The organism is Nonomuraea sp. NPDC047897 (assembly GCF_043204415.1).
Taxonomy (GTDB): Bacteria; Actinomycetota; Actinomycetes; order Streptosporangiales; family Streptosporangiaceae; genus Nonomuraea.
On the sequence record NZ_JBIDCC010000022.1, the window covers coordinates 53,630 to 104,437 of the forward strand.

Below are 50,808 nucleotides of genomic sequence, written 5' to 3' on the forward strand. Positions count from 1 at the left end.
CTCGATGTTCCACCGCGACGCCGACCGGGCGCCGCTGGGCGAGAGCGCCGTCTACAACAGCCTGTGCTGCTTCAAGCTGTTCCGCAGGGAGATGCTCGAACGGCACCGCATCAGGTTCGCCGAACGGGTGATGATCGGCGAGGACATCCACTTCACCGTCCACGCCTTCTGCCACGCCGACGCGATCTCCGTGGTGGCCGAGCACGACTGCTACCACCTCGTCGCCCGGCCCGACGGCAGCAGCATCATGCAGCAGGCGGGCAGTCGTGACCCGCTCGGCTGGCTCACCATGATCAGGGGCCCGATCGCGCTCATGGCTGAGCACGTCCCGCCCGGGCCGCTGCGCGACCACCTGCTGCTGCGGCACTTCAAGCTCGACGTGCTGGCCCAGCTCGGCGCGCCGTTCCTGCAGGCGGGCGAGGTCCGGCGCAAGGACATCGCCCAGGAGGTCGCCGCGCTGTGCGACGAGTGGCTCACCTCGGGCGTCCGCGCCCGGCTGAGCGGCATCGACCGGCAGCGGCTCGCCGCGCTGGAGGACGTGGACCGGCTGGCGCGGCTGGCCTGCATCGAGAGCGCGGCCGTCCGCCGCCGGCTGACCGGGCTGCGCTGGGAGGCCGACCGGCTGGTGGTGACCGGCGAGGCGGGCCTTGAGGGCGTCCGCGCGGCCGACGGCGTCAGCCTGCTGCTGCGTTCCCGGGCCGAGCCCGCCCACGAGGTGGTGGTGGCGGCGGCGCACGGCCCGGCCCGGAGCGGCCGCGCCGGCGTGGAGTTCGCCGCGCGGGTGGACCTGGGCGCCCTCGGCTCCGGCGTGTGGGACCTCCGGGTGGCGATCGAGGTGGAGGGCGTGGTCCGGCACGCCAGGCTGGGCGCCGACCGCGACGACGAGGTCACCAGGCCGGCGCCGCGCCTGGTGCGGGGCGTGGTCGCCATCCCCTACTTCACCAAGGACAACGGCAACCTCAGCGTCGACGTGGGCGGGCACCTGCTCACGGTGCCGGGGACCGTGCGCATCACGCGTACCCGATGGGCGCTCGGACAGCGGCTGGCCATCGACGGCGAGGTCCTGGTCGGCGGGTGCGTCCCCGCGGCGTCGGCGATCCGGCGGCTGGTCTGGCGGGAGCGGCGCACGGGTGACGAGCGGGCGGACCGGGTGGTGGCGCTGCCCGGTGGCGGCTTCGCGGCCAGGCCGCCGGTGGGCCGGTTCGCGCCCGGCACCTGGGACGCCTACCTGGAGGTGGAGGTGGGCGGGCCGCCCGCGCGGTTCCGGGTGGAGACCGACCCCGCGACCGTGGCCGGGCCGCGCCGGCCGTGGGGTGGGATCGCGCTGAGGAGCGTGCGGCCGTACGCGACGCCCGGAAGGGGCCGGCTGAGCACGGTGGTGCGGAAACTCACAGCCAGGAGCCTGCTCCGACGCATGCTGCGCTAATGCCACCTATATGCAGGTGCAAGACAACGTCCTAAAGTGGGGCTGTAATCCCGCATCTGGAGGATGTGTCGTGCACGTACCCGATGGTTTCTTCAACGCGGCCGTATCCCTCTCCACCGGGGCCGTCGCGGCCGCCGGCGTCGCGGTGTGCCTGCGCGGCGCCCGGCGCGAGCTCGACGACCGGACCGCCCCCATGGCCGGGCTGGTCGCCGCCTTCATCTTCGCCGTCCAGATGCTGAACTTCCCCGTCGCCGCCGGCACCAGCGGCCACCTCATGGGCGGGGCGCTGGCCGCGATACTCGTCGGCCCGTTCACCGGTGTGCTCTGCCTGGCCGTGGTGCTGCTCGTGCAGAGCGTGTTCTTCGCCGACGGCGGGCTGACGGCCCTCGGTGTGAACATCACGATCATGGGGATCGTCGGCGTGCTGGTCGGCTGGGGCGTCTTCCGGCTGGTCACCCGGGTGGCCCGGGGCAAGGGCGCGATCACGGCGGCGGCCTTCCTCGCCGCGCTGGTCTCGGTGCCCGCCTCGGCGCTGGTCTTCACCCTGCTGTTCTGGATCGGCGGCACCGCGCCGATCGAGGCCGGCACGGTGGCCGCCGCGATGGGCGGCGTGCACGTGCTCATCGGCGTCGGCGAGGGCGTGATCACCGCGCTGACCGTGGGCGCGGTGCTGGCCGTGCGGCCCGATCTCGTGTACGGCGCGCGCGGGCTCGCCGCGCCGCTGCTGCTGCGGGACGCCGGCGGCACCACGACGGTCCAGCCCGACCAGCCGGAGGCCGGGAGCCGCGGTACCCGGCCGTTCCTGCTCGGCGGCCTCGGCGTGACGCTGGTGCTGGCCGGCGTGGTGTCGTTCTTCGCCTCCGCCAGCCCCGACGGGCTGGAGTCGGTCGCCGAGGACAAGGGCTTCCTGGGCCAGGCCACCGACCACCTGTTCGGCTCATGGTCGCTGGCCGACTACGGTGAGGTGGGCGGCATCCCCGTGGGCGTCGCCGGTGTGATCGGCGTGGGGATCGTGCTGCTCGTCGCCGCGGCAGTCGCCCACGCGGCGCGCGGCCGTGCCGCGGACCGCGAGCGGGCCGGGGTCTGAGCGAACGAAGGGCGGTGGACGGCGGGTGGGTGCTGGGCATCACCATCGGCTCTACCTGCCGGGCGACTCCGTCGTGCACCGGCTGCCGCCGCAGTGCAAGCTGCTCGCCGTGCTCGCCTTCGCCGTCGTCGTGGTGGCCACGCCGCGCGAGAGCCTGTGGGCGTTCGGCCTGTACGCGGCGATGCTGGCGGCCGTCGCCCGGACCGCCCGGGTGCCCGCCGGGCACGTTGTGCGGCGGATGGCGATCGAGGTGCCGTTCGTGCTGTTCGCCTTCCTCATCCCGGTCATCGGGCTGGGGGAGCGGACCACCGTGCTGGGCCTGTCGCTGAGCGTGCCGGGCCTGTGGGCGGCGTGGAACATCCTGGCCAAGGCGACGCTCGGCGTGGTCGCCTCGATCCTGCTGGCGGCCACCACCGAGCCGCGCGCCGTGCTGCTCGGCGCGCAGCGGCTGCGCCTGCCGGCCCTGCTGGTGCAGATCGCGATGTTCATGCTGCGCTACCTCGACGTGATCGTGGACGAGATGCGGCGGATGAGGGTGGCGCGGGAGTCGCGCGGATTCGAGGCGCGCGACCTGCGGCACGTCCCGGTGGTCGCGCGGTCGGCGGGCGCCCTGTTCATCCGGTCGTACGAGCGGGGTGAGCGGGTGCACCTGGCGATGCTGAGCCGCGGCTACACCGGCCAGTTGCCGGTCACCGCCGACCTCTCGGCGTCGGCCGGGCAGTGGGCGGCCGCGCTCGCGCTGCCGCTCTCGGCTCTCGCGGTGTGCGGACTGTCGGCGTGGGGATGGTGGGCGTGAACTCTCTGGAAGTCAGTCGTCTCGCCTACGCCTACCCCGACGGCACGCAGGCGCTGTTCGGCGTGGACCTGACGATCGGGCGCGGCGAGCGGGTGGCCCTGCTCGGCCCGAACGGCGCCGGCAAGACCACGCTCGTCATGCATCTCAACGGCATCCTCACCCCCGGCCACGGCACGGTCACCGTGGCCGGCATCCCGGTGCGGCGCGACACGCTCAAGGAGGTCCGGCGGCGTGTCGGCCTGGTGTTCCAGGATCCCGACGACCAGCTCTTCATGCCGACCGTCCGCGACGACGTCGCCTTCGGCCCGGCCAACATGGGCCTGTCGGGCGCGGAGCTCGACCGCGCCGTCACGGACGCCCTCGACCGGGTCGGCATGCTGGCGGCCGCCGACCGGCCGCCGCACCACCTGTCGTTCGGGCAGCGCCGCAGGGTGGCCGTGGCGACCGTGCTGGCGATGGGGCCGGAGATCCTCGTGCTGGACGAGCCGTCGTCCAACCTCGACCCGGCCGCCCGCCGCGAGCTTGCCGAGATCCTGCGCTCGCTGGACGTGACCGTGCTGATGGTCACCCACGACCTGCCGTACGCGCTGGAGCTGTGCGAGCGCTCGCTCATCCTGTCCGGCGGGGTGATCGCGGCCGACGGGCCGACGCGGGAGCTGCTCGCCGACGCCGACCTGCTCGCCGCCCACCGGCTGGAGCTGCCGTACGGCTTCGCCATCCCGCCCACGGCTACTCCGGCGGCCGCTGAACGCGGATGACGACGATCCTGTCGCCCGCCCGCAGCGCGGCGGCGCGCGGATCGGCGAAGGTGAGGATCTCGTGATCGCGGACCACGGCCAGGACGATCTCTCCCGACGCCTGGGGCGTCTTGCCGACCTCGGCCGCGCCGACGGGTCGCTCGTACAGGTCGAGGCCCTTGCCGTACACCAGGAAGTCCTCGATCAGCGCGCTGACCGCCGGGCTCTGCGTGGCGACGCCCAGCATGCGGCCGGCCGCGTCCGAGGAGGTGATCACCACGTCGGCGCCGCTCTGCCGGACGAGCGGGTCGTTCTCGGCCTCGCGCACGGCGGCCACGATCGTCGCCGTCGCGTTGAGGCTGCGCGCGGTGAGCGTCACCAGGGCGGTGGTGTCGTCGCGGTGGGTGGCGATGATGACCTCGCGGGCGGCGGCCAGCGCGGCGCGCCTGAGCACCCCCGCGCGCGTGCCGTCGCCCACGACCCCGGTGAAGCCGTCGAGGGCCGCCTCCTCGATCGCGGCCGGGCTGGGATCGACCACGACGATCGAGTCCTTGGACCGCTCGCTCTCCAGCAGCGTGCGGATGGCGGCCCGCCCCTTGGTGCCGTAGCCGACGACCACGGTGTGATCTCGCAACCTGTCCCTCCATCGGCCGATCCTGATGGCCTCGCGGGTGCGTTTGGTGAGCACCTCCAGCGTGGTGCCGACCAGCACCACGAGGAACGCGATGCGCAGCGGGGTGACCGCCACGATGTTGATGATCCTCGCCTCGGCGCTCACCGGCGTGATGTCGCCGTAGCCCGTCGTGGAGAGCGAGACCGTGACGTAGTAGAGGGCGTCCAGCGGAGACACCGTCCCGTCGGCGCTGTCGCGGTAACCTTCGAGGTCGATCAGGACCAGCGCGTACATCGCCAGCAGGATGAGCAGCGCGATGGCCATCCGGCGCAGCACCGCCACGAGCGGGCTCCGGGCCGGGGACGGCAGACGCACCCCGAATACCGTCTCGTCCTCCTGCATGCGGATGATCGTAGTTTGTGCGGGCCCGGTAGTCGGGGATGTCGAAGTACAGTGGCTCATCGAGGAGGGGCCGAATGAAGCTGCGGCTGGCGCGTCACGCACTCGGCGATGCCGTGGTGGTGGCCGTCGAGGGAGAGCTCGACCTGTTCACCGCCCCGTTCCTCCGCGACGAGGTGCGCGACGCGATCAAGCAGGACAGTGCCCGCCTCGTGCTCGACCTGCAACAACTGTCGTTCATGGACTCCAGCGGGCTGTCGGTGCTGATCGAGGCGTGGCGGCTGGCCACGGGAGAGGGCGGCGGTGTCTCGCTGGCGGCCCCCCAGGCGCCGGTGGCGCGCATCCTGCGCACCACCGGGCTCGACCGGCGGATCAAGGTCTACTCCGACGTGGACAGCGCCGTGGGTGAGATTTGAGCCACCCCGCCTAGAACTTCATTCGGTCACCGGTTAGGGTCCCGCTATGGACGTGAACGGATCTGCAGCAATCATCTCCGGCGGCGCCAGCGGCCTCGGCGAGGCCACCGCCCGGGAGCTCGCACGCCAGGGCGCGACCGTCGTCGTCGCCGACCTCAACGAGGAGCGCGGCAAGGCCGTCGCCGACGAACTGGGCGGCGTGTTCGCCCGGACCGACGTGTCGGACCAGGACCAGGTGCGGGCGGCCGTGGACGCCGCCGTCGCCACCGGCCGGCCGCTGCGCGTCGTGGTCAACAGCGCGGGCATCGGCTGGGCCGAGCGCACGGTCAACCGCGAGGGCAACCCGCACAGTCCCGACAGCTACCGCAAGGTCATCGAGGTCAACCTCATCGGCACGTTCAACCTCATGAGCATCGCCGCCGCCGCCATCGCCCGGACGGAGCCGGCGGACGCCGACGGACAGCGCGGCGTGGTGATCAACACCGCCTCGGTGGCGGCGCTGGAGGGCCAGACCGGCCAGCTCGCCTACTCGGCCTCCAAGGGCGGCATCGTCGGCATGACCGTGCCCGCCGCCCGCGACCTGGCCGCCATCGGCGTCCGGGTGAACACCATCTGCCCCGGCATCATCGACACCCCCATCTACGGCTTCTCCGGCAACGCCGAGGAGTTCAAGGCCAAGCTCGTCGCGCCGGTGGTCTTCCCCAAGCGGATGGGCCGCGCCGACGAGTTCGCGAGGCTCGTCCTCTCCCTCGTGCACAACGACTACATGAACGCCGAGGTCATCCGCTTCGACGGCGGCATCCGCTTCCAGCCCAAGTGAGGTCCCGTGTCTGACGACGTGCTCGTCGAGGAGTCGGACGGCGTCGCCGTCCTGACCATCAACCGCCCCAAGGCGCGCAACGCGATCAACGGCGCGGTGGCGCGGGGCATCGCCGAAGCGCTCGACTCGCTGGAGTCCCGTCCCGACATCTCCGCCTACGTCCTGACCGGCGCGGGCGGCACGTTCAGCGCCGGCATGGACCTCAAGGGTTTCCTGACCGGCGACCTGCCCGTGGTCGAGGGACGCGGCTTCGGCGGGCTGACCGAGGCCCCGCCGGCCAAGCCCCTGGTGGCGGCCGTCGAGGGCTACGCGCTGGCGGGCGGCTTCGAGCTGGCGCTGGCCTGCGACGTCATCGTGGCCTCGGCGGAGGCGAAGTTCGGCCTGCCCGAGCCCAGGCGCGGCCTGGTGGCGGGCGCGGGCGGCATCATGCGCCTGCCGCGCCGCATCCCCTACCACGTCGCCATGGAGATCGCCCTGACCGGCGACCACTACCCGGCCGCCCGCCTGTACGAGCTGGGCCTGGTCAACCGGATCACCGAGCCCGGCGCGGCCCTGGAGGGGGCGCTGGAGCTGGCACGCAAGATCGCGGCCAACGCCCCGCTCGCCCTGGCGGCCACCAAGAAGGTCGTCATCGAGTCGCAGGACTGGCCGCTGGAGGAGATGTTCGAGCGGCAGGGCGCGATCATCAACCCGGTGTTCACGTCCAAGGACGCCATGGAGGGCGCCGCCGCCTTCGCCGAGAAGCGCGCCCCCCGCTGGAGCGGCGAGTAGCCCGCGCCGCCCGCCTCCGGGCCCCTCCCGCCGCTGGAGGGGCCCGTTTTCCCTTACGCGCGCATAACCGCTTCTGCGTACGGTAAAGAAGAGGGCGTACACCGGGAGGGCGCATGAACGACAGCACGAGGTCCGCGTTCGAGTCGGCCAAGCGCGGCGCGGGCGTCCTGCTGACCAGCGCCCTCGGCGCGGCCTTCGTCATGGTGCTGCTGCTCGGCGTGATGTGGGGCGTCGAGATCGTCGACTACATGCTCAACGGCACGCTGGACCGGCAGTTCGGCATCGTGGGGTGGGACCCCGACGGGCTGCTCGGCATCTTCTTCGCGCCGTTCCTGCACGTGGGCTTCGGGCACCTGATGGCCAACTCGCTGCCGCTGCTCGTGCTCGGCTTTCTGGCGGCGCTGCGCGGCATCGGCAGGTTTCTCGGCGCCACCGCGGTGATCATCGTGATCGGTGGCTTCGGCACCTGGTTCACCAGCCCCGACACGATCACCGTGGGGGCCAGCGGGCTGGTGTTCGGCTACTTCGGCTACGTCGTCGGCCGCGGGCTGTTCGACCGGCGCCCGCTCGACATCGCCATCGGCGTCGGGGTGGCGATCGCCTACTACTCGATCCTGTGGGGGCTGCTGCCCAACCAGCAGGGCATCTCCTGGCAGGGGCACCTGTTCGGGCTGATCGCGGGGGTCGTCGCGGCCTGGCTGCTGCGCCGCAGGCGCCCCGCCACGCCCGTGTCCTACCAGGGCCCCTGAGGGGCGCCGTAGCGCCCCTCAGGCGGCGACACGACAAGCCCCGGGGAAACCCCGGGGCTTGTCGTCGTGTCACGGCTGGAGACGCTCGACCACGTAGTCGACGCAGACCGTCAGCGCCTCGACGTCGGCCGGGTCGATCGCCGGGAACATCGCGATGCGGAGCTGGTTGCGGCCGAGCTTGCGGTAGGGCTCGGTGTCGACGATGCCGTTGGCGCGCAGCACCTTGGCCACGGCCGCCGCGTCCACCTCGGCGGAGAAGTCGATCGTGCCGACCACCTGCGAGCGGAACTCCGGGGCGGCGAACGGCGTAGCGTAGGCCGACTTCTCGGCCCAGGAGTAGAGGCGCTGGGCCGAGTCGCCCGTGCGGGCGGTGGTCCAGGCCAGGCCGCCGTTGCCGTTCATCCAGTCGAGCTGGTCGGCCAGCAGGAACAGCGTGGACACGGCCGGGGTGTTGTAGGTCTGGTCCTTGCTGGAGTTGTCGATCGCGATCGGCAGGCTGAAGAACTCCGGCACGTAGCGGTCGGTGGCCGCGATCTCCTCCACCCGGGCCAGGGCACGCGGCGACATGAGCGCGATCCACAGGCCGCCGTCGGAGGCGAAGCTCTTCTGCGGAGCGAAGTAGTAGACGTCGGTCTCCTCGATGGAGACGGGCAGGCCGCCGGCGCCGGAGGTGGCGTCGACCAGCACGAGCGAGTCGTCGGAGCCGACCCGCCGGATCGGCATGGCCACGCCGGTCGAGGTCTCGTTGTGGGTCAGCGCGTAGACGTCGATGCCGTCCTGCTCGGCCGCCACCGGGTGGGTGCCGACCTCGGACTTGATGATCGACGGCTCGCCGAGCCAGGGAGACTTCCTGGCGACGGTGGCGAACTTGGACGAGAACTCGCCGAACGACAGGTGCTGCGAGCGGTCGCGGATCAGCCCGAAGGCGGCGATGTCCCAGAACGCGGTGGTGCCGCCGTTGCCCAGCACGACCTGGTAGCCCTCGGGCAGGGAGAACAGGTCGGCGAGCCCGGCGCGCACGCGGCCGACCAGGCTCTTGACCGGCTTCTGGCGGTGGGAGGTGCCCATGACGCTCGCTCCCGAGGAGGCGAGCGCGGCCAGCTGCTCGGTGCGAACCTTCGAGGGCCCGCAGCCGAAGCGGCCGTCGGCGGGCTTGATGTCAGCGGGAATCACGATGTCAGCCACCTGACCAGCCTACTGACGCCGTCGCGGTGAACAGGCCCGGGTCCGGATGGTGAGACCTACGATTCCCTGGCCGGGAAGGGGGTGATCACGTACGCTCACCCCTAGCCACAAGTGACCCGGGGGCGACACATCAGTCCGGAGGCCGGATCCCGCATGCCGCATTCCGACGTGTACCAGGTGATCGACAGGGTGGTCCGCCGGCCATGGCCCCTGGCCCGCGAACGGGAGCTGCCGATCCTGGTCTTCACCGGCGGCGCGGCGGCCGAGGCGGCGGAGAAGGCGAGGCTGTTCCGGCATCGGGCGCCGTTCGCCGAGATCAGCGCGAGCGGCACCTCGGTCGTCTCGATCGTGCGACAGCTCGCCGGCGCCGACGAGGACCATTCGCTGACGAAGTGGAACAAGGACACCCTGCTGCCGCCTCCCCGCTTCCCGCTGACCCAGTTCGTGCTGTGGGCCTGGACGCAGCGCACGGGTGACGCCGCACCCCCGCGGGCCGTGCTCAAGCCGGCGCTGGCCACGTGGCGCAGGTCCAGGGCGGCCACGGCGAGGGGACTCGCGGCGACGATCGACTACCTGGGCAGGGCCATGACCACGTGGATCCCCGCCTCCGGCCTGGCGGCGTACGGTCTGCAGAAACTTGTGGACGGCCTCAGCCTGGCGCTCCTGTCCGCCGTCGTCGCCGCGACGCTGCTCGTCGCCCTGGTCCACGCCGTGGGGCTGATCCGCGGCCCGCTCTTCTACCGCTGGTACAAGAAGGCGCCGACCCTGCCGCGCCGGCGCGGCGACGACATCATCCGCTACGCCCAGCGCCTGTGCGAGGCGCCGCCGGAGGAGGTCGAGCGGTTGCTGGTGACCGCGCTGCTGGAGGACCTCCGGCAGGCCTACCAGCGGCGCGTCCTGCCGTGGCCGGGCTGGGGGCGCGACACCTACCCCGTGGTCCTCCTCAACGACGCCGATCCCGTCACCGGGTCCCGCCGGTGTATGGAGCTCGTGCACGACGTGCGGGTCAGCGACGGCCAGCGCGGCCCGCTGTTGCTGGTCGTGTCCACCGGCGTGCCGCCGGGCGGCCGGTCCGCGCGGCCCGTCAGGGGCGAGGTGGCGGACTCCAGGCGGCTTGTCCGGCAGTGGCGGGAGCGGGCGCGGCGGGCCAGGCCGAGCCCGTACCTGGTGATCGAGGTGGACGCGCCGCCGCTCAGCGACAGGGAGTTCTGGCCGCTGCCGCTGCGTCCGCTGGCGTTCTGGGTCGTCGTGTTCGCCCTGATCGCCGGGCCCGTCGCCGGGGCGGCGGCCGCCGCCTCGGGCTGCGGGACCGCGCTGGAGTCCGTGGCCGGCCAGTGCGTGGGACTCGGCCCGCCGGACAGGATGGCGCTGCATCCGCTCGTCGAGAAGGTCGTGGGCCGCATCGAGGAGCAGAACGGCCAGGTGCCGCTCGCGGCGAAGGTGTTCACCGTCGCCTATCTGGGCCCGCTCACGACGGAGCCCGGCGCGAAGTTCAAGGACGGGCAGATGTCGGCCGTGGCCGGCGAGCTGACCGGGATCGGCGCCTACCAGGACAGCTACAACAGGAGCAAGTCCGACTGGAAGCTGCGGATCGTGTTCGCGAACACGGGCCAGGACTTCCTCAGCGCCGAGCGGGCCGCCCTGGCGGTCGCGGAGCGCGCCCGCACCGACCCGTCCCTGGCGGCGGTCGTGGGCTTCGCCTGGAGCCGCGAGGAGGTCCGCCGGGCGGTGGCGACGCTCACCGGGGCGAACCTGCCCATGGTCAGCACGGTCAGCACCGTGGACCAGATCGCCGCGGTCGGGTCAGGCCGGTCGGCGTACCTGTTCCGGCTCGCGGTCGTCGACCGGTTGCAGATCAGCGCCACGGTGCACTGGCTCACCACGATCGGGCTGGCCGGCGACGTGGGAAGGCGGCCGCCGGTCGCCGTGGTCTGGCAGCGCCAGCCGGGTGAGCTCTACAGCCAGGACCTCAAGGAGCTGTTCCTGCGCGCGTACCCGGGGACCAGGTCGGAGCACGCGTTCACCGACGACGCCTCGCTGGGCGCGGCGATGGAGGCGGCCTGCGCGTCCGGCGCGAAGGTGGTCTACTACACGGGCCGGGCCGACTTCCTCAGCGGCCTCAAGCGGGCCTGGGGCGCCTCCTGCGAGAAGCGGCGGGTGAGGCTGCTCGTCTCCGACGACCTCACCGGGGCGATCGCCAACGAGGTGGGCTCCGACGAGAGCGGCCACGACGTCAGCATGTCGTTCGTGTCGCTGACCGACGTCCGCGACACCTCGCCCAACCAGGCCCAGCGGACCATCCGGCAGTGGGCCGGCAAGACGTCGGCCTACTCCAGCGCCCACGCCTCCTTCGGCTACGACGCGGTGCAGGCCGTCGCGATCGCGTTCGACGACTACCGCACCCAGGGCGGCGCGGGGGACATCAGCAGCGGGGTGCACTACAACCTGCGGGGCCTCGGTTTCGAGGGCGCGACGGGGACGGTCACCTTCTCGGGGCACGCCACCGACCACGACGCGCAGGGCCGTGAGGTGTGGCTGATGTCCGTCGAGTCCGGCCGGCCGATCAGCGCGGTGCGGATGTGCCGGCCGACCGACAAGGGGGCCGGATGCGACTCGCCGCCCGGTTGACGCGCGTCCGGGCGGCGAGTCGCGTGAGCGTCAGATGGTGCCGACGACCTCGTCGGCGCCCGGCACGTCGCTGAGTGGGCGCGACGCCGGGCCGGTGTACCTGGCGCTCGGGCGGACGAGCCGGCCCGTCTTCTTCTGCTCCAGGATGTGCGCGGCCCAACCGGCCGTGCGGGCGCAGGTGAACATCGAGGTGAACATGTGGGACGGCACCTCGGCGAAGTCGAGGACCACCGCGGCCCAGTACTCGACGTTGGTGGCCAGCACCCGGTCGGGCTTGCGGGCGTGCAGCTCCTCCAGAGCCGCCTGCTCCAGCGCGGCGGCGACCTCGTAACGCGGGGCGTCGAGCTCCTTGGCGGTGCGGCGCAGCACGCGGGCGCGGGGGTCCTCGGCGCGGTAGACGCGGTGGCCGAAGCCCATGAGGCGCTGACCCTTGTCCAGCTCGCTCTGCACGTACTTCTTGGCGTCACCGAGCTGCTCGACGCCCTCGATCATGTGCAGGACGCGGGCCGGGGCGCCGCCGTGCAGCGGGCCCGACATGGCGCCGACGGCGCCGGACAGCGAGGCCGCCACGTCGGCCCCGGTGGAGGCGATGACGCGGGCGGTGAAGGTGGACGCGTTCATGCCGTGCTCGGCGGCGGAGGTCCAGTAGGCGTCGATGGCCTTGACGTGCTTCGGGTCGGGCTCACCGCGCCAGCGGATCATGAAACGCTCGACGATGGTCTTGGCCTCGTCGACGCGGCTCTGCGGCACCATCGGCAGGCCGAGGCCGCGCGCCGACTGCGCCACGAAGGACAACGCCATCACCGACGCGCGGGCGAGCTGGTCGCGCGCCTCCTCGTCGCTGATGTCGAGCAGCGGCCTGAAGCCGTACGCCGGAGCCAGCATGGCCAGGGCGCTCTGCACGTCTACGCGGATGTCACCGGAATGGACAGGAATGGGGTACGGCTCCGCCGGGGGCAGGCCCGGCTGGAACTTGTTGTCGACCAGCAGGCCCCATACGTGCCCGAAGGGGACACGGCCGACCAGCTCCTCGATGTCGACGCCCCGGTATCGAAGGGCGCCCCCTTCTTTGTCCGGTTCCGCGATCTCGGTCTCGAAAGCCACAACACCCTCGAGGCCGGGTTTGAAGTCGGACATTCTCGGCCGCCTCCCTTTCTTGCCATGTTCCGGCAATGCCTTGATGTCGAGATACCGGCGGGTCAATTTAACCCCCTTCCCCCTCATGCTCGGTCTCCGGACCCATCGAAACTTCATCGCCGCAGGTGGGGGGCGGTGTGGGGGGTCTGACGCCGGGCGCGCAAGAATACCGTCTCGTGGATGCAACCTCGCGCCCGCCCTCGCTGGCCGGGCTCCGCCGCACGTACGAGGGCGAGCCGCTGCTCGAAACCGGCATGGCGGCCGACCCCGTCACGCAGTTCACTCTCTGGTTCCAGGAGGCGCTCGACGCGGGCCTGCCCGAGCCGAACGCCATGGTGCTCGCCACCGCCTCGGCGGGCGGCCGGCCCAGCGCCAGGACCGTCCTGCTGAAGGGCTACGACGAGTCGGGCTTCGTCTTCTACACCAACTTCGAGTCGCGCAAGGGCCGTGACCTCGCGGAGAACCCGCGGGCGTCGCTGCTGTTCCCCTGGCACCCGATCCGGCGCCAGGTGCGGGTGGAGGGCTCGGTCGTGCGGCTGCCGCACGAGGAGTCGGCCGCCTACTTCGACTCCCGGCCGTACGGGTCGCGGGTCGGGGCCTGGGCGTCGAGGCAGTCGGCGGTGGTGCGTTCGCGGGAGGAGCTGGACGCCCGCTACGAGGAGTTGGCGGCCCGCTGGCCGGAGCAGCCGCCGGTGCCCGACTTCTGGGGCGGGTTCCGGGTGGTGCCGTCGGAGGTGGAGTTCTGGCAGGGCCAGCTCGACCGGATGCACGACAGGCTCCGCTACCGGCGGACCTCGACCGGGTGGGCGTTGGAGAGGCTTGCCCCATAATGTGCCTCAAGTGTCATTCGGGGAGTTTGTTAGGCGTCATCTGTTAGACACCAGGCCGCTGGCCGTGCCCGCCTACCGGCGCCTCTGGCTGGGGCAGGCCGTCTCGGGCGTCGGCCTCGCGGTCAGCGTGGTGGCCGTCAGCCAGCAGGTGTGGGAACTCACCCACTCCTCCCTCTGGGTGGGGCTGATCGGCCTGGCCAACCTGATCCCGCTGGTGGTGTTCGGGCTGTGGGGCGGCGCGATCGCCGACGCCGTCGACCGCCGCAGACTGCTCATCGTCGGCTCGGCCATCGCCTGGACCAGCACCGCGCTGCTGGTGACACAGGCCCTCCTCGGCCTGGACAACGTCTACGTGCTGCTCGGCGTGGTCGCCCTCGGCGCCACCGGCTACGCGGTCAGCGCACCGACCCGCGGCGCGGTCATCCCGCGCCTGCTCCCCGCCGAGCTGGTGCCCGCCGCCAACGCGCTCAACTCGCTCGTGTTCGGCATGGGCGCGATCGTCGGCCCGATGGTCGGCGGCGTCGCGCTGGCCCTGTCCGGGTTCGCCGTGGCGTACGCGCTCGACGCCCTGCTGTTCGCCGCCGGCCTGTACGCGGCGCTGCGGCTGCCGGCCCTCCCCCCGCTCGGAGAGGTGTCCCGCCCCGGCGTCAAGGCGGTCTTCGACGGGCTGCGCCACATCGTCGGCAGCCCCGTGCTGCTCATGTCGTTCGTCGTCGACATCATCGCCATGGTGCTCGCCCTGCCCCGCGCGCTGTTCCCCGAGCTGGTCGACCAGCGGTTCGGCGGCTCCGAGATCGCCCTCGGCCTGCTCAACTCCGCCATGGCGGCCGGCTCGGTCGCCGGGGCGCTGTTCTCGGGCTGGGTCGGCCGGGTCAGGCGCCAGGGGCTCGCGCTCGTCGTGGTCATCGCCGTGTGGGGGCTGGCCGTGGCCGCCGCCGGGCTCGCTCACCAGCTGTGGCTGGTGGTGGCGTTCATGGCCGTCGGCGGGGCGGCCGACGTGGTGTCCTCGGTCTGGCGGCAGTCGATCCTCCAGCTCCACGCACCCGACGAGATGCGCGGGCGGATGCAGGGCGTCTTCATGGTGGTGGTGGCCGGCGGGCCCCGGCTCGGCGACCTGCGTGCCGGGGCGATGGCCGCCTCGTTCGGGATGACCGCGGCGTGGGTCGGCGGCGGCCTGGCGTGCGCGGCCGCGGTGGCGGCCGTCGGGCTGTCGGTGGCCCGCTTCCGGACCTACCGCTCGGGTTAGCGGGGTACGGGGTACGGGGTCGCGGCCCCTGCACCCGGCGGCCGCGCCGCGCAGCGCGCCGAGATCGAGGCGATCGGGAAGGAACGAGGCCGCGCCTTTGTTGCCGTCCTTGCCATCGCAGGTCTGATCACAAGTAGGGTTTGTGCCTTCACTTGTCTGCCCGGGGCGGACCGGCTCAGTCCCTCCCTTGACCGGCGTAACATTGCAGTTGGGAGGAGCCTTGACCGCACACGGCCTGATCGACACGACGGAGATGTATCTCCGCACGATTTACGAGCTCGAGGAGGAGGGCATCGTCCCCCTCCGGGCGCGGATCGCCGAGCGCCTGCAGCAGAGCGGCCCCACCGTCAGCCAGACCGTGGCCCGCATGGAGCGTGACGGTCTGGTGCGGGTCGAGGGCGACCGGCACCTGTCGATGACCGAGCTGGGGCGCACCCTGGCCACGCGCGTGATGCGCAAGCACCGCCTCGCGGAGTGCCTGCTGACCCAGGTCATCGGGCTGCCGTGGGAGGAGGTCCACATCGAGGCCTGCCGCTGGGAGCACGTCATGTCCGACTCGGTGGAGTCGCGGCTGGTGACCCTGCTCGGCAACCCCACCGTCTGCCCGCACGGCAACCCCATCCCCGGGCTGGCCGAGCTGGGCGCCCAGGAGGCCGGCGACATCGGTGAGGTGCTGCTGGCGTCCATGTCGGAGCTGGCGGGTCCCCGGGACACGCCGGTAGTCGTGCGACGAATTAGCGAACAAGTGCAAAGCGATCCCGCTGTGATGCTTAAACTCAAGCAAGTTGGGATACAACCCGGACGCGAGGTCACGCTCGCGGCGAGCGACGACGGTGTACGGGTGACAGGTGACGGTGACGCGAACAGCATTCCCGCGGAGCTTCCGCGTGACGTTGCCGCGCACGTTTTCGTCTCCAGGCGCTGACGCGCGCGCTGCTGCTTGGTTGAATCCCTTGCGGGAGACCCTCCACTCCCCTCCGGTCAAGACTGTTGCAGGAGCGCCCGTGTCCCGCTGCTTTGCGCACATGCCTCCACGAGGAGTGGTCTCCGGATGAAGCGTTGGGGGGATCTTTCCGAGGACGCGGTCGATCATCTGGCCGCCTCCTCCGTCCTGGATCACGCCGAGATGGCCGTCGTGGTGACGGACCGCTTCGGCAATCTCCTCTACTGGAATCCCTTCGCCGAGAAGCTGTTCGGCCGTCCCGGCGCCTCGTCGCGTGATGCGTCGGCGCTCGCCCTGAGCTTCATGGAGAAGGACCACCCGCTGGCCGTCGAGCTCTCCAAGCACGTGCTCAAGGGCGGCGTGTGGGAGGGCACCTTCGACGTCCGGCGGCCCGACGGCACCATCGTCTACGTCCGCGCCCAGGCCGTGCCGCTGCGCCACCCCGACGGCTCGGTGAGCGGCATCGTCATCACCGCCCGCGAGGCGCTGCGCAGCAACGAGCGCGAGAAGGACCGCTTCGGGCTGCTGGAGCGCATCGGCGAGCGGCTCGCCGGTTCCCTGTACGTCGAGGAGACGCTCAAGCGTGTCGCCGAGATGCTCGTCCCGCAGTTCGCCGACCACTGCTTCATCGAGCTGATGGAGGGCGACCGGCTGGTGCGCAGGGTGTCGCAGCACGTGCAGGGCTGGACCCCGCCGCCCGGCACCTGGAAGCCGGTCGGAGCCGAGATCCGCTACCCCTACGGCCACTACGCCGACACGGCGATGCGGCGGCAGGAGACGATCCTCGTCGAGGACTTCGCCGCCGGCGGCTTCCCCGCCCCCAGCGAGGACAGCGCCAAGCTCTGCGGCGAGGTGGGCATGACCTCCGCGATCGTCGCCCCGCTCTGCGTGCGCGGTGAGACGCTCGGCCAGCTCTACCTCGGGCTGTCCAACCTCACCGACCGGCGCAGCCCCCACTACGACGCCTTCGACCGCGACTTCGTCGGCGCCATCGCCACCCGGGTCGCGCTCGCCATCGACAACGCGCTGCTGTTCGAGGAGGAGCGGCACACCGCCGAGTCGTTCCAGAAGCACCTGCTGCCCCGGGCACTGCCACAGCTCGACGGCCTGCAGATCGCGGTCCGCTACTACCCGGCCGCCCCCCTCGCCTCCCACGGCCAGGGCATCCAGACCCAGGTCGGCGGCGACTGGTACGACGTGATCCCGCTGTCGGCCGGCCGGGTCGGCATCGTCATCGGCGACGTGGAGGGCCGCGGCGCCAAGGCTGCGGCCATCATGGGACAGCTGCGGGCCGCCCTGCGCGCCTTCGCCCAGGACGACAAGTCGCCCGCCGACATCCTGGCCAGGCTCGACGAGTGGACGCGCATCATCGCCACGCCCGAAAAGGACGACCAGGGCGCCGACATCAGCGTCCCGCCCATCGTGACCTGCCAGTACCTCGTCTACGACGCCTGGTCGCGGACGCTGTCGTTCGCCAACGCCGGCCACGCGCCGCCGCTGCTCCTGGTCGACGGCCAGTGCCTGGAGCTCGACATCGAGGAGGTCGGCCAGCCGCTGGGCGTGCGCGCCAAGGGCCTGCACGCCGACCTGGTCTACAAGGAGGAGACGCGGGTGCTGCCGCCCGGCGCCGCGCTGCTCCTCTACACCGACGGCCTGGTGGACCGGCGTCCCGGCCGCGACGGCCGGATGCCGACCGACGCCGAGACGCTGGGCGTGCTGCGCGAGAAGCTCGCCAAGGTGGCCGACGCCGACGTGGAGCGCGTCGCCGAGGCCGCCACGGTCGCGGTGCCCGGCGAGATCGACGACGACATGGCGATCCTCGTGGTCCGCTCCAGCACCGACGACCTCGACGTCGAGGAACGCACCTTCCCCGCCCAGCCCATCATGGTGGGCGAGGCGCGACGGATGGCCTCCGAGGCCTTCGACGGCTGGAACGTCCCCGAGGAGCGGGCCGAGCTGGCCTGCCTGCTGGTCTCCGAGGTGGTCACCAACGTGGTCCTCCACGCCGCCAGCACCAGCGTGCCCCGCCGGGAGCTGATGATCGACGGGCCGGCGCTCGCCTTCGACGACGAGTCGTGGGACGTGCCCGGCTTCGAGGAGGAGGAAATCGTCGGGGAGAAGGAGTTCACGCTCCGGCTGCGCCGCGGCGACGAGGCCGTCTGGGTCGAGGTGTTCGACCAGGACCTGCGCCTGCCCCGCATCCGCAGCGCCGGCGAGAACGACGAGGGCGGCCGCGGCCTCTACCTCGTCGACCAGCTCGCCCGGCGCTGGGGCTCGCGACCTACCAGGGAAGGCAAAGCCGTCTGGTTCGAGATTCCCACCCGCAGCCGCTGAGTGGTTAGCTCAAGGCCATGGAGTTGGCCTTCGAACGGCGCGGCACGGGCCCGCCGCTGATCCTCGTGCACGGCATCGGCCACCACTGGCAGGCGTGGCTGCCGGTCATGGACCGCCTCGCCGCCTCCCGTACCGTCATCGCGGTCGACCTCCCCGGGTTCGGCGTCTCACCGCCGCTGCCCGCGGGCACCCCGTACACGGCGGAGTCGCTCGCCGACGCGGTCGAGTCGTTCTGCACGGTGCTGGGCGTGCGCGAGCCGCACGTCGCGGGCAACTCGCTCGGCGGCTACCTCGCGCTGGAGCTGGCCTCGCGCGGCGTCGTCCGTACGGCCACCGCGCTGTCCCCTGCGGGGTTCTGGTCGCGGGCCGAGCTGGCCTACGGTCAGGCGGTGCTGCGTGCCTTGCGGGCGGCGGCCGCCTCGATCCCGCCGGAGCGGCTCGCCCGCGCCGTCGAGGACCCGGTGGGGCGGGCTGCGCTGGCCGGTCTCCTGGTCGCCCACCCGGCCCGGCTCTCGCCGACGGCCCTGGTCGCCGGCGCCCAGGCGCTGGCGGGTGCGGCGGGGTTCGACGAGACGCTGGCGACGTTCACCGACCTGATGCCGCCCGCGCCGCCCAAGGCGCCGATCACCGTGGCCTGGGGCGAACGCGACCGGCTGTTGCCGCGCCGCCAGGCTGTCCGGGCCGCGAAGTGGTCGGGGCAGCGGGTGAAGCTGCTGAAGGGCTGCGGGCACGTGCCGATGAGCGACGATCCGGAGCTGGTGGCCAGGGTGCTGCTGGAGGGCAGCGAGGGGTAGCGGGTCAGACGCCGTAGGCGGCTTCGAGGTTGGCGGCCATGCGGCGCAGCACGTCGAGGGTCGTCGCGTACTCGTCCTCGCCGACTCCTTCGGCGGCCTGCCGCCGGACGCGCATGACGTGGGCGGCGATCGCCTCGTGGGCCCGCCTGCCTGCGTCGGTGAGCCGCCTACCGTCGTCGGCGAGCGGCCCGCCGGACACCCAGCCCCTCGCCGACAGCTGGTCCAGCGCGTCGCCCACCCCGGCGAACGGCTGCAGCGCCGCCCGCGGGTCGTCGTCGCCGGAGGCCAGCACGTTGAGCGCCTGCCACTCCCGGCGGGAGACTTGGTGGGCGGCCAGCGCGGCGGGCAGGGCCTGCTCGAAGAGGCCGTCGAGATGCTTGAGCCAGTAGCCGATCATTCGCTGTGACATGCATGCATAATAACAACTATATGTATAACGACAACGATATTGCGTCCGTCGAGCGGGCCATGGTCGCGATCAGGCGCCGGCAGAGCAGACGCGCCCTGGCGCGGCTGCAGGGCGCGCCCGGCCCCGAGCTGGACGTGCTCGACGTCCTGGAGGCGGCGGGGGAGCCGGTGACCGTCTCCGCCGTCGCGCAGGCCCTGGCGGTCGACCAGCCGCGCGCGAGCAGGCTCGTGGCGGCGGCCGTGTCGGCTGGCCTGGTACGACGCGAGGCCGACCAGGCCGACGGGCGCCGGGCGCTGCTCGTGCTGACCGAGGCGGGGCAGCAGGCGGTCGAGCGCGCCCACCAGGGCAGGCAGGCGGCCTTCGCCCAGGCCATGGCCGGATGGTCCGACGCTGAGCGCGCGCAGTTCGCCCGGCTGCTCACCCGCTTCGTCGAGGGGCTGCCCGGCTAGTACTAGACCCGCGTCTGACCCCAGAGCAGCAGCATGACGATGACGAAGACGATCACCACGCCGAGGTAGCCGACGGGGCCGAGGCGCAGTGCGCGGCGCACCCGGTTGAGACCCCAGGCGAAGAGCAACGCCAGGAACACCAGAAGGATCAGCCCGCCGTCCATGCCTCTTAGTATGCGTTCCTGGGCGGCGGGCCGCGCTCGTTCTAGAAGCCGAACGACCTTCCGATGATCTCTTTCATGATCTCGGTGGTGCCGCCGTAGATCGTCTGGACGCGGCTGTCCACCCATGCCTTGGCCACCGGGTACTCCAGCATGTAGCCGTAGCCGCCGTGCAACTGGAGGCAGCGGTCGATGACCTTGGTCTGCAGCTCGGTGGTCCACCACTTGGCCTTCGCCGCGTCCACCGCGGTCAGCTCGCCGGCGTTCAGGGCGAGGATGCACTTGTCCACGTAGTGACGGGCGATTTCCGTCTCGGTGGTCAACTCCGCCAGGACGAACCGGGTGTTCTGGAACGAGCCGATCGACCGGCCGAACGCCTGGCGTGTCCGGCAGTACTCGATGGTCTGCTCCAGCACCGTCTCGGCCGCCGCGACCGCCCCGACCGCGATCGACAGGCGTTCCTGCGGCAGGTTGCGCATCAGCTGGAAGAAGCCCTCGCCGTCGGCCGGGCCGAGCCGGTTGGCAGTCGGCACGCGGACGTTGTCGAAGAACAGCTCGGCCGTGTCCTGGGCCTTCATCCCGATCTTGTCAAGATTGCGGCCGCGCCCGAAGCCCTCCATCCCGCGCTCCACCGCCAGCAGCGTGACACCCCGCGCTCCGGCCTCGGGATCGGTCTTCGCCACCACGATCACGAGGTCGGCGTTGATGCCGTTGGTAATGAACGTCTTCTGCCCGTTCAGCACGTAGTGCTCGCCCTCGCGGACCGCCGTGGTCCGGACGCCCTGCAGGTCGCTGCCCGCCCCGGGCTCGGTCATGGCGATGGCGGTGATCAGCTCACCGCTGACGAAGCCGGGCAGCCACCGCTGCTTCTGCTCGTCGTTCGTCAGCTCGACGACGTACGGCGCCATGACGTCGTTGTGCAGCGAGAAGCCGAGGCCGGTCGCGCCGTGCCTGATGACCTCCTCCAGGATGACGGTGTTGTACCGGAAGTCCGTGACGCCCGCCCCGCCGTACTCCTCGGGCACCCCGAAGCCGAACATGCCGACCTCGCCCGCCTTCTTCCACACCTCGCGCGGGACGATGCCGTCCTTCTCCCAGCGATCGTGATGAGGCACGACCTCACGGGCCATGAACTCGCGCACGGTCTCCTGGAAGAGCAGGTGCTCCTCGTCGAAGAGGTCTCGCCGCATCGGTCGCCTCCAAGCAGGTGGGGTGGGGACAGAATACGATTCTGGTCGCCTGGAGGTATACCCGGTCGGGCGGGCGGACACGGCTTCATCACAAGTCCCGGAACCGGGCTGGATGCTGCCGATATCGACTCTAAGATCTACTTTCGGTCTATGTGATCGGAGTATCCGGTGAATCGGTGGCGCAAGACGTTGATCGCCGCATCGGCCGGCATGGCCGCATCCGCCGCCCTCGTAGCGACGCCCGCGCGCGCGGAATCGGTGAACCTCGTCGTGGACTACAGCTGCACGGGAGGCGTCGCCGGCAACAGTGCGGTCACGCTCCGGGCGCGAGTGAAGATCCCGACAGTGGTGCAGGTGGGCGGCACGCTCAACCTCGGCTGGTCGGTCGAGTACACAGGCACGTCCAGGTTCAAGTCGCCGGGCTACTTCGCCAAGGGAGCAGAGGTCTCGCTCGTCGGCAACGTGAAACTCCAAGGCGCATGGAACGGCGCCCTGGAGCCCCGAGGCAGCAAGGTGCAGGAAGCGCTCAAACCCCACGTTGGGCTGGAGGTGCCGGAGGGTATCTCCTCGTCCGCCCATCTGACGGATCCAGGCGTGCTCAAGCTGACGCCTCAGGGGATGACCGTGGACTTCGTACCCCCCGCGGGCGTGATCACCGTCAACAACGACAAGGATCGAATCGAGTATCCGACGGGAGCATGGCAGCACCATCCCGCCACGCCTGAGGAATACAAAGACTGGCTGCGTGATGTACACACCGCTCCCGGCCCAGGGGCGATGGCGAAGATCACCTTCGTCGGCACAGGATTCGAGTACGTGGGACGTCGGATGCCGGGCGTGAGCAGGGTCCAGGTCAGCGTGGACGATGACGACTCGGCCATCGTCGACCCAACAGAAAAGCCTGACGGCGACCCTACGAACGCGACCGAGGGCAACGTCACCCTCTGGGAGCGTACCGATCTTGGTTATGGTCAGCACACGGTCACGATCAAGAGCCTAGACGACGCTCCCATTCATCTGGATGCCTTCAAGCTCCACACACGCAAGATGATCAACCCTCCGACGCTGCATCAGTCGACCTGCACGATCACCAACAACCCGGGCACCGTCGAGGTGACCGTGGGCGGCAAGAGCCCGTCGCCGAGCCCGACCACCCCCAGCCCGACCCACACGCCGACCCACACCCCCACTCACACCCCGACCCTGCCCACCCCCACCGTTGGGACGACGCCGCCTGTCGTGCCCAGCAACCCGTACAACCCCGCCCCCGGCGACAACGTCGCCGTCGTTTCCACCAGCCCCAGGCCGACGCGGACCACCACCGTGACGGCCACGCCCAGGCCGACCACCACCAGGTTCGTCAAGGCGCAGGTGCTCAAGACCCCCAAGGGCGGGGTCGACACCGGTGAGGCGCCGGAGGGCGGCGGCGCCGGCTCGTACGGACTGATCGCCGGCGGGTCCATGCTGCTCATGGGAAGCGCCACCGGCGGGTTGCTGCTGCGGCGGCGGCGCGCCACGCATGCGGGAGGAGCGCAGCGATGACCGAGCACGACCCGATCTCCACCCCGGCTCCCGCGTCGGCCTCGGCCGAGGACCGGTCGCCGATGAGCAGGGCCCTGCCGGGACTGCTCATCGCCGGTTCGCTGGGTGGCGTGGGCGCGATCATGGTGGGGCTGCTGTCGCTGGCGCCGCCCGTGGACGACGGCTCGGGCCCGCCGCAGGTGGTGGCCCAGGCCGAGCCGAGCACCGTGCAGATCCAGAACGCGGGCGCGTTCGTCCTCGCGCCGACGGTCGGTCCCGGCGGCAAGAACGCGCCCCTGACGCCCGCCCGCCTCGAAGCCCCGCCACCCCTGGCGGCGGCCCCGATCGTGGCCGCGATCCCGCCGGCCAGCAGGACGACGGCGGCGAAGAAGAAGCCGAAGCCGGTCCGGATCAAGATCCCCAAGATCAAGGTGAACGCCTCGATCGGGACGGTCACGCTCGACCGCAAGGGCAGCCTGACCACGCCGCCCCTGTCCAAGCCCAACCTCACCGGCTGGTACCGCTATTCGCCGCTGCCGGGGGAGAAGGGCCCCTCGGTGATCAACGGCCATGTGAGCACCCGCAAGGGCGCAGCCGTGTTCCAGCGTCTCCGGGAGCTTGCCAAGGGCGACCACATCTACGTGTATCGGTCGGACAAGAAGGTGACGCGCTTCACGGTGAGCGGGATCGAGCAGGTCAGCAAGTCGACGTTCCCGACCAAGCGCGTGTACGGCAACACCGGCGACGCCCAGTTGCGGCTCATCACCTGTGGCGGGATCTACAACAAGCAGGCGCACAGCTACACGGACAACATCATCGTGTACGCCACGCTGTCCAAGAAGAAGGGCTGAAGCTGGGGGGATTGGTCCCGATTTTGCCATTTACAGGAGATTTACAGGGGCAATTCGTAAGATCTCTACCTGACTGTGACCCTTGGCTGCCACGCTGGTACGCCAGTTGACATTGTGCTGAAACGGAGAAGGACAGTGCTGACGTCCCAGGCGCGGCGCCGCCGCCTCGCCCTCAAGACATCCGCCTCAGGCCTGATGGGCGCACTGGTCCTCTCCGCCGGTACGGTGTCGGTCCTGTCGTCGCCCGCCTCGGCGGCCGTGGTGGACAAGACGATGGAGCTCGCCTACAACTGCACAGGTGGCGGAGCATTCCCCGCAGAAGTCAAGGCTACGATCACGGCGCCGGACTCCGTCGCTCCCAATGGCGCCGCACAGGTGAAGTGGAAGTTCCTGCCGCTGACACTGAGTAAGGGGCTGGCCGGCACGCTCAAGATCGACGGAAGTCTCACGGTTGCTGGAGGCCCGACGACTCCGCTGAGTGCGACCCTGTCGCAAACCGTCACCTCCGCAGGCACCAGCTACACGCCTCCTGAAATATCCGGCACCTTGACGGCGCCTGCCACCACGGGCACGCTGACGCTTACGCCAATTGCCGCGGTGCCGAGCCTGACCTTCGTCTACACGCCCACCGGAGGTACAGGCGAGACGACGACGTGCACTTACAAGGGCACAACGCCGACGAACATCGTCATCGACGTCAAGCAGGGCGGTGGCACAGGTACCACTGGCGAGGTCATCAAGTACAAGTGCGGTCCTGGGGGCAACACCACCGTGGGCGACGATGTCGACATCCAGGTCACCCTCACGATGCCGACCGGTGCAAAGGCCAACCAGGATGCGCCCATTGTGTGGAAGAGCGTCATCCAATCCACCGGCGACCCGCTGACCGTGCCCGCCGGAGGTATCCCCCCACTGAGCAAGCTCTTCGCCACCGTTAAGACGAGTGGTGCGGGAACTCCTGCTTCTGCGACCGGGGAAACGACCTTCACCGCCCCAGCCGCGGGCTCCCCTATCACTAACCTCGGCGACGTCACCATCAAGGTGAAGCCCACGACCGCGGGTACCGTTACGGTGACGCCGAGCGACCTGGCCATCGGTACTTTGTCCAGCTCCCCGGCCCTCAAGTGCAGCATCGCCACCACCGGCAGCCCCAAGTCCTACACGTTCACCGTCGCCGCCGCGACGGCTTCCCCGACGCCCACGCCCACCCCGACCCCGACGCCGACCCCCACGCCGACGCCCACCAAGACCACGCCGCGGCCGACCAGGACCAAGACGGAGATCGTCACGGTGAGTCCCACGAGGCGGGCGTCGAAGACGCCGAAGGCGGGGGCCGACACCGGGGGTGGCGGGGACATCGGGCCTGACGGGCGGATGTTCGTGCTGGCCGGGTCGCTGCTGATCATCGCTGCCGGTGCCGGCGGGCTGGTCATGCGCCGGCGCGGCGTCTCGCGGAGCTGATGCGGCGTGGCGCCTCAGTATCCCTACGGCGGCGGGTCACCCGGTGATCGCGGTGGCCGGGCGCTGCGGGCCGTGCTCGTCCTGGCGGCAGTCGCCGGGGTGGTGACCGTGGTGGCGGGGCTGCTGATCGTGCTCAGTTCGCCCGAGGAGTACGGGCTGGCCTCGCAGCGCGACACGCTCGCGCTGGACGCGCAGCCCGACGGGCGGGCTACGGGACAGCCGGAGCAGGCGATGTTCCAGGCGGCTCCCACGGCGCCGCCGCCGTTGCCGCAGATCCATCCGGCGCCGCCGATGCTGCCTTCCACCCCGGTGCGCGTCGTGATCAAGAAGCTGGGCGTGGACGCGCCGATCAGGTCGGTCGGTCTGGCCAAGGACGGCACGATCCAGGTGCCGCCGCCGAACCACCCCAACCTGGCCGGCTGGTACCGCCACATGTCCACCCCGGGCGAGGCCGGTCCGGCGGTGCTGCTGGGGCACAAGGACACGAGGACGCGCAGCGCCGTCTTCACCCGCCTGCACGAGCTTCGCAACGGTGACCAGATCGAGGTGAAGCGCCAGGACGGGACGACGGCGGTGTTCACCGTCGGCGGCGTGGAGCAGGCCAGCAAGAAGACCTTCCCCACCCAGCGCGTCTACGGGCAGCAGAGCAACGCCCAGCTTCACCTCATCACGTGCGGCGGCACGTACGACCGCACGATCGGCCACTACACCGATAACATCATCGTCTACGCGACGATGACGGGCTCCTATCGAAGCTGATCTCGGAGGCGTGCAATGGGCTGGATGGCGAAGCGGAGACTGCGTACTGGCCCGACGGCGGCGTTGCCCGCCAAGCCGAGCCAGGCCGATCTGCTGCGGATCGTACGGCTGGCCGACCCCGGCGCCCGCGCCGACGGCGACGAGATCGTCGCCGTGGACGTGCGGGTGCACGCGCCGGTCGAGGCCGGGGCTGATCTGGTCGGCGGTGAGATGGAGGAGGTCTGGGCGGTCCGGGTGGCGGCCGAGGGGCCGCTGCCGTTCGACTTCTTCGACCGTTACCTCGCCGAGGGCATCGCCTTCCGGCTGGGCGGGCTGGCTGTGTGCCGGGGCGAGGTGAGCGATCCGGCCGACGACGAGGGCGGCGGCCCGGCGGTGATCCTGCCGGTACGGCCGGCGGCGGACGAGCTGCTGCCCCTGCTGGAGAGCGAGGGTGAGGTGGAGCCGGAGGAGGAGGGTTTCGCCTACGCCGTCGAGGGGCTGCGGGTGCTGGTCGTGCCGCAGAAGGGCCGGCCGCCGGCCGCTGAGGAGCTGCTGCCGTTCGCGACGGAGTTGACGGCGGTCGAGTTGCGCGGTGCCGACCGCGAACGGCTGGACGCGCTGGCGCTGCGCCTGGCCGAGGGCCTGAACGGGCTGGTGGTGGACCGGTGGCGGTTCCGGGTGGACGCCGCGGAGGACGTGCTCCCGCCGGCCTGACAAAACGGGTAGTCTCCTCAGTAACCGAATAATGCTCGGTTTCAGGAGGCACCGTGGCAGAGGCGTACATCGTCGGGGCGGTCCGCACCCCGGTCGGCAAGAAGAAGGGCGGCCTGTCCGCCGTTCACCCCACTGATCTGGCCGCCCACACCCTCAAGGAGCTGATCGACCGCACCGGCGTCGACCCCGCGGCGGTGGAGGACGTCATCATGGGCTGCGTCATGCAGTTCGGCCCGCAGAGCATGGACATCGCGCGCAACGCGTGGCTGTCGGCGGGCCTGCCGGAGACGACCGCGGGCGTCACGATCGACCGGCAGTGCGGCTCGTCGCAGCAGTCCATCCACTTCGCGGCGCAGGGTGTCCTGTCCGGCACGCAGGACCTCGTCGTGGCGGCCGGCGTGGAGTCGATGAGCATCGTGCCCATGGGCTCGTCGATCACCGCCGCGCTGGAGAAGGGCATGCCGTTCCCGTTCGGCGACAGGTGGGTCGAACGGTACGGCAAGCAGGAGATCTCCCAGTTCCGCGGCGCGGAGCTGATGTGCGAGAAGTGGGGTTTCACCCGCGACGAGCTGGAACGTTACGCCTTCGAGTCGCACCAGCGGGCGGCCAAGGCCATCGCGAACGGCTACTTCAAGGACCAGATCACGCCCGTGAACGGCGTCGAGGACGACGAGGGCCCGCGCCCCGACACGACGCTGGAGAAGATGGCCGGGCTGAAGACGCTCAAGGAGGACGGCCAGATCACCGCGGCCACGTCCTCGCAGATCTCCGACGGCTCGGGCGCCGTGCTGATCGCCTCCGAGCGGGCCGTGCGCGAGCACGGCCTGACCCCGCGTGCCCGCATCCACCAGCTTGCCCTCATGGGCGACGACCCGGTGTACATGCTGACGGCGCCGATCCCGGCCACCCGCAGGGCCCTGGAGCGGTCGGGCCTGTCGATGGACGACATCGACGTGACCGAGATCAACGAGGCGTTCGCCCCGGTGCCGATGGCGTGGCTCAAGGAGCTGGGCGCCGACCCGGCCCGGGTCAACCCCAACGGCGGAGCCATCGCCCTCGGCCACCCGCTGGGCGCCACCGGCGCGATCCTCATGACGAAGCTGCTGCACGAGCTGGAGCGCACCGGCGGCCGTTACGGCCTGCAGACGATGTGCGAGGGCGGCGGCCAGGCCAACGTCACCATCATCGAACGGCTCTGACCTCGCCGCGTCACGGCGCCCCGCCCCGCTCCGCATGGAGAGGGGTGGGGCGCCGCGCGTCGTGCGGGGGCCCATGGCGTACGGGGCCGCGCGCCGCACTCACCACCATCCTTGGCAGTGGTCTAGCGCCCCTTGGGCGGGATGCGCCGGGGCGGGGCGATCGGCCGCTGTGGCAGCTTGGGCATCTGCCGCGGGGCCGGCTTCGCCGGGCGTCCGGGCATCCCGGGGGCGTTCTTCTTGGATCCGTTGGATACGCGTACTCGCATGAGAGAGCTCCTTTACGTAACTCGCGACGCGGCCACGGGCCGGTCGGCAAGCTCAGCTGCCGCGTCTGGGTGGAAGCGGGCGGGCGTGGTCACCGCCCCGCGGTCGGGCTGACGAGAGGCCGGGCTGAACGGTCAGCCCCGGCGCATCACAGGTAAAGGCGCATGTCCACGACAGTACGGATCACCCGGAGTCGGCGCAACCGATTATTCGGTCCCCCTTCCGGCTAGGCCTCCGGGGCCGGAAGGCGGACCGGGGCGGTGTTGTGGACCTGCTGGAAGATGACCGACGTGCGGAAGCCGGCGATCTCGCGGCGCTTGCTCAGCCGGTCCAGCAGGAAGGCGTGCAGGTGGTCGAGATCCTGCACCGCGACGTGCAGCAGGAAGTCGTCGCCGCCCGCCAGCACGAACACGCTGAGCACCTCGGGCAGCTCCGCCGCCGACTGCTTGAACGCGTCGATGACCGCGCGGCTGAGCGGGCGGACCTGCACGGAGACGAGGGCCTGGACGCTCCTGTTCAGCGCCGCCGGGTCGATGTCGGCGTGGTAGCCGCGGATCACCCCGCGCCGGGTGAGTGCGCGGACGCGCTCCAGGCAGGTCGAGGGCGCGACGCCGAGCGTGCGGGCCAACTCGCGGTTGGACTGCCGCGCATCCGTTTGGAGGAGCCGGACGATCGCCGAATCAAGTTCATCCATGACGGGATTATCTCCGTGTCTCTGGACGAACGTTCGGCAGAGCCGCCTTTCAGGCGTACGGATGGCTAGTTTCGGGCGGTATGACGGAATACAAGCTTGGTGCGGCCCAGGGCACCGCGTTGCTGCTCGGCGCGGTGCTCGGGCCCGGGATGCTCGTGCTGCCGCAGCTCGCGGCGGCCGCGGCGGGGCCGGCCTCGGTGCTGGCGTGGGCGGCTCTGCTGGTGCTCAGCGTGCCGGTGGCGATGACGTTCGCGGCGCTCGGCGTACGCCATCCCGGTGGCGGGGGAGTGGCGGGCTTCACCGGGCTGGCGTTCGGGCGGCGCGCGTCCGCGGTGGTCGGCTGGTGGTTCTACGGGTCGGTGCCCGTGGGTGTCGTGGCGGGGGCGCTCGTCGGAGGCCGGTACGTCGAGGCGGCCCTCGGGGTGGACGACGCCCTGGCGGCGGCGGTCCTGCTGGCAGCGGCGTTCGCGGCGAACGCCGCCGGGCTGCGCACCTCGGGACGGCTGCAGGCAGGTCTGGTCATCCTGCTGGTGGCGCTCCTGTCCGTCGCCGTGGCCACCGCCGCGCCGCACGCCGACGCCGCCGGTTTCGCCCCGTTCGCCCCGTACGGCGTGGCGGGTGTGGCGAGCGCGGCCGGCGTGCTGCTGTTCGCCTTCGTCGGCTGGGAGGCGGCCAGCCACCTGTCGGCCGAGTTCGCGACCGGCCGGCGGGGGCTGCTGCGGGCCACGGGCGTGACGCTGGCCGTGATCAGCGTGCTGTACCTCGGGGTGGCCGTCACCACGGTCGGCGTGCTCGGCGAGCGGGCGGGGGTGACGCCCGTGCCGCTCACCGCGCTGCTGGAGACGGGCTTCGGCGCCGCCGCGCGGCCGGTCACTGGCGTGGTGGCGGTGCTGCTGACCTTCGGCGCGATCAACGCCTACATCGCGGGCGCCGCCCGTCTCGGCGCCGCGCTGGCCCGTGACGGGGCGCTGCCGGCCGGGTTCGCGCGGGGCGGCGCGCCCGGTGAGACGCCGCTGCGCAGCCTGGGGCTGGTCGCCGTGCTGAGTGTGACCGTGCTGGGAGCGGCGGTCGCCGCTCCGGCGCTCGGGCACGCCGTGGACCTCGACGCGCTGATGCGGGTCACCTCGGCGGCCCTGGCCGCCGTCACGGTCGCGGGTACGGCGGCGGCGGCCCGCCTGCTGCCGCGGGGCCGGTGGCGGGCGACGGCGCTGGCGGCGAGCGTGATGTCCTGCGTCGCGCTGGCCGCCTGCGGCGTCTACCTGGTCGTGCCCGCCGTCCTGGCCCTGGTGGCGCTGGCGGTGACCCGTGCGAACGCCCGGCGGCCGCTGCCCCGGCGGTCGACGCGCTGATCGACGCGCTGATCGCCCGGTCGCGTTCTCCGGGTCGCGTTCTCCGGGTCGCGTTCTCTGGGTGAGGCCGGGCGATCGCCGGGTACACAGGGGGCGCCGGGGGGCGTAACGTCGGCGGGAGGATGCCATGAGCGAGTACGCCAAGGCGAGAGAGCTCGGCGAGCAGGCGCGGGAGAAGGAGTGGACGCGGCCGAGCTTCGCACGACAGCTGTTCCTGGGAGACTTCCGGCTGGAGCTGGTGCATCCGGCGCCCGCGCCCGGCGAGGAGGCGGCCCGGCGGGGCGAGGAGTTCGTCCGGGCGGTGCGCAGGTTCCTCGACGCGCACGTCGATCCGGCGGAGATCGAGCGGACCGCGCGGGTGCCCGACGAGGTGGTCAAGGGCCTGGCGGAGCTGGGCGCGTTCGGGATCACGATCGGTTCGGAGTACGGCGGGCTCGGCCTGCCCTACCTGTACTACTGCCGCACCCTCATCCTGGTCGGCTCCTACTGCCCGGCCCTGGCCACGCTGCTGTCGGCGCACCAGTCGATCGGGGTGCCGCAGCCGCTGAAGCTGTTCGGCACCGAGGAGCAGAAGCGGGAGTTCCTGCCCCGGTGCGCCCGGGGGGAGATCTCGGCGTTCCTGCTGACCGAGCCCGACGTGGGCTCCGACCCGGCCCGGCTGGCCACCACCGCCGTGCGCGACGGCGACGACTACGTGCTCGACGGTGTCAAGCTGTGGACCACCAACGGGGTGGTGGCCGACCTGCTCGTCGTCATGGCGCGGACCGGGAAGAAGATCAGCGCCTTCGTCGTGGAGGCCGACAGCCCCGGCATCACGGTCAGGCGGCGCAACCAGTTCATGGGCCTGCGCGGCATCGAGAACGGCGTCACCGAGTTCGCCGGGGTGCGGGTCCCGGCGCGCAATCTGATCGGCCGCGAGGGCGAGGGCCTGAAAATCGCCCTGACCACGCTGAACACCGGCCGGCTCGCGCTGCCCGCCACGTGCGCCGGCAACGCCAAGTGGGCGGTGCGGATCGCCCGCGAGTGGGGCAACGCCCGCGTGCAGTGGGGCCACCGGATCGGCGACCACGAGGCGGTGGCCACCAAGATCGCCTTCATCGCGGCCACGGCCTACGCCCTGGAGGCCGTGTGCGACCTGACCAGCCGGATGGCCGACGACCGGCGCAACGACATCAGGATCGAGGCGGCGCTGGCCAAGCTGTACGCCTCGGAGCTCGGCTACCAGGTGCTCGACGAGCTGGTCCAGATCAGGGGCGGCCGGGGCTTCGAGACGGCCGAGTCGCTGGCCGCGCGGGGCGAGCGGGGCGTGCCGGCCGAGCAGATGCTGCGCGACGCGCGGATCAACCGCATCTTCGAGGGCTCCTCCGAGATCATGCGGCTGCTCATCACCCGTGAGGCGGTGGACGCCCACCTGTCGGCCGCCGGCGAGCTGATCGACCCGGACGCCTCCCGGCAGGAGCGGGCCAGGGCGCTGCGGCGGGCGGGCGCCTTCTACGCCCGCTGGCTGCCGACGCTGGTGGCGGGCCCCGGCAACCTGCCCACCTCCTACGCCGAGTTCGGCCCGCTGGCCGGCCACCTCCGTCACGTCGAGCGGGTCGCCCGCAAGCTGGCCCGGTCCACCTTCTACGGGATGTCCCGCTGGCAGGGGCGGCTGGAGCGCCGGCAGGCGTTCCTCGGCCGGATCGTAGACATCGGGGCTGAACTGTTCGCGATGACGGCCGTCTGCGTCAGGGCGCGGGAGGACGCGGCGGACCTCGGATGCCGGCCGTACGAGCTGGCCGACACGTTCTGCCGGCAGGCCGGGGGGCGGATCGACGCGCTGTTCGCCCGGCTGTGGGACAACAGCGACACGCAGGACGCGCGGCTGGCCCGCTACGTGCTCGACGGCCGCTACACCTTCGTCGAGGAGGGCGTCCTCGACCCGTCCATCGACGGCCCGTGGGTGGCCACGCCGGAGGGAGGCGGGAGCGTCCGCCGCACCATTCACTGACTGTGGTCTAGACCGCAAAGCCGGCCAGATGGGCAGAGGTGTTGCAGAAAAGAGATCGGCCGGTATAGACCGCCCGCTGAACAGGGGCTTACTCTGACGCAAACGCGCTGAGCCCCCGCTCGCGCGTCCCCAGGTCCCTGTGGGCGGCGACTGGTACGGACCAGAGGGCCCGTCCGACGAGAAGGCGGTACGAGACGGTGAACATCAAGCTTGTGGGCGGCGCCGCGGCGGGCATGGCGGCCATGCTGGTCCTGTCCAGTTGCGGCTCGGGCGATTCCGGCTCCTCCGGTGACCAGAACGCCGCCGGCGGAGGCCAGGTCACGCTGAAGATGGTCGCCGCCGACTACGGCGACGGCCCCGGCAAGCCCAACTCCGGCGAGACCTTCTGGAAGGGCGTCGTGGACGAGTTCCAGGCGGCCAACCCGAACATCAAGGTCGAGGTCCAGGTCATCAACTGGAACGACATCGACAAGCAGGTCGCCACCATGGTGCAGAACGGGCAGGTGCCCGACATCCTGCAGACCGGCGACTACTCCGGCTTCGTCCAGGACGGGCTGCTGCACAAGGTCGACGAGATCCTCTCGCCGAACGTCTCCGCCGACATGCTGGAGAAGTTCGCCGAGTTCGGCAAGGTCGACGGCGCCGCCTACGGCATCCCGTTCGTCTCCTCCGCCCGCGCGCTCTTCTACAACAAGGAGCTGTTCACCAAGGCCGGCGTCGCCGAGCCGCCCAAGACCTGGGACGAGCTCAAGGCGGCCGCCGAGAAGCTGAAGAAGGCCGGCGTCAGCCAGCCCTTCGGCCTGCCGCTCGGCCAGGAGGAGGCGCAGGCCGAGTCGTTCCTGTGGATGCTCGGCAACGGCGGCGGCTACAAGGACGCCTCCGGCAAGTGGGCCATCGACTCGCCGCAGAACGTCGAGACCTTCACCTACGTCAAGGGCCTGGTGGACGCCGGCCTCACCACCCCCAACCCCGGCACCAAGGACCGCAAGACGGTCTGGGAGGACTTCGGCGCCGGCAAGGTCGGCATGGTCAACGGCGGCCCCATGTCCATCCCGATCTTCGACGCGGCCGGGCTGAAGGACAAGTACGGCGTCGCCCCGATCCCGGGCAAGGCCGGCCCGCTCGACACCACGCTCGGCGTCATGGACTGGATCATGGCGTTCAACAAGAACGGCCGCGCCGCCGAGATCAAGAAGTTCCTCGACTTCTTCTACACCGGCAACGCCGCACAGAAGATCAGCGACACCTACAAGCTGCTGCCCGTCACCAAGAGCGGCATCGAGAAGCTGTCGGGCGACGAGAAGCTCAAGCCGTTCCTCGACGGCCTGCCCAACGCCAGCTTCTACCCGTTCCAGGACCCCAAGTGGGCCGTGGTGAACCCGTCGATCAAGCAGACCATCGGCGGAGCCGTCAAGGAGGACCCGGCGCAGGTCCTCGGCGAGCTGCAGAAGACCGCCGAGAACAGCTGACCCCGCACGGGTCCGTACGGCCGGCGCCCCGGCGACGCCCGGGCGCCGGCCGTACCGTGATGGAAGGTTCCGCATGAGAAGGTTGCGCGCTCTCGAACCGCTCGCCTGGACCGGGCCGGCGGTCGTGCTGATCGCGGTCGTCGTGCTCTGGCCGGTCGTCGAGATGATCCGATCCTCGTTCCTCAAGATCAGCCGATGGGGCGTGGTCCAGGGGACCAACGGGACGGCCAACTACGAGAAGCTGTTCGACGAGAAGGACTTCGCGGACATCATGCTCCGCAGCGTCGTCTGGGTCGTGGCGGTCGTCGCCCTCACCGTGCTCATCTCGCTGGCCCTCGCCCAGTTGTTCAACCAGCACTTCCCGGGCCGCCGCTACGCCCGCTGGGCGCTGATCGCGCCGTGGGCCGCGTCGGTGCTGATGACGGCGATCATCTTCAAGTGGATGCTCGACCCCGAGGTCGGCGTGATCAACCAGATCCGGCTGAAGCTCGGGCTCATCGACGCGCTCGGCGGCGCCTCGGCCGACCAGCTCGGCGACGCCGCGACGGCCATGCCGTGGCTGGTGTTCGTCGCGGTGTTCGTGTCGGTGCCGTTCACCACGTACGCGCTGCTCGCCGGGCTCGCCACCATCCCGTCGGACGTCTACGAGGCGGCCAGGATGGACGGCGCGTCGCGGCTGCGCACGTACTGGTCGATCACGCTGCCGCTGCTGCGCCCCGCGCTCACCGTCGCCGCGCTGATCAACGTGATGAACGTCTTCAACAGCTTCCCGATCATCTGGGCGATGACGCACGGTCAGCCCGGCTACTCCACGGCCACCTCGACGATCTTCATGTTCATCCTCAAGAACCGCGACATCGGCGAGTCCGCCGCCATGTCCGTGGTCAACTTCGCCATGGTGCTGGTGCTGACCGCGGTCTTCCTCAAGGTCTCCCGCTGGAACAAGGAGGTGGCGTGATGGCCGTCACGACCGCGCGCCCGACCACCTCGTCCCGCCACCACACCCGGCCGGGGCCGTCCGCGACCCGGCGGCTGCCCCGGCTCAAGACGGTCGTCGTCGCGGGGGCCGCCTACCTGATCGCGTTCGTCTTCCTCTTCCCCTACCTGGTGATGCTGCTGACCTCGCTGCGTCCCCAGGACACGCTGCGCGAGGCCACGTTTCTCCCGTCGCAGTGGGAGTGGTCCAACCTCGCCAACTTCTGGACCAGCGGCCTGGCCGGCAACCTCATGGTGACGCTGAAGGTGGCGGCCGGCTCCACGATCCTGGTGCTCCTGGTGGCGCTCCCGGCGGCCTACTACTCGGCGCGGCACGAGTTCAAGGGGCGCACGGCGTTCCTGATCCTCGTGCTGATCACCCAGATGTTCCAGCCGACGGCCATGCTGGTGGGCATCTACCGGGAGTTCTACCAGTTCGGGCTGGTCGACTCGATCTGGTCGCTGATCCTCGTCAACGGCGGGTTCAACCTGGCGTTCGCGGTGTGGATCCTCAACGCGTACTTCTCGTCGATCCCGCGCGAGCTGGAGGAGGCCGCGTTCATCGACGGCAACGGCCGCTTCGGCGCGCTGTTCCGCGTCACGCTGCCGCTGGCCATGCCCGGCGTCATCACGGCGCTGATCTTCACGTTCATCGCGGCGTGGAACGAGTTCGTGGTGGCGCTCACCCTCACCACCACACCGGCCAACCAGCCGCTCACCGTGGCGCTCAACGCCTTCATCGGGCAGTACCAGGTGGACTGGCAGAACCTGTTCGCCGGCTCGGTGATCGCCACCATCCCGGTGATCATCCTGTTCGCGCTCATCGAGCGGAAGGTGGTCGGCGGCCTCACCGCCGGCTCCATCAAGTAGCGCCCTCGGCGCGCCGGCCGGCCCCGCCGGGGCCGGCCACCGGCGTCTCCAGGTCCCGGTAGCCGGGCAGCGCAATGGTGCTGCTGACCTTCCTGCCCTCCTTGATCATCAGGTTCATGATCGGGCGCCGGCTCAACAGGCCGTTGCGCAGGCGCAGGCCGAGCGCCGTGCCGGGGGCGAGGAACATGCCGGTGCGGTCGCCGCCCTTCTGGCAGCCCTCCGCGTAGCCGCGCGTCAGCCGCTCGTACCGGGCGAAGGCGGCGCGGTGGTCGCCGCCCGCCCGGGCCAGCTCGCCGGCCAGCACGTACGCGGCCACCACGGCCGTCCCGGTGCCCATGCCGCCGATCGTCGCGCCGCAGGCGGCGTCTCCGACCAGGCCGATCCGGCCCGTGGACCAGGCCGGCACGTCGGCCCGGCTGATCGAGTCGAAGTACAGGTCGGGGGCGCTCCGCAGGGTGGCGAGCAGGCGCGGCACCTCCCAGCCGAGGCCCTCGAACGCCTCGATGATCAGCGCCTTGTGCTGCTCGGTGTCGTGGCGGTCGTAGTCGAGCCTGGGCGCGGCGAAGACGAAGAACGCCCCCGCCCGCCCCTGGTCGCGGTGGTGGCCGCCCACGGAGGCGAGCCTGCCCGGCATGTTGTGGCCCACCGAACCCCGTCCCAGCCCCAGGTAGTCGGGCAGGACCCAGGTGGCCGCGTAGTAGCCGAGATGGCGCACGTACTCCTCCTCGGGCCCGAAGGCGAGCCGGCGCACGTTCGAGTGCAGCCCGTCCGCGCCGATCACCAGGTCGAATGTGCGCGGCGCGCCGTGGCGGAAGTCCACGCGGACGCCGTCGCCGGTCTCGGTCAGGCGGGTCACCGAGTCGCCGAAGACGTACTCCGCGTACGGCAGACTCCGCTCGTAAAGGATCCGCGCCAGGTCGCCGCGCGTCACCTCCACGTCGCCGCCCGCAAACTCGGCAGGCAGGCGCAGCAGCGGCCGGCCGCGCTCGTCGACGAAGCTCATGGGGCTGCCGCCCGTCTGGACGCGGCGCAGGTCGGCCAGCACGCCCATACGCTCCAGCACGCTCAGGTGGGTCTCGCCGCGGAAGTCGACGGCCTGGCCGCCCTCTCGCAGTGCGGGGGCCAGCTCGACCACCGTGGGCCGGAATCCGTACCGGCCGAGCCAGTAGGCCAGGGCGGGGCCGGCGATGCTGGCACCGGAGATGAGGACCGACTTCATGATTGCCTCCAAAAACTGTGTCCCTTGGACGCTGTTTATGCTGTGTACCATAGACACAGTTTTCGGGGATGGCAAGGCCGGGAAGAGGGGAGCGGTGCCGTGAGCGCCGAGCGAAGCGAGCTGGTGCGGCTGCTCTGGGGCCCGCACCCGACCCCCACGCGGGGGCCGAAGCCCGCGCTCAGCCTCGACCGCATCGCGCGGGCCGGCATCGAGATCGCCGACGCCGACGGCCTGGCCGGGCTGTCCATGCAGCGGGTCGCCGGCCTGCTCGGCTACACGAAGATGTCGCTCTACCGCTACGTGCCCGGCAAGGCGGAGCTGGTCGCGCTGATGGTGGAGACAGCCATCGGCGACCCGCCGCCCAAGGCGGGCGCGGCCGGGGATGGCTGGCGGGAACGACTGACCGCCTGGACACGCGCGATGGCCGTGCTCTTCCAGCGGCACCCATGGCTGCTCGACGCCATGGTCGGCCCCCGCGTCCTCGGCCCCCGCGAGCTCGCCTGGACCGAACAGGCCATCGCCGCCCTGGACGACACCGGCCTAGCCGGCGCCGAGCGGCTGGACGCGGTCGTGCTGCTGTCCGGGCACGTCCGCAGCATCGCCCAGCAGGCACGCGCGGCGGAGCCGGCCCGCGGCGCTGAAGCGCAGTTCGTCGCCATCCTCGGCGACCTGCTGCGCGAACACGGCGACCGCTACCCGGCCCTGACCGGCGCCCTGGCCCACCAGGCCGGCCAGGATCGGGCCCTCGACTTCGGCCTGCACCGGATCCTGGACGGCCTCGACGTTCTCATCACCCGGCGGCGGTCTGGATGACAACACCTCTGAGAGCCATATGACTCATGACCAAGCTGACGTAACGGCCGCGCCGTACCTTCGCCGCCTGGCCGGGAGAGCGGCGCAAGGCGCTCTTCCTCGGTGCGGCCAAGTGGGGCGAGGTGATGGGCCTGCGCCATCTGGAGCGGCTGCGCAGGGCAGTGGAGTGCCGACCCCACCGACGCGGCAGAGCGCCTAGCGCGGCACCCGGGCGACGCAGAACACCGTCTGGCCGAACGGCGGGCGGACGAACCGCTCGATCAGGCGGGTCGCCGGCACCACCGTGCGGTCGTAGATCTTGACCAGGCGCGGGTCCGGGTAGCCCACCCCGCCCCGGCGCACCGCCGCCCACCACGCGATGCCGCCCAGGAAGTTGATCGGCTTCAGCACGTCGACGTCGAGCCCGGCCTTGGCGACCGTGGCGCGCAGCGTCTTGGGCGTGTAGCGCTGGACGTGGCCCACCTTGCGGTCGAAGTCTCCGTAGAGCTGCATGTAGCCCGGCACCCAGATGATGATCCGCCCACCGGGCAGCGTGACGCGCGCCAGCGAGCGCAGCGCCTCGGCGTCCTCCTCGATGTGCTCCAGCACGTTCATCATCACGACGGTGTCGACCTTGTCCTTCAGCGGGATGTCGGTCGGCAGCCCGAACTGCAGCACGTCGATCTCGTCGCGCCCCTCGAACCTCTTCCTGAGCTGCTCGACGCAGTAAGGGTCGAAGTCGCTCACCACGAGCCGGTCGAGCCTCGGCAGGAACTGCTCGGCGAAGTGGCCCAGCCCCGAGCCGATCTCCAGCATGGAACGCCCGACGTGCGGGGCGACCATGTCGAACTCGTACTGCCGGTAGTTCTTGGCCTCGTCGCCACCCAGGTGGTTCTCCAAGGCCTCGTCACCGGCGGCCGGTTGCACTACACGGTCATACCCAGAAGACATAGTCCCGTTCCTTATGGGGGCTCACGCGGATTGGCTGCGAGTCTAGTGCCCGCCCGACGCCGAAGGTCACGTGACGAACCAAAGGGTCTTCCCCCGTCCCGCGGCAACCTCCAGAATTGACCCGATCATGGACGACGACGAGGCCATCACCCGAGCGCTCGCCGGCGACCTGTCGGCCTACGAGGCCCTCGTCGCCCGCTACAGCGCGCTCGCCCACCGCACCGCCGCCCTGCTCGGGGCCGGCGACGAGGCGGAGGACGTGGTGCAGGAGGCGTTCGTCAAGGCGTACCGGCACCTGACCGGCTTCCGCCGCGACTCGCCGTTCCGGCCATGGCTGCTGCGCATCGTCGCCAACGAGACGCACAACCTCACCCGCTCGCGCGGACGCCGCTCCGAACTGGTCGCCCGCCTGGGCGCCGAGGCCGAGACGGCGCCTGAGACGGCGGCCGCCGACGACCCGGCGGGCGCCGCCGTGGCCACCGACCGCCGCGCCCGCTTGCTGCGCGCCGTACGCGCCCTGCCCGAACGGGAACGCCAGGCGGTCGTCTGCAGGTACTTTCTACAGCTCACCGAGGCCGAGACCGCCCAGGTGCTCGACCTGCCGCTGGGCACCGTCAAGTCCCGCACCCACCGCGGCCTGGCCCGGCTCAGAGAGGAGGTGGGCGATGAGCTCGCGTGAGCCGTCCGACGAGCTGGAAGCCGAGCTGCTGGCCCTCGGCTCCTCCCTCGACGTCCCGGCCCCGCCGCCCGCCGACGTGGCCGCCGCCGTCCGGGCCCGCCTCGAAGCCGCCCCGAGCAGCCACGCCGGACGATCCGGGAGGCTGAGGAGGCCCGGCCGGCGCAGGTGGCGGGTCGTCGCTGCTGTCGTGCTGGCCGTCGTCGCCGTCACCGCCGCCACTCCGCAGGGCCGGGCGGCCGTCGCCCACCTGCTCAGGTACGCCGGCGTCGAGCTGCGCCTCGGCCAGGCCCCGGCACCCGTCCGCACCCCCGCCACGCTGCCGGGCGAGCGCGTCGTCGCCCCGGAGGACCTGGAGTCGCTGGTCGCCTTCCCGGTCAGGAGGCCCGCCGCCCTCGGCGCCCCCCGGACCGTCCTCGTCGCCGACGGCGGCCGGGTGGTGTCCATGCTCTGGCCCGACGGCACCCGCCTCGACCAGTTCGACGGCGCCCCCGAGCCGTACTTCTTCAAACAGCTCGACGTCTCCCCCGAGCCCGTGCGGCTCGGGACCGCCACGGCCTGGTGGCTCGGCGGCGAGCACCCCATCGGCTACATCAGGCGCGCCGACGGCACCTCCGTGCCGCTGCGCCAGGCGGCGCCCACCCTGCTGTGGCAGCACGGCGACGTCGGCCACCGCCTGGAGGGCGCCGGCGGCAAGGAGCGCGCCGCCGAGATCGCCGCGTCACTTCGCTGACAGCCAGTCGTCGATGCCCTTCATCAGCTCCTTGCGCACCGACTCGGGCGCGGCCGACGCCCGCACCGACTGCCGCGCCAGCTCGGCGATCTCCGCGTCGCGAAAGCCGTACACGTCGCGGGCCAGCTCGTACTGCCGCAGCAGCCGCGAGCCGAACAGCAGCGGGTCGTCGGCCCCCAACGCGATCGGCACCCCCGCGTCGAACAGCCGCCGCACCGGCACGTCGGCGGCCCGCTCGACCACCCCCAGCCCCACGTTGGAGCTGGGACACACCTCGCAGCAGATCTGCCGGTCGGCCAGCCGCTCCATCAGCCGCGCGTCCTCCGCCGCCCGCACCCCGTGCCCCACCCGGTCGGCGCCCAGGTCGTCGACGCACTGCGCCACACTGCGCGGCCCCAGCAGCTCGCCCCCGTGCGGCACCGCGAGCAGCCCGGCCCGCTTGGCGATCCGGAACGCCCGCTCGAAATCGCGCGCCTGCGCCCGCCGCTCGTCGTTGGACAGCCCGAACCCCACCACGCCCCGGTCGGCGTACTGCGCCGCAAGCCGGGCCAGCGTGTTGGCGTCGAGCGGATGGCGGGTCCGGTTGGCCGCCACCACCAGCGCGATCCCCACGCCCGCGTGCCTGGACGCCGCGCCCACCGCGTCGAGCACCAGCTCCAGCGTCGCGGTCAGCCCACCGAAGCGCTGCGCGTAGCCCGAGGGGTCCACCTGGATCTCCAGCCAGCGCGACCCCGCCGCCGCCTCGTCCTCGGCGGTCTCCCGCAGCAGCCGGTAGACGTGCTCCGGCCGGGTCAGCACCGACCGCGCGATGTCGTACAGCCGCTGGAACCTGAACCAGCCCCGCTCGTCGGTGGCGTGCAACTGCGGCGGCCAGTCCTGCTCCAGCGCGTCGGGCAGGTGCAGATGCTGCTCCCTGGCCAGCTCGATCAGCGTCGAATGCCGCATCGAGCCGGTGAAGTGCAGATGGAGATGGGCCTTGGGAAGCGTGTCCAGCGGGCGGAGCATCTCCACATCCTGCCACTCAACCCGACGGGGAACTCCGGCTGAACGGGTCCGGGTTGCCGCGGAGCGTGGACTGCTGTAGGAGACAGGCAAGGTTTCCCGGCCTATCCCTACCGAATCATGGGGGCGGAATGCGGCGCATGGCACCGGCGGTCCTCACGCTGGCCCTCGCCGCGTGCGGTTCCGGGCCGGCCGGCGTCGACGCGGGCGGGCCCACGGGGGCGCCCGTGGCCGGCCCGTCGCCCGCTCCCGCACCGGCGGGCCCGGCGCTGAGCTGCGGCACGGTGCCGGTGACGATCACGTATGTGCCGGGCGGGCTCTCACGGGGGCCCCGGTTCGGCAGGATCAAGTCGCTGACCCGGCCGCTGGAGGTGCACGGCCTGTCGTGGCGCGGCGCAGGCGAGGAGCTGCGGGTCGGCGTGGTGTGCGGGGTCCGCTCGGCGGAGCGGTTCGCCACGCTGGTCACCCGGTCGTCGCTCCTCGCCCACCTGGGCAAACCGGCGTTGCACTGGCGCACCAGGGGCGACGTGCGCAACTTCATGTGGCTCGAACGGCCCGGCACGGCCGTCTACGTCGCCGTGACCCCCGGCCTCGCCCGCGAGCTGGCCGAGATCGCCGAAGGGGTGACGTCGTAGTGACGGCCCGCACCGGCCGTCCGGGCCGTCCGGGCCGTCAGCGGGCCTCGGTCAGCAGCTTGGCCATCCTGCTGACGCCCTCCGCCAGGTCCTCGTCGCCCAGCGCGTACGACAGGCGGAAGTAGCCGGGCGTGCCGAACGCCTCGCCGGGGACGACCGCGACCTCGGCCTCCTCCAGGATCAGCTCGGCCAGCTCCGCCGAGGAGGCCGGCCGCCTGCCTCGCAGTTCCTTGCCGATCAGCGCCTTGACCGAGGGATACGCGTAGAACGCCCCCTTCGGTTCCGGGCACAACACGCCCGGGATCTCGTTCAGCGTCCGCACCATCGTCCGGCGCCGCCGGTCGAACGCCGCCCGCATCTCCGCCACCGCCGACAGGTCGCCGGAAACGGCGGCCAGCGCGGCCATCTGGGACACGTTCGCCACGTTGGAGGTGGCGTGCGACTGCAGGTTGGCGGCTGCCTTGACCACGTCGGCCGGGCCGATCAGCCAGCCCACCCGCCAGCCCGTCATCGCGTACGTCTTGGCCACCCCGTTGAGCACGACGACCCGGTCGCCCAGCTCGGGGACGGCCGTCGCGATGCTGGTGAACTCGGCCCCGCCGTACACGAGGTGCTCGTAGATCTCGTCGGTGACCACCCACAGCCCGTGCTCCGCCGCCCAGCGGCCGATCTCCACGGTCTGCTCGCGCGTGTGCACGGCGCCCGTCGGGTTGGACGGCGAGACGAACAGCAGCACCTTCGTGCGCTCCGTGCGCGCCGCCTCCAGTTGCTCCACGGTCGCGAGGTAGCCGGTCGTCTCGTCGGTGACCACGTCCACCTGCACGCCGCCCGCCAGCTTGACCGCCTCCGGGTAGGTCGTCCAGTAGGGCGCCACCACCAGCACCTCGTCACCCGGGTCGAGCAGCGCGGCGAACGCCTCGTAGACGGCCTGCTTGCCGCCGTTGGTCACCAGCACGCGCGACGGTTCGACCCGGTAGCCGGAGTCGCGCAGCGTCTTGGCCGCGATCGCCTCCTTCAGCTCGGGCAGGCCGCCGGCGGGGGTGTACTTGTGGAACCGTGGCTCGCGCGCCGCCGCCACCGCCGCCTCGACGATGTAATCGGGCGTCGGGAAGTCCGGCTCGCCGGCGCCGAAGCCGATGACCGGGCGGCCCGCCGCCTTCATCGCCTTCGCCCTGGCGTCCACGGCGAGCGTGGCGGACTCGGATATCGCGGAGATCCGCGCGGAGATGCGAGGTCGGTCAGACATGTGCCCATGCTCCCACGGCACGCCTGACCTGGGCGATCAGATCGGGTTCGACGTGAGGGGCAAGCACCGATACACTTTCGCCTGGTCGTACCGCCGCATGTCGCCGTGCGGTTCGGTCCAGGCAGTGAGTCGATCAGGGTAGTGTGGTTGACGACATAGGGCACTGGCGCAATTGGTAGCGCACCGGTCTCCAAAACCGGCGGTTGGGGGTTCGAGTCCCTCGTGCCCTGCGAGTGCGGTCCGCGCAATAATGGCGTGTAAGCGCGCCGCAAACTGCGTTGGATACGACAGATTCAGGTGAGGACTGTGGCGATCGACACGCGCGGCGAGACCGCAGGCAAGCCCAGTGGCGAGAAGAAGTCACGCACGTCGCCTGCCCTTTTCTACCGGCAGGTCGTCAACGAGCTCCGCAAGGTCATCTGGCCGACACGCAAGGACCTCGTCACCTACACCACGGTCGTTCTGATATTCGTTCTGATCATGGTTGGCATCGTGTACGGCCTCGACGCCGCGTTCGGCTGGGTCGTCCTGCGCGTCTTCGGCTGAGCCTGACCACCAGTCGTCGCCGCCACCGGCCGACGGAGTCGCCATTCGATTCGACGAAATTCGACGGAAGAGGAAAGTCACCGTGTCCGAGTCTTCAGTGCCGGCCGAGGAGCCCCGCGACCAGTGGGGTGACGAGCCGGAAGAGGCCGTCGAGGCCGCTGAGGAGACCGTCGACGCCGAGGTCGCGGAGAGCGACGAGGCGACCGGCGAGGCTCCCGCCGCCGACGAAGACGGTGACATCCTCCCCGACGTCGATCCCGTCGAGGAGTTCAAGCGCGGTCTGCGCGGCCTGCCCGGCGAGTGGTACGTGATCCACTCCTACGCGGGCTACGAGAACCGCGTCAAGTCCAACATCGAGAGCCGCAACGTGTCGCTCAACATGGAGGACTACATCTACCAGGTCGAGGTGCCGACGCACACCGTCCAGGAGTTCAAAAGCGGCAAGAAGGTCCCGGTCAAGGAGCGCGTGCTGCCCGGCTACGTGCTGGTGCGCATGGAGCTGACCGACGAGTCCTGGGCCGCCGTCCGCAACACGCCCGGCGTGACCGGCTTCGTGGGCCTGTCCAACAAGCCCAGCCCGCTGAGCCTCGACGAGGTCGCCAAGCTGCTCGCTCCCGAGCCGTCCGAGGAGACCAAGAAGGCCACCACCAAGGCCAGCTCCGGTCCCGCGGTCGAGTTCGAGATCGGCGAGTCGGTCACGGTCATGGACGGCCCGTTCGCCACTCTTCCCGCCTCGGTCAGCGAGATCAGTCCCGAGTCGCAGAAGCTCAAGGTGCTCGTCTCCATCTTCGGTCGCGAGACCCCGGTCGAGCTGTCGTTCAACCAGGTCTCGAAGATCTAAGACGATCACATACACTTAGACGTTCGGCCGGCCGCCCCTCGCGAAGGGCGGCCTTCCGACATGTCCGGCCGCACCCGCGCCCGGACCGCATCACGATCAGGACCCGGAGAAGGACAGATGCCTCCGAAGAAGAAGATCGCGGCGCTCGTCAAGGTCCAGCTCCCCGCTGGCCAGGCCACGCCCGCACCGCCGGTCGGTACCGCCCTCGGTCCGCACGGCGTCAACATCATGGACTTCGTCAAGCAGTACAACGCTGCGACGGAGGCTCAGCGGGGCAACATCATCCCCGTCGAGATCACCATTTTCGAGGACCGCAGCTTCACCTTCGTCACGAAGACGCCCCCGGCGCCCGAGCTGATCAAGAAGGCTCTGGGCCTCGACAAGGGCAGCGCGGTCCCGCACAAGGACAAGGTCGGCAAGCTCAGCCGCGAGCAGCTGCGCAGCATCGCCGAGACCAAGATGCCCGACCTCAACGCCAACAACGTCGAGGCCGCCGAGAAGATCATCGCCGGCACCGCCCGGTCGATGGGCATCACCATCGCCGACTGACCCTTTTCACCACCCGTGGGAGGGCCCAGCGCTGGCCCGCGGACCACAAGGAGACACCATGAAGCGCAGCAAGGCGCACAAGGACGCCGCGGCGAAGATCGACCGCGACAAGCTCTACTCGCCGGCCGAGGCCGCGAAGCTCGCCAAGGGCACCTCGACCACCAAGTTCGACGCCACCGTCGAGGTGGCGCTGCGGCTGGGCGTCGACCCTCGCAAGGCCGACCAGATCGTGCGCGGCACGGTCAACCTCCCGCACGGCACCGGTAAGACCGCCCGGGTCCTGGTCTTCGCGACCGGTGACCGTGCCGAGGCGGCCCGCGAGGCGGGCGCCGACATCGTCGGCGCCGACGAGCTGATCGACGAGATCGCCAAGGGCAACCGGCTCAACGAGTTCGACGCCGTCGTCGCCACCCCGGACCTCATGGGCAAGGTCGGCCGCCTCGGCCGCGTCCTCGGCCCCCGCGGTCTGATGCCCAACCCCAAGACCGGCACGGTGACGCCCGACGTGGCCAAGGCCGTGACCGAGATCAAGGGCGGCAAGATCGAGTTCCGTACGGACCGGCAGGCCAACCTGCACTTCGTCATCGGCAAGACGTCGTTCGACGAGCGCAGGCTGGTCGAGAACTACGCCGCCGCCCTCGACGAGGTGCTGCGGCTCAAGCCGTCGGCCGCCAAGGGCCGCTACGTCAAGAAGGTCACCTTCTCGACCACCATGGGCCCCGGCGTCCCCGTCGACCCCAATGCGACCCGCGGCCTCACCGCCGAGCTCGACGCGTAGTCCCACCCGCATCACCGAAGGCCTCCGCCTGCACCAGGCGGGGGCCTTCGCGCATCCCGGCCAGGGGGGTACGGGTCTTGACATACCAGTTGGTTATATTAATGATTGGTTATGTGTCAGAGGGGAGTGCGGGTTGAGCGGGCAGAATCTCGACGCCACCTTCGCGGCGCTCGCTGATCCGACCCGCCGGGCCATCCTGGGACGGCTCAGAGCGGGCGAGGCCACGGTGACGGAGCTGGCGGAGCCGTTCGCCATGACCCAGCCGGCGATCTCGAAACATCTGAAGGTTCTCGAACGCGCCGGGCTCATCTCCCGGGGCCGGGACGGGCAGCGGCGGCCGTGCCGGTTGCGGGCCGACGCGCTCAAGGACGCCACCGACTGGCTGGAGGGCTATCGGAGCCTGTGGGAGGACCGTTTCCGGAGCCTCGACGGCCTGCTGGACGAGCTGAAGGAGAGGAACGGCCATGACGAGTGAGCCGGCTGATCGCTACCGGCGCCGGGCGGAGGCGTTCGAACGCAAGGTCGTGTCCGTCCGTCCGGACCAGTGGTCGCTTCCCTCGCCCTGCGAGAAGTGGACCGCCCGGGACGTGGTGCGACACATCGTCGACATGCACGAGGCGATGCTGCGGCCCCTGGGACGTGCCCTGGGCCCCGCGCCGTCGGTGGACGACGACCCTGTGGCGGCCTTCCGCGCCGCCCGCGCGGACATGGAGGCGGTCCTGGACGACCCCTCGCTCGCCGCCAGGCCGTGTGACACCCCGGCCGGCCGCGTGCCGGCGGAGCGGCACATCGACGAGGTTCTCAGCGAGGACCTCCTGCTGCACGGCTGGGACCTCGCCCGGGCGACGTCCCAGGACGACACGATGGATCCGGCGGACGTCGAACGCTCCTGGGCCGCGGTGACGGCGCTGCCCGGAGATCTGGTGGAGAAGTTCCGCACGCCGGGCGCGTTCGGGCCCGGGGTGGAGGTCTTCGGCCCGGCGGTGCGCGTCGAGGACGACGCCCGCCTGCAGGACAAGCTGCTGGCCTTCATCGGCCGGGATCCGCGGTGGCGCCCGTGAGCGAGCCGGTGACCGTGGCGACCCCGTCGGAGCGCGCGATCGTCATGACGAGGTCGTTCCAGGCGCCACGCCGCCTGGTCTTCGCCGCGTGGACCAGGCCGGAACTGGTCGCGCGGTGGTACGGCGCGCGGGGCTGGACGATCGTGGAGGCGCGGATCGACCTGCGGGTGGGGGGTGCCTGGCGGTTCGTCTGGGCCGGCCCCGGAAGGGCCACCATGGCCTGCGGCGGCACGTACCGTGAGATCTCCGAGCCGTCCCGGCTGTGCTACACCGAATCGTTCGACGAGCACTGGTATCCCGGCGAAGCCCTGGTCGGCCACGACTTCGCCGAGCTGGACGGCGTGACCACGCTCACCACCACCCACACGTTCGCGTCCAGGCGGGCGCGCGATCTGGTCATCGCCTCCCCGATGGCGCGCGGGGTGTCGGAGGGGTTCGAGCGGCTTGACGAGGTGCTGAGGGCGGTGCGGGCCGAACGGCGCCCAGCCGTCCCGTGACGGGGTCCGGGATGACCCTGGGTTTTCCCGGAGATCTTCGGGGAAAACCGGCAGTCCCGATAACCGACACGTAGGGTCGAATCATGCTGAAGCGCAGAATCAGTCTCGCCACCGCCGCGGCCGGCGCGGCCATGCTCGCGGTCGCGGTCGCCGGTTGTGGATCGAACGCGCAGCCCATCCAGGTCAACCTGGCCGCCTCGGAGGTGCTCGCGCAGGCTGCGCAGAAGACGGCGCAGGCCACCAGCTACACCGTCGACGCCGTCGTCGACGTGACACACCCCCAGGAGGGCGGCGGCAAGGTGCAGGGGCGGATGCTCTACCAGAGCAAGCCGCAACTGGCCGTCGACCTCACCCTCGACACCGTGGACCTGGGCCGGCGGAGCGTTCCCGGCGGAGTGCGGGCCGTGCTGCAGGGCGACACCCTGTACGTCAAGGTGGACGCGCTCAAGGAGATGCTGGGCGCGGAGAAGCCCTGGGTCAAGGCCTCGCTCACCGACGCCGACACCTCCGGCCAGGCCAAGCAGTACCTCGACCAGATCCAGCGGTTCGATCTGGCGAACGTCACCAAGATGATCACGACCTCCAAGGACGTGAAGTCGGTCGGCACGGAGACCGTCAACGGCGAGGACACCACCCACCACAGCGGCACGTTCCCCGTGGACGTGGCCGTGCAGCAGCTCCCCGCCGACAAGCAGGAGCAGGCGCGCAAGGGCCTGGCGGAGCTGAAGGACGTGAAGTTCGACCTGTGGACCGCGGCCGACGGGCTGCCCCGCAAGCTGGCGCTGAACGGCGCCAAGGACGGCGCGACCCTCAACGCCACGCTGTTCTTCAAGGACTTCGACAAGCCGGTCGACATCGAGGCCCCGCCCGCCGACCAGGTGGGCGAGCTGCCCAAGCGAACCACCGACTGAGAGCGATTTGGAAACTCGGCGGCCAGGCCGTACTCTGGTCGTTGCCGAAGACCGCCGGTCGTCGTCAGGTGCCTCAAGACCTGACGACCGAAGGATCCGCTACGTGCGGACGGCCTGCGCAGGTGTGATGCGAGTTTCCCCACATGGTTGATCTGTGTGCGTGAGCCCCGTGCGCCCCTGCGCCGGGGCTGTTCTCATGTTCTGGGCCTTCCCGGCGGCACATCTGGAAGGAGGCCCATGGCGAGGGCGGATAAGGCGACAGCGGTTGCCGAGCTCAAGAGCGAGTTCGAAGGCAGTGCCGCCGCCGTTCTGACCGAGTACCGCGGTCTCACCGTTGCCCAGCTCAAGGAGCTGCGCGTCGCTCTCGGTGAGAATGCGAAGTTCGCCGTGGCGAAGAACACCCTGACCAAGATCGCCGCCACTGAGGCCGGCGTGACGGGTCTGGACGACCTGCTGCTCGGCCCGACCGCCGTCGCCTTCGTCAAGGGCGACGTCGTCGAGGCGGCCAAGGGTCTGCGTGACTTCGCCAAGGCCAATCCCCTTCTGGTGATCAAGGGCGGCGTTCTCGAGGGCAAGACCCTCGGCGCCACCGAGATCACCAAGCTCGCCGACCTCGAGTCCCGCGAGGTCCTCCTCGCGAAGCTTGCTGGCGCGATCAAGGCGAAGCAGAGCGCTGCTGCCGCGATGTTCGCCGCGCTGCCCACCAACATGGCTCAGCTGGCCGACGCCCTTCGCGCCAAGCGCGAAGAGGCGGGCGAGTAGCTCGGGGATTGCCGCACACCCCGCGGTCCCGTTCCTAATTTTCGCAAGTCCCATACGGAGGAAATCATCATGGCGAAGCTCAGCACCGACGAGCTCCTCGACGCGTTCAAGGAGATGACCCTCCTTGAGCTCTCCGAGTTCGTGAAGCAGTTCGAGGAGGTCTTCGACGTCAAGGCCGCCGCCCCCGTCGCGGTCGCCGCCGCTGCCCCGGCCGCCGCCGGTGGTGGCGAGGCCGCCGCCGCCGAGGAGCAGGACGAGTTCGAGGTCATCCTCGAGGCCGCCGGCGACAAGAAGATCCAGGTCATCAAGGAGATCCGCGCCCTCACGTCCCTGGGCCTCAAGGAGGCCAAGGACCTGGTGGACGGCGCTCCCAGCCCCGTCTTCGACGGCAAGGTCAACAAGGAGCAGGCGGAGAAGGCCAAGGCTGCCCTCGAGGGCGCCGGCGCCAGCGTCACCGTCAAGTAACACCCTTTCCGGGGCGCCGCACCGGCGCCTCGTCGAGGTCTTCGCCAGAAGGGGCGGCCACACCCAGGTGCCGGGTGTGCCGCCCCTTCTGCGTGCCCGGGCCGCGACGGGCCCTTCCGGGGTGCCCGGGCCGCGACGGGCCCTTCCGGGGTGCCCGGGCCGCGACGAGCGCGGCGACAGTCGATGGCCAGTACCCGGGCGAGCCGTCCGATCCATGCCGTCTCGTACCACCTCAGCCGAATCCCCGCTGTGACGGCGAAGCACCGGGTTATGATCCGGCGAACCGCAGAGGGGAGCGAGGTGAGCGGACGTGACGAATCTCTCCGCATGGACGGCCCGCGCCGCTGTCCCCCCGCGGGCCGCGCGCATCGCGGTGGCCGTCCTGTCGGTCCTGCTCGCGCTGCTGGCCGGCGCGGTCCTGTGGCTCGGCGCGCAGACGCGTGAGGCGCGGGCCAGGGCGGACGACCGTGAGGCGGCGCTCGACGCCGCCCGTGCCCACGCGGCCGGCCTCGTGTCGTTGCACCACGAGACGGTGGACGCCGACGTGCGGCGGATCCTCGCCACGTCGACGGGCGAGGCGCGCAAGGAGTACGAGTCCGGGCTCGACCGGCTCCGGGCCAGGACCGTGACCGGCAAGGTCGTCCGGAACGGCGTGCTGCGCGCCGCCGGGCTGGTCTCCCTGTCGGGCGGCACGGCGAAGGCGCTGGTCGTGGCCGATGTGGACATCCGGCGGGAAGGCTCGAAGACGCCGCCGCGGGACGAGCTCTACCGGTGGTCGATGGAGCTGACCAAGGTCGGCGGCACCTGGCTGGTGTCGAAGGCGGTGCAGGTGGTGTGAGGACCGTCCTCGTCGCGGTGCTCACGCTCGCCGTGCTGGCCATGGGCGCGGTGGCCGGGGTGTCGTGGTCGGACCTGCGGGCGCTGCGCGACGCCGAGGCCACGGGCGCGGAGGCCATGGCCGCCGCCCGGTCGATCGCGCCGGCCCTGCTGTCGTACGACCACCGTACGGTCGAGCGGGACCTGGCCCGGGCGGCGGGGCACACGACAGGGGCGCTGGCGGGCCACTACCGCCGGCTCGGCGAGACCCTGGCCCCCAGGGCGAGGGCGCAGAAGACCGTCCAGACCACGGTCGTGACCGCGGCGGCCGTCGAGCGGGCGGAGTCCGGCCGGGCGGAGATTCTGCTGTTCGTGAACGTGGGCACGGTAAAGGAGATTCCCGGCGAGACCGAGCCCCAGCGACAGATCGTCCAGAACCGGGCCAGACTGGTCATGGTCCGCGAGGGCTCCCGGTGGCTGGCGGCCGATCTCTCGTCGCTCATCGGCGCAGCGTGATCGCCGGGCGCGGCGTACCGTTCAATTGTTACCAAAAAACAGGTTTGGCGAAGCCGACGGCGCGGGTACCACTCCCACGACCACACCGGTCGCCGGCATGGGTTCGGTCTTCGGTGTGACGGAGCGTTAACCGCCCCCGTTCGCGGGTATCGTCCTTGGGCCTGGCGGTAGGCGCCCGATCACACAGGGGAGAAAACCCAGCGTCCGGGCCTCTAGTCGGCGGAAAGTCCGGCTTGTGGGCTTGACGTTTCCGCTCGGACGGGCGATGCTGCGACCAACGTGGAGCATGCAGCGAAGGTGAAGTGGACAGGCGTGTGCCGTTCGGCTACACTGCCCCTTTGCGCTGCCCTTTGACGACCCGCTCCGCTTGCTCACGTTGCGAGGTTGTCTGGCGTGCGTGTAGTCAGTCCGCCGCGAGCCCTCGGAAGGACATCTGTTGGCAGCCTCGCGCAACGCCTCCGCCGTACCCGCCGGTCCCCGTCGCGTCTCTTTTTCGCGTATCCAGGAGCCCCTCGAAGTTCCTGACCTTCTCGCCCTGCAGACCGAGTCCTTCGACTGGCTGCTCGGCAACGAGAAGTGGAAGGCCCGGGTCGAGGC

53 protein-coding genes and 1 tRNA gene (1 of these 54 running past the window's edge) are annotated in these 50,808 nt (G+C 71.1%); 43 read left to right on the plus strand and 11 right to left on the minus strand.

The genetic code is table 11. The features are described from left to right. From ACGF0J_RS35080 to ACGF0J_RS35095, 4 genes are all read left to right on the plus strand, one after another. Window positions 1–1,426, plus strand: the 3' portion of a protein-coding gene (locus ACGF0J_RS35080; protein ID WP_393153152.1) for a glycosyltransferase family 2 protein. The gene continues 422 nt to the left of window position 1, outside the view; the window shows 1,426 of its 1,848 coding nt (coding positions 423–1,848); its start codon lies beyond the left edge, outside the window; the stop codon is at window positions 1,424–1,426. A gap of 70 nt (window positions 1,427–1,496) precedes the next feature. After that, the gene (locus ACGF0J_RS35085) at window positions 1,497–2,513 is read left to right on the plus strand and encodes an energy-coupling factor ABC transporter permease (RefSeq protein WP_393153046.1); all 1,017 of its coding nucleotides are present in this window, start codon (window positions 1,497–1,499) and stop codon (window positions 2,511–2,513) included. A gap of 25 nt (window positions 2,514–2,538) precedes the next feature. Further along, window positions 2,539–3,309, plus strand: coding sequence for a cobalt ECF transporter T component CbiQ (gene cbiQ / locus ACGF0J_RS35090; protein WP_393153048.1), 771 nt, complete (start codon window positions 2,539–2,541; stop codon window positions 3,307–3,309). After that, the gene (locus ACGF0J_RS35095) at window positions 3,306–4,067 is read left to right on the plus strand and encodes an energy-coupling factor ABC transporter ATP-binding protein (protein WP_393153050.1); all 762 of its coding nucleotides are present in this window, start codon (window positions 3,306–3,308) and stop codon (window positions 4,065–4,067) included. The genes cbiQ and ACGF0J_RS35095 overlap by 4 nt, the downstream gene beginning before the upstream one ends. On the opposite strand, the gene ACGF0J_RS35100 is transcribed toward ACGF0J_RS35095, so the two are convergent. Then, window positions 4,039–5,061, minus strand: coding sequence for a potassium channel family protein (locus tag ACGF0J_RS35100; protein ID WP_393153052.1), 1,023 nt, complete (start codon window positions 5,059–5,061; stop codon window positions 4,039–4,041). The two genes, ACGF0J_RS35095 and ACGF0J_RS35100, sit on opposite strands and share 29 nt — an antisense overlap. A gap of 74 nt (window positions 5,062–5,135) precedes the next feature. Between ACGF0J_RS35100 and ACGF0J_RS35105 the strand changes: the two genes are divergently transcribed. The 4 genes from ACGF0J_RS35105 to ACGF0J_RS35120 all read left to right on the plus strand — a co-directional run bounded on the left by ACGF0J_RS35105 (window position 5,136) and on the right by ACGF0J_RS35120 (window position 7,814). After that, window positions 5,136–5,474, plus strand: a complete 339-nt coding sequence (locus tag ACGF0J_RS35105) for an STAS domain-containing protein (RefSeq protein ID WP_101785558.1) — start codon at window positions 5,136–5,138, stop codon at window positions 5,472–5,474. Window positions 5,475–5,520: 46 nt separating this feature from the next. Next, window positions 5,521–6,294, plus strand: coding sequence for an SDR family NAD(P)-dependent oxidoreductase (locus ACGF0J_RS35110; protein WP_393153054.1), 774 nt, complete (start codon window positions 5,521–5,523; stop codon window positions 6,292–6,294). Between the two features lie 6 nt (window positions 6,295–6,300). Next, complete coding sequence (locus ACGF0J_RS35115) at window positions 6,301–7,065, plus strand: crotonase/enoyl-CoA hydratase family protein (RefSeq protein ID WP_393153056.1); 765 nt, start codon at window positions 6,301–6,303, stop codon at window positions 7,063–7,065. A gap of 113 nt (window positions 7,066–7,178) precedes the next feature. After that, window positions 7,179–7,814, plus strand: a complete 636-nt coding sequence (locus ACGF0J_RS35120; protein WP_393153058.1) for a rhomboid family intramembrane serine protease — start codon at window positions 7,179–7,181, stop codon at window positions 7,812–7,814. Window positions 7,815–7,883: 69 nt separating this feature from the next. Here the strand turns inward: ACGF0J_RS35120 and serC are convergent, their stop codons facing one another. Beyond that, the gene (gene serC, locus ACGF0J_RS35125) at window positions 7,884–8,999 is read right to left on the minus strand and encodes a phosphoserine transaminase (RefSeq protein ID WP_393153060.1); all 1,116 of its coding nucleotides are present in this window, start codon (window positions 8,997–8,999) and stop codon (window positions 7,884–7,886) included. 153 nt (window positions 9,000–9,152) lie between these two features. On the opposite strand from serC, the gene ACGF0J_RS35130 reads away from it, so the two are divergent. After that, window positions 9,153–11,627 (plus strand): hypothetical protein, encoded by a 2,475-nt coding sequence (locus tag ACGF0J_RS35130; RefSeq protein ID WP_393153062.1) that lies wholly within the window; start codon window positions 9,153–9,155, stop codon window positions 11,625–11,627. Between the two features lie 30 nt (window positions 11,628–11,657). Here ACGF0J_RS35130 and ACGF0J_RS35135 read toward each other — a convergent pair whose 3' ends face one another. After that, entirely contained in the window at window positions 11,658–12,764 is a 1,107-nt protein-coding gene (locus tag ACGF0J_RS35135; RefSeq protein WP_393153064.1) for a citrate synthase 2, read from the minus strand. 176 nt (window positions 12,765–12,940) lie between these two features. Here ACGF0J_RS35135 and pdxH point away from each other — a divergent pair, with 176 nt between their 5' ends. The 5 genes from pdxH (at window position 12,941) to ACGF0J_RS35160 (ending at window position 18,911) form a co-directional block, all read left to right on the plus strand. Continuing rightward, window positions 12,941–13,594, plus strand: coding sequence for a pyridoxamine 5'-phosphate oxidase (pdxH, locus tag ACGF0J_RS35140; protein ID WP_393153066.1), 654 nt, complete (start codon window positions 12,941–12,943; stop codon window positions 13,592–13,594). Window positions 13,595–13,658: 64 nt separating this feature from the next. After that, a complete protein-coding gene (locus ACGF0J_RS35145; RefSeq protein ID WP_393153068.1) occupies window positions 13,659–14,840 on the plus strand; it encodes an MFS transporter in 1,182 nt (393 codons plus the stop codon). Between the two features lie 220 nt (window positions 14,841–15,060). Continuing rightward, window positions 15,061–15,765, plus strand: coding sequence for a metal-dependent transcriptional regulator (locus tag ACGF0J_RS35150; protein ID WP_393153070.1), 705 nt, complete (start codon window positions 15,061–15,063; stop codon window positions 15,763–15,765). Window positions 15,766–15,891: 126 nt separating this feature from the next. Continuing rightward, complete coding sequence (locus ACGF0J_RS35155) at window positions 15,892–18,117, plus strand: SpoIIE family protein phosphatase (protein WP_393153072.1); 2,226 nt, start codon at window positions 15,892–15,894, stop codon at window positions 18,115–18,117. Window positions 18,118–18,134: 17 nt separating this feature from the next. Then, window positions 18,135–18,911 carry an alpha/beta fold hydrolase gene (locus ACGF0J_RS35160; RefSeq protein ID WP_393153074.1) on the plus strand — a complete coding sequence of 259 codons (777 nt, stop codon included), beginning with the start codon at window positions 18,135–18,137 and terminating at the stop codon, window positions 18,909–18,911. Between the two features lie 4 nt (window positions 18,912–18,915). Here ACGF0J_RS35160 and ACGF0J_RS35165 read toward each other — a convergent pair whose 3' ends face one another. Next, window positions 18,916–19,320, minus strand: coding sequence for a MarR family winged helix-turn-helix transcriptional regulator (locus ACGF0J_RS35165; RefSeq protein WP_393153076.1), 405 nt, complete (start codon window positions 19,318–19,320; stop codon window positions 18,916–18,918). Window positions 19,321–19,340: 20 nt separating this feature from the next. Here ACGF0J_RS35165 and ACGF0J_RS35170 point away from each other — a divergent pair, with 20 nt between their 5' ends. Next, window positions 19,341–19,769, plus strand: coding sequence for a MarR family winged helix-turn-helix transcriptional regulator (locus ACGF0J_RS35170; RefSeq protein ID WP_393153078.1), 429 nt, complete (start codon window positions 19,341–19,343; stop codon window positions 19,767–19,769). 2 nt (window positions 19,770–19,771) lie between these two features. Here ACGF0J_RS35170 and ACGF0J_RS35175 read toward each other — a convergent pair whose 3' ends face one another. Continuing rightward, window positions 19,772–19,933 (minus strand): hypothetical protein, encoded by a 162-nt coding sequence (locus ACGF0J_RS35175; RefSeq protein WP_393153080.1) that lies wholly within the window; start codon window positions 19,931–19,933, stop codon window positions 19,772–19,774. Window positions 19,934–19,974: 41 nt separating this feature from the next. Then, window positions 19,975–21,120 carry an acyl-CoA dehydrogenase family protein gene (locus ACGF0J_RS35180; protein WP_393153082.1) on the minus strand — a complete coding sequence of 382 codons (1,146 nt, stop codon included), beginning with the start codon at window positions 21,118–21,120 and terminating at the stop codon, window positions 19,975–19,977. A gap of 168 nt (window positions 21,121–21,288) precedes the next feature. On the opposite strand from ACGF0J_RS35180, the gene ACGF0J_RS35185 reads away from it, so the two are divergent. The 6 genes from ACGF0J_RS35185 (at window position 21,289) to ACGF0J_RS35210 (ending at window position 27,604) form a co-directional block, all read left to right on the plus strand. Further along, window positions 21,289–22,662, plus strand: coding sequence for a hypothetical protein (locus tag ACGF0J_RS35185; RefSeq protein ID WP_393153084.1), 1,374 nt, complete (start codon window positions 21,289–21,291; stop codon window positions 22,660–22,662). Beyond that, entirely contained in the window at window positions 22,659–23,492 is an 834-nt protein-coding gene (locus tag ACGF0J_RS35190; protein ID WP_393153086.1) for a class F sortase, read from the plus strand. Before ACGF0J_RS35185 ends, ACGF0J_RS35190 begins: the two co-directional genes overlap by 4 nt. Window positions 23,493–23,627: 135 nt before the next feature. Next, window positions 23,628–24,953 (plus strand): hypothetical protein, encoded by a 1,326-nt coding sequence (locus tag ACGF0J_RS35195; RefSeq protein ID WP_393153088.1) that lies wholly within the window; start codon window positions 23,628–23,630, stop codon window positions 24,951–24,953. Window positions 24,954–24,959: 6 nt separating this feature from the next. After that, on the plus strand, window positions 24,960–25,712 hold the full coding sequence (locus ACGF0J_RS35200) for a class F sortase (RefSeq protein ID WP_393153090.1): 753 nt from the start codon (window positions 24,960–24,962) through the stop codon (window positions 25,710–25,712). A gap of 24 nt (window positions 25,713–25,736) precedes the next feature. Continuing rightward, window positions 25,737–26,405, plus strand: a complete 669-nt coding sequence (locus ACGF0J_RS35205; RefSeq protein WP_393153092.1) for a hypothetical protein — start codon at window positions 25,737–25,739, stop codon at window positions 26,403–26,405. Window positions 26,406–26,458: 53 nt separating this feature from the next. Beyond that, window positions 26,459–27,604 (plus strand): acetyl-CoA C-acetyltransferase, encoded by a 1,146-nt coding sequence (locus tag ACGF0J_RS35210; RefSeq protein ID WP_393153094.1) that lies wholly within the window; start codon window positions 26,459–26,461, stop codon window positions 27,602–27,604. A 490-nt stretch (window positions 27,605–28,094) separates the two neighbouring features. On the opposite strand, the gene ACGF0J_RS35215 is transcribed toward ACGF0J_RS35210, so the two are convergent. After that, window positions 28,095–28,562, minus strand: a complete 468-nt coding sequence (locus ACGF0J_RS35215; protein WP_393153096.1) for an Lrp/AsnC family transcriptional regulator — start codon at window positions 28,560–28,562, stop codon at window positions 28,095–28,097. A gap of 80 nt (window positions 28,563–28,642) precedes the next feature. Here ACGF0J_RS35215 and ACGF0J_RS35220 point away from each other — a divergent pair, with 80 nt between their 5' ends. The 5 genes from ACGF0J_RS35220 to ACGF0J_RS35240 all read left to right on the plus strand — a co-directional run bounded on the left by ACGF0J_RS35220 (window position 28,643) and on the right by ACGF0J_RS35240 (window position 35,215). Then, window positions 28,643–29,911: an amino acid permease gene (locus ACGF0J_RS35220; protein WP_393153098.1), complete on the plus strand. Its 1,269-nt coding sequence runs from the start codon at window positions 28,643–28,645 to the stop codon at window positions 29,909–29,911. 127 nt (window positions 29,912–30,038) lie between these two features. Next, a complete protein-coding gene (locus tag ACGF0J_RS35225; RefSeq protein WP_393153100.1) occupies window positions 30,039–31,901 on the plus strand; it encodes an acyl-CoA dehydrogenase family protein in 1,863 nt (620 codons plus the stop codon). 197 nt (window positions 31,902–32,098) lie between these two features. Continuing rightward, a complete protein-coding gene (locus tag ACGF0J_RS35230; protein WP_393153102.1) occupies window positions 32,099–33,370 on the plus strand; it encodes an extracellular solute-binding protein in 1,272 nt (423 codons plus the stop codon). A 73-nt stretch (window positions 33,371–33,443) separates the two neighbouring features. Then, window positions 33,444–34,328: a carbohydrate ABC transporter permease gene (locus ACGF0J_RS35235; RefSeq protein WP_393153104.1), complete on the plus strand. Its 885-nt coding sequence runs from the start codon at window positions 33,444–33,446 to the stop codon at window positions 34,326–34,328. Continuing rightward, window positions 34,328–35,215 carry a carbohydrate ABC transporter permease gene (locus ACGF0J_RS35240; protein WP_393153154.1) on the plus strand — a complete coding sequence of 296 codons (888 nt, stop codon included), beginning with the start codon at window positions 34,328–34,330 and terminating at the stop codon, window positions 35,213–35,215. Before ACGF0J_RS35235 ends, ACGF0J_RS35240 begins: the two co-directional genes overlap by 1 nt. Here ACGF0J_RS35240 and ACGF0J_RS35245 read toward each other — a convergent pair. Further along, complete coding sequence (locus ACGF0J_RS35245; protein WP_393153106.1) at window positions 35,208–36,434, minus strand: FAD-dependent monooxygenase; 1,227 nt, start codon at window positions 36,432–36,434, stop codon at window positions 35,208–35,210. The genes ACGF0J_RS35240 and ACGF0J_RS35245 overlap by 8 nt on opposite strands. A 99-nt stretch (window positions 36,435–36,533) precedes the next feature. On the opposite strand from ACGF0J_RS35245, the gene ACGF0J_RS35250 reads away from it, so the two are divergent. Further along, window positions 36,534–37,247 (plus strand): TetR/AcrR family transcriptional regulator, encoded by a 714-nt coding sequence (locus tag ACGF0J_RS35250; RefSeq protein ID WP_393153108.1) that lies wholly within the window; start codon window positions 36,534–36,536, stop codon window positions 37,245–37,247. Between the two features lie 195 nt (window positions 37,248–37,442). On the opposite strand, the gene ACGF0J_RS35255 is transcribed toward ACGF0J_RS35250, so the two are convergent. Continuing rightward, window positions 37,443–38,177, minus strand: a complete 735-nt coding sequence (locus ACGF0J_RS35255; RefSeq protein WP_393153110.1) for a class I SAM-dependent methyltransferase — start codon at window positions 38,175–38,177, stop codon at window positions 37,443–37,445. Between the two features lie 127 nt (window positions 38,178–38,304). Between ACGF0J_RS35255 and ACGF0J_RS35260 the strand changes: the two genes are divergently transcribed. Together ACGF0J_RS35260 and ACGF0J_RS35265 are read left to right on the plus strand one after the other, a co-directional pair. Next, window positions 38,305–38,856 (plus strand): RNA polymerase sigma factor, encoded by a 552-nt coding sequence (locus tag ACGF0J_RS35260; RefSeq protein WP_393153112.1) that lies wholly within the window; start codon window positions 38,305–38,307, stop codon window positions 38,854–38,856. Then, a complete protein-coding gene (locus ACGF0J_RS35265; protein ID WP_393153114.1) occupies window positions 38,843–39,586 on the plus strand; it encodes a hypothetical protein in 744 nt (247 codons plus the stop codon). The genes ACGF0J_RS35260 and ACGF0J_RS35265 overlap by 14 nt, the downstream gene beginning before the upstream one ends. On the opposite strand, the gene ACGF0J_RS35270 is transcribed toward ACGF0J_RS35265, so the two are convergent. Further along, a complete protein-coding gene (locus ACGF0J_RS35270) occupies window positions 39,575–40,591 on the minus strand; it encodes an adenosine deaminase (RefSeq protein ID WP_393153116.1) in 1,017 nt (338 codons plus the stop codon). The genes ACGF0J_RS35265 and ACGF0J_RS35270 overlap by 12 nt on opposite strands. 137 nt (window positions 40,592–40,728) lie before the next feature. Between ACGF0J_RS35270 and ACGF0J_RS35275 the strand changes: the two genes are divergently transcribed. Beyond that, window positions 40,729–41,223, plus strand: coding sequence for a hypothetical protein (locus ACGF0J_RS35275; RefSeq protein WP_393153118.1), 495 nt, complete (start codon window positions 40,729–40,731; stop codon window positions 41,221–41,223). Between the two features lie 37 nt (window positions 41,224–41,260). Here ACGF0J_RS35275 and ACGF0J_RS35280 read toward each other — a convergent pair whose 3' ends face one another. Next, window positions 41,261–42,469, minus strand: coding sequence for a pyridoxal phosphate-dependent aminotransferase (locus ACGF0J_RS35280; protein WP_393153120.1), 1,209 nt, complete (start codon window positions 42,467–42,469; stop codon window positions 41,261–41,263). Between the two features lie 157 nt (window positions 42,470–42,626). On the opposite strand from ACGF0J_RS35280, the gene ACGF0J_RS35285 reads away from it, so the two are divergent. The 13 genes from ACGF0J_RS35285 (at window position 42,627) to ACGF0J_RS35345 (ending at window position 50,211) form a co-directional block, all read left to right on the plus strand. Then, window positions 42,627–42,699, plus strand: a tRNA-Trp gene (locus ACGF0J_RS35285). Window positions 42,700–42,775: 76 nt separating this feature from the next. After that, window positions 42,776–43,015 (plus strand): preprotein translocase subunit SecE, encoded by a 240-nt coding sequence (gene secE / locus ACGF0J_RS35290; RefSeq protein ID WP_393153122.1) that lies wholly within the window; start codon window positions 42,776–42,778, stop codon window positions 43,013–43,015. Between the two features lie 82 nt (window positions 43,016–43,097). Further along, window positions 43,098–43,856 (plus strand): transcription termination/antitermination protein NusG, encoded by a 759-nt coding sequence (gene nusG / locus ACGF0J_RS35295; protein WP_393153124.1) that lies wholly within the window; start codon window positions 43,098–43,100, stop codon window positions 43,854–43,856. Between the two features lie 117 nt (window positions 43,857–43,973). Continuing rightward, the gene (gene rplK / locus ACGF0J_RS35300; protein ID WP_393153126.1) at window positions 43,974–44,405 is read left to right on the plus strand and encodes a 50S ribosomal protein L11; all 432 of its coding nucleotides are present in this window, start codon (window positions 43,974–43,976) and stop codon (window positions 44,403–44,405) included. Between the two features lie 58 nt (window positions 44,406–44,463). Further along, the gene (rplA, locus tag ACGF0J_RS35305; protein ID WP_393153128.1) at window positions 44,464–45,183 is read left to right on the plus strand and encodes a 50S ribosomal protein L1; all 720 of its coding nucleotides are present in this window, start codon (window positions 44,464–44,466) and stop codon (window positions 45,181–45,183) included. A 133-nt stretch (window positions 45,184–45,316) separates the two neighbouring features. Beyond that, window positions 45,317–45,658, plus strand: coding sequence for an ArsR/SmtB family transcription factor (locus ACGF0J_RS35310; protein WP_393153130.1), 342 nt, complete (start codon window positions 45,317–45,319; stop codon window positions 45,656–45,658). Next, window positions 45,648–46,244 carry a TIGR03086 family metal-binding protein gene (locus ACGF0J_RS35315; protein ID WP_393153132.1) on the plus strand — a complete coding sequence of 199 codons (597 nt, stop codon included), beginning with the start codon at window positions 45,648–45,650 and terminating at the stop codon, window positions 46,242–46,244. The genes ACGF0J_RS35310 and ACGF0J_RS35315 overlap by 11 nt, the downstream gene beginning before the upstream one ends. Further along, a complete protein-coding gene (locus tag ACGF0J_RS35320) occupies window positions 46,241–46,741 on the plus strand; it encodes an SRPBCC domain-containing protein (RefSeq protein ID WP_393153134.1) in 501 nt (166 codons plus the stop codon). Before ACGF0J_RS35315 ends, ACGF0J_RS35320 begins: the two co-directional genes overlap by 4 nt. A gap of 83 nt (window positions 46,742–46,824) precedes the next feature. Continuing rightward, window positions 46,825–47,652 (plus strand): DUF1396 domain-containing protein, encoded by an 828-nt coding sequence (locus tag ACGF0J_RS35325; protein WP_393153136.1) that lies wholly within the window; start codon window positions 46,825–46,827, stop codon window positions 47,650–47,652. Window positions 47,653–47,889: 237 nt separating this feature from the next. Next, window positions 47,890–48,414 (plus strand): 50S ribosomal protein L10, encoded by a 525-nt coding sequence (gene rplJ / locus ACGF0J_RS35330; RefSeq protein ID WP_393153138.1) that lies wholly within the window; start codon window positions 47,890–47,892, stop codon window positions 48,412–48,414. Window positions 48,415–48,483: 69 nt separating this feature from the next. Beyond that, window positions 48,484–48,879, plus strand: a complete 396-nt coding sequence (gene rplL / locus ACGF0J_RS35335; RefSeq protein ID WP_393153140.1) for a 50S ribosomal protein L7/L12 — start codon at window positions 48,484–48,486, stop codon at window positions 48,877–48,879. 310 nt (window positions 48,880–49,189) lie between these two features. Further along, window positions 49,190–49,717, plus strand: coding sequence for a hypothetical protein (locus ACGF0J_RS35340; protein WP_393153142.1), 528 nt, complete (start codon window positions 49,190–49,192; stop codon window positions 49,715–49,717). Then, complete coding sequence (locus ACGF0J_RS35345; RefSeq protein ID WP_393153144.1) at window positions 49,714–50,211, plus strand: hypothetical protein; 498 nt, start codon at window positions 49,714–49,716, stop codon at window positions 50,209–50,211. Before ACGF0J_RS35340 ends, ACGF0J_RS35345 begins: the two co-directional genes overlap by 4 nt. Window positions 50,212–50,808 lie beyond the last annotated feature (597 nt).

Coding starts and splice junctions, on each gene's coding strand:
- ACGF0J_RS35100 (WP_393153052.1), bottom strand. CDS start 5,061: ATGCAGGAGGACGAGACGGTATTCGGGGTGCGTCTGCCGTCCCCGGCC.
- ACGF0J_RS35105 (WP_101785558.1), top strand. CDS start 5,136: ATGAAGCTGCGGCTGGCGCGTCACGCACTCGGCGATGCCGTGGTGGTG.
- ACGF0J_RS35110 (WP_393153054.1), top strand. CDS start 5,521: ATGGACGTGAACGGATCTGCAGCAATCATCTCCGGCGGCGCCAGCGGC.
- ACGF0J_RS35120 (WP_393153058.1), top strand. CDS start 7,179: ATGAACGACAGCACGAGGTCCGCGTTCGAGTCGGCCAAGCGCGGCGCG.
- ACGF0J_RS35130 (WP_393153062.1), top strand. CDS start 9,153: ATGCCGCATTCCGACGTGTACCAGGTGATCGACAGGGTGGTCCGCCGG.
- ACGF0J_RS35135 (WP_393153064.1), bottom strand. CDS start 12,764: ATGTCCGACTTCAAACCCGGCCTCGAGGGTGTTGTGGCTTTCGAGACC.
- ACGF0J_RS35155 (WP_393153072.1), top strand. CDS start 15,892: ATGAAGCGTTGGGGGGATCTTTCCGAGGACGCGGTCGATCATCTGGCC.
- ACGF0J_RS35160 (WP_393153074.1), top strand. CDS start 18,135: ATGGAGTTGGCCTTCGAACGGCGCGGCACGGGCCCGCCGCTGATCCTC.
- ACGF0J_RS35165 (WP_393153076.1), bottom strand. CDS start 19,320: ATGTCACAGCGAATGATCGGCTACTGGCTCAAGCATCTCGACGGCCTC.
- ACGF0J_RS35170 (WP_393153078.1), top strand. CDS start 19,341: ATGTATAACGACAACGATATTGCGTCCGTCGAGCGGGCCATGGTCGCG.
- ACGF0J_RS35175 (WP_393153080.1), bottom strand. CDS start 19,933: ATGGACGGCGGGCTGATCCTTCTGGTGTTCCTGGCGTTGCTCTTCGCC.
- ACGF0J_RS35180 (WP_393153082.1), bottom strand. CDS start 21,120: ATGCGGCGAGACCTCTTCGACGAGGAGCACCTGCTCTTCCAGGAGACC.
- ACGF0J_RS35190 (WP_393153086.1), top strand. CDS start 22,659: ATGACCGAGCACGACCCGATCTCCACCCCGGCTCCCGCGTCGGCCTCG.
- ACGF0J_RS35205 (WP_393153092.1), top strand. CDS start 25,737: ATGGCGAAGCGGAGACTGCGTACTGGCCCGACGGCGGCGTTGCCCGCC.
- ACGF0J_RS35215 (WP_393153096.1), bottom strand. CDS start 28,562: ATGGATGAACTTGATTCGGCGATCGTCCGGCTCCTCCAAACGGATGCG.
- ACGF0J_RS35220 (WP_393153098.1), top strand. CDS start 28,643: ATGACGGAATACAAGCTTGGTGCGGCCCAGGGCACCGCGTTGCTGCTC.
- ACGF0J_RS35225 (WP_393153100.1), top strand. CDS start 30,039: ATGAGCGAGTACGCCAAGGCGAGAGAGCTCGGCGAGCAGGCGCGGGAG.
- ACGF0J_RS35235 (WP_393153104.1), top strand. CDS start 33,444: ATGAGAAGGTTGCGCGCTCTCGAACCGCTCGCCTGGACCGGGCCGGCG.
- ACGF0J_RS35240 (WP_393153154.1), top strand. CDS start 34,328: ATGGCCGTCACGACCGCGCGCCCGACCACCTCGTCCCGCCACCACACC.
- ACGF0J_RS35245 (WP_393153106.1), bottom strand. CDS start 36,434: ATGAAGTCGGTCCTCATCTCCGGTGCCAGCATCGCCGGCCCCGCCCTG.
- ACGF0J_RS35255 (WP_393153110.1), bottom strand. CDS start 38,177: ATGTCTTCTGGGTATGACCGTGTAGTGCAACCGGCCGCCGGTGACGAG.
- ACGF0J_RS35260 (WP_393153112.1), top strand. CDS start 38,305: ATGGACGACGACGAGGCCATCACCCGAGCGCTCGCCGGCGACCTGTCG.
- ACGF0J_RS35265 (WP_393153114.1), top strand. CDS start 38,843: ATGAGCTCGCGTGAGCCGTCCGACGAGCTGGAAGCCGAGCTGCTGGCC.
- ACGF0J_RS35270 (WP_393153116.1), bottom strand. CDS start 40,591: ATGCTCCGCCCGCTGGACACGCTTCCCAAGGCCCATCTCCATCTGCAC.
- ACGF0J_RS35275 (WP_393153118.1), top strand. CDS start 40,729: ATGGCACCGGCGGTCCTCACGCTGGCCCTCGCCGCGTGCGGTTCCGGG.
- ACGF0J_RS35280 (WP_393153120.1), bottom strand. CDS start 42,469: ATGTCTGACCGACCTCGCATCTCCGCGCGGATCTCCGCGATATCCGAG.
- rplK (WP_393153126.1), top strand. CDS start 43,974: ATGCCTCCGAAGAAGAAGATCGCGGCGCTCGTCAAGGTCCAGCTCCCC.
- rplA (WP_393153128.1), top strand. CDS start 44,464: ATGAAGCGCAGCAAGGCGCACAAGGACGCCGCGGCGAAGATCGACCGC.
- ACGF0J_RS35315 (WP_393153132.1), top strand. CDS start 45,648: ATGACGAGTGAGCCGGCTGATCGCTACCGGCGCCGGGCGGAGGCGTTC.
- ACGF0J_RS35325 (WP_393153136.1), top strand. CDS start 46,825: ATGCTGAAGCGCAGAATCAGTCTCGCCACCGCCGCGGCCGGCGCGGCC.
- rplJ (WP_393153138.1), top strand. CDS start 47,890: ATGGCGAGGGCGGATAAGGCGACAGCGGTTGCCGAGCTCAAGAGCGAG.
- rplL (WP_393153140.1), top strand. CDS start 48,484: ATGGCGAAGCTCAGCACCGACGAGCTCCTCGACGCGTTCAAGGAGATG.